Origin of the sequence: Paracoccus sp. C2R09 (assembly GCF_018860625.1) — a bacterium.
In the GTDB taxonomy this organism is placed as follows: domain Bacteria; phylum Pseudomonadota; class Alphaproteobacteria; order Rhodobacterales; family Rhodobacteraceae; genus Paracoccus.
On the sequence record NZ_JAHKQB010000007.1, the window covers coordinates 112768 to 169098 of the forward strand.

At 66.7% G+C, this 56331-nt stretch carries 54 protein-coding genes and 1 tRNA gene (2 of these 55 cut by a window edge); 30 read left to right on the top strand and 25 right to left on the bottom strand.

The annotated features are described in order from the left end of the window. The 4 genes in view from KO490_RS01020 to KO490_RS01035 are tightly spaced (each overlapping or abutting the next) and all read left to right on the top strand, a layout consistent with a single transcriptional unit that may run on beyond the window. Positions 1–204: the final stretch of a siderophore ABC transporter substrate-binding protein gene (locus tag KO490_RS01020; RefSeq protein ID WP_216017542.1), read on the top strand. It extends 696 nt beyond the left edge of the window; only the last 204 of its 900 coding nucleotides appear in the window; the start codon falls outside the window, past its left edge; it ends in the stop codon at positions 202–204. After that, positions 204–1157 (top strand): ABC transporter permease, encoded by a 954-nt coding sequence (locus KO490_RS01025; RefSeq protein ID WP_216017543.1) that lies wholly within the window; start codon positions 204–206, stop codon positions 1155–1157. The genes KO490_RS01020 and KO490_RS01025 overlap by 1 nt, the downstream gene beginning before the upstream one ends. After that, a complete protein-coding gene (locus tag KO490_RS01030; RefSeq protein ID WP_216017544.1) occupies positions 1150–2106 on the top strand; it encodes an iron chelate uptake ABC transporter family permease subunit in 957 nt (318 codons plus the stop codon). Before KO490_RS01025 ends, KO490_RS01030 begins: the two co-directional genes overlap by 8 nt. Further along, positions 2103–2861, top strand: a complete 759-nt coding sequence (locus tag KO490_RS01035; protein ID WP_216017545.1) for an ABC transporter ATP-binding protein — start codon at positions 2103–2105, stop codon at positions 2859–2861. Before KO490_RS01030 ends, KO490_RS01035 begins: the two co-directional genes overlap by 4 nt. Before the next feature lie 4 nt (positions 2862–2865). On the opposite strand, the gene KO490_RS16580 is transcribed toward KO490_RS01035, so the two are convergent. From KO490_RS16580 to KO490_RS01055, 4 genes are read right to left on the bottom strand one after another with little or no spacing between them, the layout of a single operon-like run. Continuing rightward, the gene (locus KO490_RS16580; RefSeq protein WP_216017546.1) at positions 2866–3786 is read right to left on the bottom strand and encodes a TonB family protein; all 921 of its coding nucleotides are present in this window, start codon (positions 3784–3786) and stop codon (positions 2866–2868) included. A gap of 4 nt (positions 3787–3790) precedes the next feature. Continuing rightward, positions 3791–4171 (bottom strand): biopolymer transporter ExbD, encoded by a 381-nt coding sequence (locus KO490_RS01045; protein ID WP_216017547.1) that lies wholly within the window; start codon positions 4169–4171, stop codon positions 3791–3793. Between the two features lie 5 nt (positions 4172–4176). Further along, the gene (locus KO490_RS01050; protein WP_216017548.1) at positions 4177–4584 is read right to left on the bottom strand and encodes a biopolymer transporter ExbD; all 408 of its coding nucleotides are present in this window, start codon (positions 4582–4584) and stop codon (positions 4177–4179) included. Continuing rightward, complete coding sequence (locus tag KO490_RS01055) at positions 4581–5261, bottom strand: MotA/TolQ/ExbB proton channel family protein (protein ID WP_252726929.1); 681 nt, start codon at positions 5259–5261, stop codon at positions 4581–4583. The genes KO490_RS01050 and KO490_RS01055 overlap by 4 nt, the downstream gene beginning before the upstream one ends. A gap of 119 nt (positions 5262–5380) precedes the next feature. On the opposite strand from KO490_RS01055, the gene mobA reads away from it, so the two are divergent. Next, positions 5381–5980, top strand: a complete 600-nt coding sequence (gene mobA, locus KO490_RS01060) for a molybdenum cofactor guanylyltransferase MobA (RefSeq protein WP_216017549.1) — start codon at positions 5381–5383, stop codon at positions 5978–5980. Positions 5981–6054: 74 nt separating this feature from the next. Continuing rightward, complete coding sequence (locus KO490_RS01065; protein WP_216017550.1) at positions 6055–6771, top strand: tryptophan-rich sensory protein; 717 nt, start codon at positions 6055–6057, stop codon at positions 6769–6771. On the opposite strand, the gene KO490_RS01070 is transcribed toward KO490_RS01065, so the two are convergent. After that, positions 6753–7421, bottom strand: a complete 669-nt coding sequence (locus tag KO490_RS01070) for an SDR family NAD(P)-dependent oxidoreductase (protein WP_216017551.1) — start codon at positions 7419–7421, stop codon at positions 6753–6755. The genes KO490_RS01065 and KO490_RS01070 overlap by 19 nt on opposite strands. 4 nt (positions 7422–7425) lie before the next feature. After that, positions 7426–8856: a deoxyribodipyrimidine photo-lyase gene (locus tag KO490_RS01075; protein WP_252726930.1), complete on the bottom strand. Its 1431-nt coding sequence runs from the start codon at positions 8854–8856 to the stop codon at positions 7426–7428. A gap of 97 nt (positions 8857–8953) precedes the next feature. Between KO490_RS01075 and cobA the strand changes: the two genes are divergently transcribed. Together cobA and KO490_RS16585 are read left to right on the top strand one after the other, a co-directional pair. Next, positions 8954–9709, top strand: coding sequence for a uroporphyrinogen-III C-methyltransferase (gene cobA / locus KO490_RS01080; protein WP_303462670.1), 756 nt, complete (start codon positions 8954–8956; stop codon positions 9707–9709). Between the two features lie 1385 nt (positions 9710–11094). Beyond that, the gene (locus KO490_RS16585) at positions 11095–13224 is read left to right on the top strand and encodes a calcium-binding protein (RefSeq protein WP_368500152.1); all 2130 of its coding nucleotides are present in this window, start codon (positions 11095–11097) and stop codon (positions 13222–13224) included. Here KO490_RS16585 and queG read toward each other — a convergent pair. From queG to KO490_RS01155, 8 genes are all read right to left on the bottom strand, one after another. Continuing rightward, positions 13188–14273 (bottom strand): tRNA epoxyqueuosine(34) reductase QueG, encoded by a 1086-nt coding sequence (queG, locus tag KO490_RS01120; protein ID WP_216017554.1) that lies wholly within the window; start codon positions 14271–14273, stop codon positions 13188–13190. The two genes, KO490_RS16585 and queG, sit on opposite strands and share 37 nt — an antisense overlap. Further along, positions 14251–14937, bottom strand: coding sequence for a glutathione S-transferase family protein (locus tag KO490_RS01125; protein ID WP_216017555.1), 687 nt, complete (start codon positions 14935–14937; stop codon positions 14251–14253). Before KO490_RS01125 ends, queG begins: the two co-directional genes overlap by 23 nt. Positions 14938–15024: 87 nt before the next feature. After that, positions 15025–15744, bottom strand: coding sequence for a monofunctional biosynthetic peptidoglycan transglycosylase (gene mtgA / locus KO490_RS01130; protein ID WP_252726931.1), 720 nt, complete (start codon positions 15742–15744; stop codon positions 15025–15027). Positions 15745–15848: 104 nt separating this feature from the next. Then, positions 15849–20381 (bottom strand): glutamate synthase large subunit, encoded by a 4533-nt coding sequence (gene gltB / locus KO490_RS01135; RefSeq protein ID WP_216017800.1) that lies wholly within the window; start codon positions 20379–20381, stop codon positions 15849–15851. A 2-nt stretch (positions 20382–20383) separates the two neighbouring features. Further along, on the bottom strand, positions 20384–21106 hold the full coding sequence (locus KO490_RS01140; RefSeq protein ID WP_216017557.1) for a hypothetical protein: 723 nt from the start codon (positions 21104–21106) through the stop codon (positions 20384–20386). A gap of 9 nt (positions 21107–21115) precedes the next feature. After that, positions 21116–22600: an NAD(P)-dependent oxidoreductase gene (locus tag KO490_RS01145; RefSeq protein WP_216017558.1), complete on the bottom strand. Its 1485-nt coding sequence runs from the start codon at positions 22598–22600 to the stop codon at positions 21116–21118. A 153-nt stretch (positions 22601–22753) separates the two neighbouring features. Beyond that, positions 22754–23557 (bottom strand): undecaprenyl-diphosphate phosphatase, encoded by an 804-nt coding sequence (locus tag KO490_RS01150; protein WP_252726932.1) that lies wholly within the window; start codon positions 23555–23557, stop codon positions 22754–22756. Continuing rightward, positions 23557–24540 carry a complex I NDUFA9 subunit family protein gene (locus KO490_RS01155; RefSeq protein ID WP_216017560.1) on the bottom strand — a complete coding sequence of 328 codons (984 nt, stop codon included), beginning with the start codon at positions 24538–24540 and terminating at the stop codon, positions 23557–23559. Before KO490_RS01155 ends, KO490_RS01150 begins: the two co-directional genes overlap by 1 nt. 195 nt (positions 24541–24735) lie before the next feature. Here KO490_RS01155 and KO490_RS01160 point away from each other — a divergent pair. Both KO490_RS01160 and KO490_RS01165 read left to right on the top strand, forming a co-directional pair. Further along, positions 24736–24820 (top strand) — tRNA-Leu (locus KO490_RS01160). 292 nt (positions 24821–25112) lie between these two features. Next, complete coding sequence (locus KO490_RS01165; protein ID WP_216017561.1) at positions 25113–26279, top strand: nucleotide sugar dehydrogenase; 1167 nt, start codon at positions 25113–25115, stop codon at positions 26277–26279. Positions 26280–26316: 37 nt separating this feature from the next. Here KO490_RS01165 and KO490_RS01170 read toward each other — a convergent pair whose 3' ends face one another. From KO490_RS01170 to glf, 3 genes are read right to left on the bottom strand one after another with little or no spacing between them, the layout of a single operon-like run. Continuing rightward, the gene (locus KO490_RS01170) at positions 26317–27567 is read right to left on the bottom strand and encodes a glycosyltransferase family 2 protein (RefSeq protein ID WP_216017562.1); all 1251 of its coding nucleotides are present in this window, start codon (positions 27565–27567) and stop codon (positions 26317–26319) included. Positions 27568–27569: 2 nt separating this feature from the next. Continuing rightward, positions 27570–28526 (bottom strand): glycosyltransferase family 2 protein, encoded by a 957-nt coding sequence (locus KO490_RS01175; protein ID WP_303462758.1) that lies wholly within the window; start codon positions 28524–28526, stop codon positions 27570–27572. Positions 28527–28585: 59 nt separating this feature from the next. After that, positions 28586–29692 (bottom strand): UDP-galactopyranose mutase, encoded by a 1107-nt coding sequence (glf, locus tag KO490_RS01180; protein WP_216017564.1) that lies wholly within the window; start codon positions 29690–29692, stop codon positions 28586–28588. A gap of 370 nt (positions 29693–30062) precedes the next feature. Between glf and KO490_RS01185 the strand changes: the two genes are divergently transcribed. Genes KO490_RS01185 through KO490_RS01195 form a run of 3 tightly spaced genes read left to right on the top strand, consistent with a single transcriptional unit; the run spans position 30063 to position 32722 of the window. Beyond that, a complete protein-coding gene (locus KO490_RS01185) occupies positions 30063–30599 on the top strand; it encodes a hypothetical protein (RefSeq protein ID WP_216017565.1) in 537 nt (178 codons plus the stop codon). Then, positions 30599–31588: a glycosyltransferase family 2 protein gene (locus KO490_RS01190; RefSeq protein ID WP_216017566.1), complete on the top strand. Its 990-nt coding sequence runs from the start codon at positions 30599–30601 to the stop codon at positions 31586–31588. The genes KO490_RS01185 and KO490_RS01190 overlap by 1 nt, the downstream gene beginning before the upstream one ends. Then, the gene (locus tag KO490_RS01195; protein ID WP_216017567.1) at positions 31589–32722 is read left to right on the top strand and encodes a glycosyltransferase family A protein; all 1134 of its coding nucleotides are present in this window, start codon (positions 31589–31591) and stop codon (positions 32720–32722) included. It abuts the gene before it with no gap. Positions 32723–32929: 207 nt separating this feature from the next. Here the strand turns inward: KO490_RS01195 and KO490_RS01200 are convergent, their stop codons facing one another. Continuing rightward, positions 32930–34024 carry a hypothetical protein gene (locus KO490_RS01200; RefSeq protein WP_216017568.1) on the bottom strand — a complete coding sequence of 365 codons (1095 nt, stop codon included), beginning with the start codon at positions 34022–34024 and terminating at the stop codon, positions 32930–32932. Beyond that, positions 34021–34413 carry a hypothetical protein gene (locus KO490_RS01205; protein WP_216017569.1) on the bottom strand — a complete coding sequence of 131 codons (393 nt, stop codon included), beginning with the start codon at positions 34411–34413 and terminating at the stop codon, positions 34021–34023. Before KO490_RS01205 ends, KO490_RS01200 begins: the two co-directional genes overlap by 4 nt. A 1095-nt stretch (positions 34414–35508) precedes the next feature. Between KO490_RS01205 and KO490_RS01210 the strand changes: the two genes are divergently transcribed. The 4 genes from KO490_RS01210 to modC all read left to right on the top strand — a co-directional run bounded on the left by KO490_RS01210 (position 35509) and on the right by modC (position 38344). After that, entirely contained in the window at positions 35509–35784 is a 276-nt protein-coding gene (locus KO490_RS01210; RefSeq protein WP_216017570.1) for a SelT/SelW/SelH family protein, read from the top strand. Positions 35785–35847: 63 nt separating this feature from the next. Beyond that, positions 35848–36585, top strand: a complete 738-nt coding sequence (gene modA / locus KO490_RS01215; RefSeq protein ID WP_216017571.1) for a molybdate ABC transporter substrate-binding protein — start codon at positions 35848–35850, stop codon at positions 36583–36585. Next, complete coding sequence (gene modB / locus KO490_RS01220; RefSeq protein WP_216017572.1) at positions 36585–37283, top strand: molybdate ABC transporter permease subunit; 699 nt, start codon at positions 36585–36587, stop codon at positions 37281–37283. Before modA ends, modB begins: the two co-directional genes overlap by 1 nt. After that, positions 37280–38344, top strand: coding sequence for a molybdenum ABC transporter ATP-binding protein (modC, locus tag KO490_RS01225; RefSeq protein WP_216017573.1), 1065 nt, complete (start codon positions 37280–37282; stop codon positions 38342–38344). Before modB ends, modC begins: the two co-directional genes overlap by 4 nt. A 10-nt stretch (positions 38345–38354) precedes the next feature. On the opposite strand, the gene KO490_RS01230 is transcribed toward modC, so the two are convergent. The 5 genes from KO490_RS01230 to KO490_RS01250 form a co-directional block, all read right to left on the bottom strand. Continuing rightward, complete coding sequence (locus KO490_RS01230) at positions 38355–39122, bottom strand: ABC transporter ATP-binding protein (protein ID WP_252726933.1); 768 nt, start codon at positions 39120–39122, stop codon at positions 38355–38357. Positions 39123–39124: 2 nt separating this feature from the next. After that, on the bottom strand, positions 39125–40012 hold the full coding sequence (locus tag KO490_RS01235) for an ABC transporter ATP-binding protein (RefSeq protein ID WP_216017574.1): 888 nt from the start codon (positions 40010–40012) through the stop codon (positions 39125–39127). Continuing rightward, a complete protein-coding gene (nikC, locus tag KO490_RS01240; protein ID WP_216017575.1) occupies positions 40009–40920 on the bottom strand; it encodes a nickel transporter permease in 912 nt (303 codons plus the stop codon). The genes KO490_RS01235 and nikC overlap by 4 nt, the downstream gene beginning before the upstream one ends. After that, complete coding sequence (locus KO490_RS01245) at positions 40917–41933, bottom strand: ABC transporter permease (protein WP_252726960.1); 1017 nt, start codon at positions 41931–41933, stop codon at positions 40917–40919. The genes nikC and KO490_RS01245 overlap by 4 nt, the downstream gene beginning before the upstream one ends. Positions 41934–42014: 81 nt before the next feature. Then, on the bottom strand, positions 42015–43622 hold the full coding sequence (locus KO490_RS01250) for an ABC transporter substrate-binding protein (protein WP_371822255.1): 1608 nt from the start codon (positions 43620–43622) through the stop codon (positions 42015–42017). 195 nt (positions 43623–43817) lie between these two features. On the opposite strand from KO490_RS01250, the gene KO490_RS01255 reads away from it, so the two are divergent. From KO490_RS01255 to KO490_RS01290, 8 genes are all read left to right on the top strand, one after another. Next, complete coding sequence (locus KO490_RS01255; protein WP_216017577.1) at positions 43818–44432, top strand: ribonuclease D; 615 nt, start codon at positions 43818–43820, stop codon at positions 44430–44432. 33 nt (positions 44433–44465) lie between these two features. Beyond that, positions 44466–45410: an SIS domain-containing protein gene (locus KO490_RS01260; protein WP_216017578.1), complete on the top strand. Its 945-nt coding sequence runs from the start codon at positions 44466–44468 to the stop codon at positions 45408–45410. 3 nt (positions 45411–45413) lie between these two features. Continuing rightward, complete coding sequence (locus KO490_RS01265) at positions 45414–46001, top strand: hypothetical protein (protein WP_216017579.1); 588 nt, start codon at positions 45414–45416, stop codon at positions 45999–46001. Between the two features lie 11 nt (positions 46002–46012). Next, on the top strand, positions 46013–46498 hold the full coding sequence (lptA, locus tag KO490_RS01270; protein ID WP_216017580.1) for a lipopolysaccharide transport periplasmic protein LptA: 486 nt from the start codon (positions 46013–46015) through the stop codon (positions 46496–46498). Continuing rightward, on the top strand, positions 46495–47223 hold the full coding sequence (gene lptB, locus KO490_RS01275; RefSeq protein ID WP_216017581.1) for an LPS export ABC transporter ATP-binding protein: 729 nt from the start codon (positions 46495–46497) through the stop codon (positions 47221–47223). Before lptA ends, lptB begins: the two co-directional genes overlap by 4 nt. Before the next feature lie 176 nt (positions 47224–47399). Then, entirely contained in the window at positions 47400–47975 is a 576-nt protein-coding gene (gene hpf, locus KO490_RS01280; RefSeq protein WP_216017582.1) for a ribosome hibernation-promoting factor, HPF/YfiA family, read from the top strand. 92 nt (positions 47976–48067) lie between these two features. Next, positions 48068–48532, top strand: a complete 465-nt coding sequence (locus tag KO490_RS01285; protein WP_216017583.1) for a PTS sugar transporter subunit IIA — start codon at positions 48068–48070, stop codon at positions 48530–48532. 85 nt (positions 48533–48617) lie between these two features. Continuing rightward, a complete protein-coding gene (locus tag KO490_RS01290) occupies positions 48618–48806 on the top strand; it encodes a hypothetical protein (RefSeq protein ID WP_216017584.1) in 189 nt (62 codons plus the stop codon). A gap of 52 nt (positions 48807–48858) precedes the next feature. Here the strand turns inward: KO490_RS01290 and KO490_RS01295 are convergent, their stop codons facing one another. Next, positions 48859–49728: a branched-chain amino acid aminotransferase gene (locus tag KO490_RS01295; RefSeq protein ID WP_216017585.1), complete on the bottom strand. Its 870-nt coding sequence runs from the start codon at positions 49726–49728 to the stop codon at positions 48859–48861. 151 nt (positions 49729–49879) lie between these two features. On the opposite strand from KO490_RS01295, the gene KO490_RS01300 reads away from it, so the two are divergent. The 5 genes in view from KO490_RS01300 to KO490_RS01320 are tightly spaced (at most 57 nt apart) and all read left to right on the top strand, a layout consistent with a single transcriptional unit that may run on beyond the window. Beyond that, on the top strand, positions 49880–50398 hold the full coding sequence (locus tag KO490_RS01300; RefSeq protein ID WP_252726934.1) for a MarR family winged helix-turn-helix transcriptional regulator: 519 nt from the start codon (positions 49880–49882) through the stop codon (positions 50396–50398). A gap of 16 nt (positions 50399–50414) precedes the next feature. After that, on the top strand, positions 50415–51113 hold the full coding sequence (locus tag KO490_RS01305) for a response regulator (protein WP_216017586.1): 699 nt from the start codon (positions 50415–50417) through the stop codon (positions 51111–51113). 31 nt (positions 51114–51144) lie between these two features. Next, positions 51145–51960, top strand: coding sequence for a uracil-DNA glycosylase (locus tag KO490_RS01310; protein WP_216017587.1), 816 nt, complete (start codon positions 51145–51147; stop codon positions 51958–51960). Between the two features lie 57 nt (positions 51961–52017). Continuing rightward, the gene (locus KO490_RS01315) at positions 52018–53442 is read left to right on the top strand and encodes an efflux RND transporter periplasmic adaptor subunit (RefSeq protein WP_216017588.1); all 1425 of its coding nucleotides are present in this window, start codon (positions 52018–52020) and stop codon (positions 53440–53442) included. Then, on the top strand, positions 53435–56331 hold the 5' portion of the coding sequence (locus KO490_RS01320) for an efflux RND transporter permease subunit (RefSeq protein WP_371822256.1). Its footprint extends 442 nt past the window's final position; only the first 2897 of its 3339 coding nucleotides appear in the window; it begins with the start codon at positions 53435–53437; its stop codon lies off the right edge, out of view. Before KO490_RS01315 ends, KO490_RS01320 begins: the two co-directional genes overlap by 8 nt.

Below are 56331 nucleotides of genomic sequence, written 5' to 3' on the forward strand. Positions count from 1 at the left end.
ATCGACCGCAGCGCCGCCATCGGCGAGGAATCGCAGGGCGCGGAACAGACGCTGTCCTCGGATCTGGTCGCGGGCACCAAGGCATGGTCCAAGGGCCAGGTCATCTACTTGGATCCTGCGGAAACCTATATCTCGGCCGGCGGCTTCCGGGCGCTGACCGATACGCTGGACCAGCTGACCGAGGCCTTCGCGGCCGCCCACTGATGCGCGCGACGCCCGCCCTTGCCGTGGCATTGGCCGCGATGATGCTGGTCAGCATGACCATCGGCGCCGCCAGCGTCGATCTGGGTCATGCCTTCAGCGATCCGCGGACCATGCTGGTCCTGCTGGAATCGCGGCTGCCGCGCACGCTGGCGGTGGCGTTGACCGGCGCGGCGCTGTCGGTGGCGGGCGTGCTGATCCAGGCGCTGGTGCGCAACCGCTTCGTGGGGCCGGACACCGCCGGCACCGCCGAGGGCGCGGCCCTGGGCCTTCTGGCGATTACCATCCTGTGGCCCGCCAGCCCGCTCTGGCTGCGGATGGTCTCGGCAAGCGTGTCTGCCATGGCCACCACGGCGCTGTTCATCGCCATCATCCGGCGCCTGCCGGTGCGCGAAGTGATGCTGGTGCCCATCGCGGGCCTGGTGCTGTCGGGCGTGCTGGGATCGGTCGTGACCTTCATCGGCTGGCAGACCGACCTGATACAATATATCGGCACATGGCTGTTCAGCGGGGAATTCTCGGGCGTGATCTCGGGGCGGTACGAGCTGCTGTGGATCGCGGGCGGGGCGGCGCTGCTGGCCTGGTTCGCGGCCGACCGCTTCGCCATCATCGGGCTGGGCGATCAGGTGGCCACGGGGCTGGGTCTTGGCACGCGGGGCGTGCTGCGCCTGGGATTGGCGGTGGTGGCGGTGGTGACCGCGATGGTCGTGACCACCGTAGGGATGATCCCCTTCGTGGGCCTTGTGGTGCCGAACATGGTGGCGCGGATCATGGGCGACAACCTGCGCCGCACCTTGCCCGTCGTCGCGCTGTCGGGCGCCGTTCTGGTGATGGCCTGCGACCTTGCGGGCCGCCTGATCATCCACCCCTACGAGGTGCCCGCGGGCCTGGTCCTTGGTGTCGTAGGGTCGCTTCTCTTCCTGTGGCTGCTGCATCGCAGGCCTGCACATGGATAGGCGCGCGGTACTGATCCTCGGCGGGCTGCTGGCCTGCCTTGCAGGGCTGTCGGCCCTGTGGCTGCTGCAGGGGCTGGGGGACGGCAATCGCGGCTTCATCCTGTCGCTGCGCGCCACGAAGCTGGCGGCGCTGGTCGTCGTGGCCTTCGCGATCGGCATATCGACCGTCCTGTTCCAGACCGTCGCCGCGAACCGCGTGCTGACACCATCCATCATGGGGTTCGACGCGCTCTATGTCCTGCTGCAGACGCTGCTGGTGGCATCGCTTGGGGTGGCGGGTTTCGCGGGACTGCCGGCGGGGGCCAAGTTCCTGTCCGAGATCGCGCTGATGACCGCGATGGCATCGGGCCTGTTCGGCATCCTGCTACTGCGGGGTGCGCGCGACGTGCCGCGCATGATCCTGACGGGGGTGATCCTGGGCGTGCTGTTCCGGTCGCTTTCCAGCTTCGTGGGGCGCATCCTGGACCCGAACGCCTATGCGGTGGTGCAATCGGTCAGCTTCGCCAGCTTCAACAAGGTGCAGCCCGACCTGCTGCCGGTGGCAATGGGCGTGACCGCGCTTGCGGGCCTTGCCGCGTGGCGGATGGCCCCGCGGCTGGATGTCCTGGCACTGGGGCGCGATCCGGCGGTGTCCCTGGGGCTGCGGCACCGGGGCGTCGTCCTGCAGGTGCTGGGGCTGGTCGCGGTGCTGGTGTCGGTTTCCACCGCGCTGGTAGGGCCGGTATCCTTCTTCGGCCTGATCGTCGCGGGGCTGGCCCACGGGCTGATGCGATCCACGCGCCACGCGGCGCTGCTGCCCACGGCCGCCCTGTCGGGGGCCATCCTGCTGGTCGGCGGCCAATGGCTGTTCGAACGCGTGCTGGGCCAGGCGGCAACCCTGTCCGTCGTGGTCGAATTCGCGGGCGGGCTCTTCTTCCTCTACCTGCTGCTCAGGGGGCATATCAGATGATCCGCATCGACGGCGTCGGCCACCGCATCGGCAACGCGCCCATCCTGCACGACATCACCACCCATTTGCCAGAAGGGCGGCTGACCGCGCTGATCGGGCCGAACGGGGCGGGGAAATCCACGCTTCTGCGGCTGGTCGGCCGGCTGGAGCCGCTGCAGCAGGGCCGCATCTCGGTCGGGGGGCATGACGTCTCGACCACCCGGACCGAGGATCTGGCCCGCGTGATGGCGATCCTTGGGCAGCAGAACAGCATCGCCAGCCGTCTGCGCCTGTCGGAACTGGTGGGCTTCGGGCGCTGGCCCCATCACCGGGGGCGCCCCACGGCCCATGACCATGCCCGCGTGGCCGAGGCGCTGGAGGCCTTCGCCCTGACCCCGTTGGCGCATCGCTTCCTGGACGAGGTGTCGGGCGGGCAGGCGCAGCGCGCCCATATCGCCATGGCCTTCGCGCAGGATACCGACTGGCTGCTGCTGGACGAACCGCTGAACAACCTGGACATGGCCCATGCCCGCGCCCTGATGGGCCGGTTGCGCGACCTGGTGCGCCACCAGGGCCGCAGCGTCGGGCTGGTCGTCCACGAGATCAACTATGCCGCCGCATGGGCCGATCACGTCATCGCCATGAAGGAAGGCCGCATCGTGGCTCAGGGCGATGCCCACGAGGTGCTGACCGAGGCCGTGCTGTCCGATCTCTATGAAGCGCCCATCGCGGTCGTCAGTCATCAGGGGCGACCGCTGGTCCTGCACCACGTCTGACCGGTCAGTTCAGCGTCACCGGAAGCGTGAAGGGATAGCTGGCATTCGTCAGCTCGGACGGGGCGGCAGGGCAGCGCCTTGCGCGCTGCGCGGCCTGCGCTGCCGCCTGGTCCAGGGCCGCGCTGCCCGACGACCGCGCGACACCGATGCCACGGATCGTGCCGTCGCGGCCGATATTGATCGACAGCAGCGTCGTGCCGGTTTCCCGGACCCCGCGCGGACGCTGCGCGCGGCGTGCGATGCAGGACTGAATCTGGCCGCCCCACCGGTTCATCGCGTTCTGGCGCTGTGCCGCGCTGACCCCGCCGCCACCGCCGCTGCGCGATGCCTGAGAGGTGCCGCCCTGACCGGCGCGCTGCGGGGCAGGGGCGGCCTGGCGTTGCTGCTGCGGCGCGGGCTGGGCGTGGCGTTGCGGTTCGCGGCGCGGCTGCGGATCGGGCTGCGGGTCCGGCTGCGGGTCGGGCTGACGGCGCGGGGCAGGGCGTGCCGGGCGTTCGCCCGGGCGGGTCGATGCGGTCAGCGCCAGGTCCGACGGGGCCTCGACCTCGACCTCTGCCTCGGGGGGTTGCGGCGGTTCGGGCAGGTTCGGCCGCGACATCGAAGGGGGCGCGGCCATGGGCTGCGGCAGGGCTGCCGTCTCGACCGGCTGCGCGTCGGGGGACGGCTGTTCGGGCGGTGCCTCGGGGGTGGGGTCGGGCGGGGATTGCGGCTCGGGGGTCGCCTGGGCGATTTCGGGCGGGGCCTCCCAATCGGCAACCATGGACTGCACCTCGATGCCGCCCGCGGCCAGCTGCGCGGGGGGTGCTTCGGCGGCGGCGCCTTCCTGGGGGCCGTCCTCGGGCAGCAGGGCCGCGAAGGCCGCGACATGCAGGGACACGGCGATCAGGAAGAAGCCGGCGGTTTCGACAAGGCGACGTGCGGGCATCGGGTCAACCTCCGCTGACGACAAGCCGCGCGCCGTCATCCGAAACCTCGCGCAGCGTCTTCAGATGCGCCGCAAGCGTGGCGGCGGGGGTGGCGGCATCGGCGCGGATCTCGATCGGTCCGTCGGTTGCGCGCGCTTCGATGGCGGGCCAGACGGCCTCGCCCCGCGCGTCGTTCCAGGCCAGCTCGCCATCGGCCGACAGGAACAGCACGTCGAGCGCCTCGGCCGGGATCTCGGAGGTGCTGTCGGGCGGCGTCAGCGGAAACGGCGTCGAGGGGGCGATCTGCGCGGTCAGCAGGAAGAAGATCAGCAGCAGGAACACCACGTTGATCATCGGGATGATCGATTCGCCGCGCGGGCGCCTTGGGGGCATGTCGATGCGCATGGGGTCTACTCGATCAGGATGAGGTTGGTCAGCCCGGCGCCGTTCAGCAGGTCCATCACGTCGACCAGCCGTTGCAGGGCGGCATCGTCCTGCGCGCGCAGGATGACGCCTGCCGCCGGGTCGGGCATGATGTCGGCCAGCGCCGCGGGCAGGTCCGCGGGATCGACCGGCGTGCCGTTCAGCGCCAGCCCGCCCGGGCGGATGTCCACCAGTCGCGGCGCGCCCTGCCATTCGCTGGCGACCCCCTCGGATCCGCCCGCGATGGGCAGGACCGCGTCCATGCCGAAGCGCGAGGCCAGCATGAAGAAGATCAACAGCAGGAAGACAACGTCGATCATGGGTGTCAGCGACATCCGGCGGGGATGCCGGCGCGGGCCCAGGTCGATCGCCGTGTCTTCGGGCGAATGGCTCATTCCGCGGCCTGCAGCATGGGGGCGGTGTCGGGGGCGTCGCGCTTGACGAAGACGCGGCTGGCCAGATCCTCTAGGTCGGATTGCAGGCGGTCCGCGATGCTTTCGAACCAGGACAGCGCGACCCCTGCGGGGATGGCGACGGCCATGCCCGCGGCGGTGGTCAGAAGCGCCTCCCAGATGCCGCCCGCCAGATCCGAGGGATCGGCCTGGTTGCCGCTGCTCTGCAGGACCTGGAAGGCGCTGATCATGCCCAGAACCGTGCCCAGAAGGCCCAGAAGCGGCGCGATGGTCGCGATCAGCTCCAGCGCACGCAGTCCTTCGCGCGAACGATAGAGCGTGTGGCGGGCCACGCGGGTCGTCTCTTCGCGGGCGGCGCGGTCGTCGAAGCGCGGATCGAGCGAGGTGCCGATGGCGGCCTGCGCGACGCGGGCCCGCGCCGAGGGGCGGCCACGCACGGCATCCAGCGCATCCCGCGCGCGGCCCTGCGACCACAGCGCCACGGCGCGGCGTGAATGCGATCCGCCCCAGACACCCATGCGCCACAGCGCGAACAGCTTCCACAGGATGACGGCCACGGTGATCACGGACAGCGCCGCGATCAACCACATCGTCCAGCCGCCGTCCCGGACCATGCCGAAGATCGGCAGTTCCGTCAGGGTTGCACCAAGGTCGGTCATGTCGATCTCCGTCGGGATGGCTTAACTTGACTATTTTGCGCGGGTAAAGAATCCGATCAAAGAAGTCAAGTTTCGACCCCCCTTGCGGGTCAAGCCGCTTCGCGTCACTGCTTGGCCGCATGAAAACACCCGCCATGATCCTTGCCGGAGGCCGCGCGACCCGCATGGGCGGGGGCGACAAGCCGCTGCTGCAATTGGGTCGGACCACGATGCTGGGCCGGATCACCGCATGCCTGGATCCGCAGGCCGAACCGTTAGCGATCAATGCGAATGGCGATCCGGCGCGCTTTGCGGAATACGGGCTGCCCGTGCTGCCCGACAGCCTGCCCGATCATCCGGGTCCCCTTGCGGGGATACTGGCGGCCATGGACTGGGCGGCGGGGATCGGGGCGGACCGGGTCGTGACGGTGGCGGGCGACACGCCCTTCGTTCCGGGCGACCTCGTGTCGCGCCTGGCCGCTGCCGCCGGCCCGAGGGGCTTGGCGATCGCCGCCAGCCGCAACGCGGACGGCAGCCACGATCACCCGGTGATCGGCCTCTGGCCCGTGCGGCTTCGGTCGGATCTGCGCGCAAGGCTGCTGGCGGGGAACCGTCGCGTCCGCGCCCTGACCGATGCGCACAAGGCCGCCCGCGCCGAATGGTCGGCGCTGCCACATGACCCGTTTCGAAACGTGAACACCCCCGAGGATCTTGCGGCTGCCCGCAGCGCGCTGGACTGACACCGCGCGGGAACGCCCGAAGCGCGCGCGGTGTTGGCATCGGGCATGCCGTGACCGGTTGAGAGGGGACCAGGATGTCGAACCGAAACCTTGCCATCGCGGTTCTTGTGGCGGCCGTGGCCTTCGCGCTGTCCCCGGTGATCTTTCCGGGCTTTGCAGGCTATGACGGCGATCTGTTTCCCGTCCCGCAGAACGATCCGCCGATCCAGCCTGCCGGATGGGCCTTCGCGATCTGGGGGCCGATCTATCTGTGGCTGATCGTGGGGGCGGGATACGGCGCCTGGCGCAGATCCGGGGATGAGGATTGGCGGCCCATGCGCGCGCCCCTGCTGGCAAGCCTTGGGGTGGGGTTCCTGTGGATACCCGTGGCCCAATCGCTGCCGGGGCTGGCCACGATCATGATCCTGCTGATGTGGGCGGGGGCCGTGCTGGCGATGATCCGGGCGGGTCGCGGCGATCGCTGGTTTCAGGTGCGGCCCGTCGCGCTTTATGCCGGGTGGCTGACGGCGGCCTCGGGGGTGTCGGTGGGGATCTGGCTGGCCGGGCACGGGATCCTGCCGGGCATTCCCGCGGCCATCCTGTGCCTTGCAGGCGTCACCGCCGTGACGATTGCCGTGCAGGGGCTGCGCCCCGACGCGCCCTTGTTCGCGGGCAGCGTGATCTGGGCACTGACGGGCATCGCCATTGCCAATGTCGAGCGCGGCAACCCGGCGCTGGTCGTGCTGGCCGTCGTCGCGGGCGGGCTGATCCTCTGGCGGGCATGGCGGGGGCGTCACCAGGGAACGCGCTGACCCTTCCAGTCCCAGAAGCTGCCGGTATCTTCGGGCGTCAGGCCCTCGATCACGCCCAGCAGGGCCTCGGCGCTGCGATCGGGGGTGATGGTGGGATGGCGGGCGGCGTATTTCGCGGTCAGGGGCGTCTCGACCGTGCCGGGATGCAGTGCCACGAAGATGGAATGCCGGTTGCGTCGCTTCCATTCGATCGCCGCCGTCCGCAGGATCTGGTTCTGCGCGGCCTTGGCGGCACGATAGGCGACCCAGCCGCCCAGCCGGTTGTCCCCGATGGACCCGACCCGCGCCGAGAGGCTGCCGAAGACGGCCCGCCCGTCGCGATGAAGCAGGGGCGCGAAATGGCGGATGGTCAGCGCGGCCCCGGTGGCATTCAGCGCGAATTGGGCGGCCATGGCATCTGCATCGATGGCATCGGTGGTCTTTTCGGGCTGATGGCCGTCGATCACCAGCGCACCGGTGGTGTTCAGGATCAGATCGAAGCTGCGCCCTGCCAGCGCCTGTCCATGTTCGGCCACCGACGATCCGTCGGTCAGGTCCAGACCGTCGGCGCTGCGCGACAACCCGGTGACCGCCACGCCGCGCGCCTGCAGCAATCGGGTCATCGCCTGTCCGATCCCCCCCGAGGCCCCGATGATCAGCGCATCCCGCATCGGTTCAATCCTTCAGGTCCTGATAGGCGCTCAGCGCGCGCTTGCGGCTTTCGCCGACCGACATGGCGGGGTGACAGGTCTTCCTCAGGTCGATCTTCCAGGATCGCGGCGCAGCTTCGGCAAAGCGGCGGGCACCTTCGGATTCGGGGTCCAGCCAATAGTCGCGATACCTGCGCTTGCCGTCGAACTTGTCGCCCTGGGTTTCGGGATTGAACACGCGGAAAAAGGGCGAGGCATCCGCCCCGCTGCCCGCGACCCATTGCCAGTTCATCGAATTGGACGCGGCATCCCAGTCGATCAGCGTGTGTTCGAACCAGGCCAGCCCCACCCGCCAGTCAGTCAGCAGGTTCTTGGTCAGATAGCTTCCGGTGATCATCCGCACGCGGTTGTGCATCCGGCCCGTGACGAACAGTTCCCTCATGCCCGCATCGACCATCGAGATGCCGGTCTGGCCGCGCCGCCAGGCCTCGGCCTGATCGTTGTCGCGCTTCCATGCGAAATCGTCCCATTCGGGCCGCCAGTTGTCGGTGGGCATCCTGGGATGCTGGTGCATCAACTCGCGCCCGAATTCGCGCCAGGCGACCTCGGACAGGAAGACGTCCGCGCCCTTGCGACCATCCTGGAAGGCGGGCAGGCAACGGTGCCAGACGCGCCGGGCGCTGATCTCGCCCACGGCCAGGCTGTCGGACAGTTCGGACGTGCCATGTTCGCGCCAGGGCAGATCGCGATTGGCCGCGTAATCGGCCATGTCGTCATCCATGAAGGCATCCAGCCGGTCCAGCGCCTCGTCCGCGCCGGCGCGGATGTGATCGGACACGACATCCCAGCCGCGCCCCATCGCGCGGCGTGCCTCGGGCCAGTCCAGCCCGTCGCTGTCGGGCCATCTGTCGGGCGACGATATCTTCGGCACCTCTTGCGGGGGCGCGATGTCGCATTGGCGCAGCGATTTCCAGAAGGGCGTGAAGACCTTGTAGGGATCGCCCGCCTTGGTCGTCACCGATCCGCGCGGGATGAGGTCGGCGGGGTGGTGCAGGCACAGCTTCGCGCCGCCGCGTTCGACGGCGGCCTGCAACCCGTGATCGCCATAGAACGGAAAGCCGGTCGTCGCATGGACGGTGGTCGCGCCGGTTTCGCGGGCGATGGCCTCGAGCACCTGGGCGGGATCGCCGCGACGCACGATCAGGCGGCTGTGGCGCGATTTCAGCGACGCCTCGAGCCGGGGCAGAGACCTGGCCTGGCGCAGCGCGCTGGCCGGGCGCAGACGCGCCTCCTCGGGGTCGAGGATCACCAGCGGGACCACCGCGCCTTCCCGTGCCGCCGCGACCAGCGCAGGGTGGTCGTCCAGCCGCAACATGCGCCGAAACCAGCAGATGACCGTCATCCCGTTCTCCTTGATGCCTGCCCATTCCACGCGCGGGGGGCCAAAGGGTTCCATGGCGTCCGGACCCGGGCGCGGGAATGCGCGGCATTGTCACACCTGTTCGCGTGGTATAGCTGACGTGAAACCCCGTTCAGCAAGGCATATGCTTCCCGTGTCCGAAACCGCCGAACATACCGGATTCGTCTCGCTCGTCTCGGCGGGGCCGGGTGATCCGGAACTTCTGACGCTGAAGGCCGCGCGCCTTCTGGCCGAGGCCGAGGTCGTGCTGTTCGACGACCTGGCATCCGGGCCGGTCCTGGACCACGCCCATCCCGATGCCGACCTGATCGCGGTGGGCAAGCGCGCAGGGCGCCCCTCGGCCAAGCAGGAGGCGGTGAATGCGCTGCTGATCGACCATGCCCGCGCGGGTCGCCGCGTCGTGCGCCTGAAATCGGGCGACAGCGGCATCTTCGGCAGGCTGGAGGAGGAGATCGTCGCGCTGGCCGCCGCGGGCATCCCGTTCCAGATCGTGCCGGGGGTGACGTCGGCCTCGGCTGCGGCGGCGGCGGCGGGAATGCCGCTGACGCGGAGACTGACCGCGCGCCGGGTGCAGTTCGTGACGGGGGCCGACGTGACCGGCAAGCTGCCCACCGACATCAACTGGGCCGCGCTGGCCGATCCGGGGGTGATCACGGTGGTCTTCATGGGGCAGCGCAGCTGGCCCGGACTGGCGCAAGGGCTGATCGCGCATGGCCTGCCCGCCGATACGCCCGCCCTGTTCGCCGAGGCCGTGGGCCATCCCACGCAGCGCCTGCTGCGCAGCACGGTCGAGGGGCTGGCCACGATGCTGGCCAAGGGTCCGGCAAGCCAGCCGGGGCTGATCCTCTATGGGCCGCTGGCAGATACGCCGGGGGCCGAACCGGGCTGATCCGCCCGACTGGATAAAATGCAAGCCAAGCAGTGACTGGTCAGGATGCCGGTCGCGCTTATCTTGGGGCCAGTCCCGCCAACGAATCCGGTCCCAACCCATCTGACCCATCATGATCGCGTATCGTCACGTGACGACCTTCGGCGTCACGCAACAACGCTGGCTGTCCTCGATCACCGATCTTGTCATCGCCGAGGTCGGCGGCGAACTGACTCTGCTTGCCGCCACGCAGGTCGGCGGCGGGCTCAGCAGTTATCGCCTGTCGGGGGCGGGGACCGCCATCACCGCGCTGCGCACGCGCGCCTATTCAAGCAGCGCGACATTCCAGGGCGATCCGGAACTGCATCTGCTGGATGTGGCGGGCAGCCCCATGGTGCATCTGGGCAGCCTGGGCGGGGCTGCCGATCAGGCGGTGGGGCTGCAACCTTCGAACGGGGCGCTGACAGCCTTCGGGCGGCTGTTCGGCACCGATCTTGGCGAGCGATTGACCGCCCTGGGGCAGGTCGCCACGGCCGGGGGGACGGTGGTCTTCTCGGCCTCGGGGGATGGGCTGGTCCTGCAGACGCACCGGATGGACGCAGATGGCAGGCTGACTGTCGCGGACAGTGCGACCCTGCCCGTGCCTGCGGGCAGCACCGATGCGCATCTCGACCATGTGCTGGCGGCCGAGGTGGAGGGGCGCACCGTCCTGATCGCCGCGTCGGGGAACGGCAATTTCCTGTCCACCCACCTGATGTCCGCGACCGGCCGACTGAGCGGGGGGCAGGTCTATTCCGCGGCGAACGGGGCGGGGTTCGATCTGCCCTCGGCCATGGTCGTGGTGCAGTTCGCGGATGCAGGCTTCGTGGTGCTGGGCGGGGCGGGGTCGAACTCTCTCAGCGTTTTCGCGATCGGGGCGGATGGAACGATCGCCCGTGCCGATCACGTCCTGGACGAGGGGGGAACCCGCTTCCAGTCGGTCACGGCGCTGGAATCCGTGGTGATCGGGGATCGTGCCTTCCTGTTCGCGGGCGGGGCCGATGACGGGATCACCGTGCTGACCATGCTGCCCGACGGGCGGCTGGTGCACCTGGCGACCATCGCGGACACCGATGCCATGACCCTTGCCGATGTCAGCGACATCGCGGCAGTGGTCGTGGACGGCCAGATCTCGGTCGTGGTCGCCTCCTCGTCCGAGGCGGGGCTGACGCAGTTCGTCTTCGATCCCGGCACCCTGGGGGTGACGCGGATCGCGGGGGCGGGCACCGTGTCGGGCGGGGCGTCGAACGACATCCTGCAGGCATCGGGGGCGACGACGCGGCTGAACGGGGGGGGCGGGCGACGACATCCTGGTGGCGGGGGACCGCGCGCTGGTCCTGCATGGCGGCGACGGTGCCGACATCTTCATGCCGACCAGCATCGCGGGCCGGATCACCATCCTGGATTACCGCAAGGGGATCGACACGCTGGATTTTTCGCTGCTGGGCAATGTCCGCAGCACCTGGCAGATGAACTTCGTGCCCACCCAGACAGGCATCCTGATCATCTGGGGCGAGACGATCCTGGACATCACCGCCGCCGACGGGCGTTCCCTGCAGGCTTCGGATTTCGGCAACGCGATGTTCCCCCTGGCCCATTACGACCTGCCCGAGGTGGATCCCGACAAGATCGACCCCGCCGATACGCCCTCGGACGAGGCAAGCTGGATCTTCGGGACCGGCGGGAACGACCGGCTGCTGGGGGCCGCGGGGCCCGAAAGGATCGTGGCGGGGGCAGGGAACGACACGGTGACGGGTGGGGCCGGGCATGACACGATCCGCGGCGACGAAGGCGACGACACCCTGCGCGGCGGCGCGGATGGCGACCTGATCGAGGGGGGCGACGGGCAGGATCTGATCTTCGGCGATGCGGGGAACGACCGGCTGGAGGGCGGGGCCGGGCGCGACACCATCTATGGGGGCAACGGGAACGACACGTTGATCGGGGGGAACTGGCACGATCTTCTCTATGGTCGGAACGGCAATGACCGGATCGAGGGGGGCTGGGGCAACGACACGTTGTCGGGCGATGCGGGAAACGACTGGCTGGAGGATATGTGGGGCGATAACCGGCTGCTGGGCGGGCTGGGCAACGATACGCTGATCGCGGGCGACGGGGCGGATCTTCTGGCGGGCGGGGGCGGCAACGACCGCATCCTGGCCGGGTCGGGCAGCGACACGATATGGGGCGGATGGGGCCGGGATACCCTGTTCGGCCAGGCCGGGAACGACGTTCTCTATGCGCAGTCCTGGGCCAACAAGCTCTATGGCGGGGCGGGCAACGACCGGCTGTTCGCGGGGGTGGGGCGCGACACGCTGTGGGGCGGGAACGGCAACGACACATTGCAGGCGGGGACGGGCATCGCCCTGATGCTGGGCGGGGCGGGCAACGACCTGCTGAAGGGGCGCGGGGCGGCCGAACAGATGCTGGGACAGGCGGGCAACGACACGCTGATTGGCAATGCGGGCAACGACACGCTGAACGGCGGGAACGGGGTCGACAGGTTGTGGGGCGGGGCCGGCAACGATGTGCTGCTGGGCGGAGGCGGCGCGGATTCGCTCTATGGTCAGGCGGGCAACGATCTGCTGACGGATTTCGGCGGCAGCAACCGCCTGGCGGGGGGGAACGGCCGCGACACGCTGCGGGCGGGCGGCGGGAACGACCTGCTGCTGGGCCAGGGCGGGAATGACGCGCTCTATGGTGGCGGCGGGGTCGACAACCTGCAGGGCGGCGCGGGCAACGACATCCTGTGGGGCGAGGATGGCAATGACAGGTTGGAGGGCGGCAATGGAAACGACACGCTGCAGGGCGGTCGCGGGAACGACATGCTGCTGGCCGGGACGGGCAATGACCGGCTGTTCGGCAATGGCGGCAACGACCGCATCTTCGGGCAAGCGGGCAACGACCTGCTGAGCGGTCAGACCGGCCGGGATTACCTGGATGGCGGCTGGGGCAACGACACGCTGCATGGCGGGACGGGGCGCGACACGCTGCGGGGCAATGTCCATCACGACATCCTCTATGGCGAAGGGGGGAACGACCTGGTGGATGGGGGCAACGGGAACGACCGGCTGTGGGGCGGCGCGGGCCACGACACGCTGCTGGGCGGCGGCGGGAACGACATCCTCTGGGGGCAGGCGGGCGCGGACCGGCTGTGGGGGCAGGGGGGCAACGATACGCTGGTCGGCAATCTGGGGGCCGACGTGATGACCGGCGGTGCGGGACGGGACGAGTTCCGGTTCTTCGCCGCCTCGGACAGTGCCGGCGGATCGGCGGATCTGATCACCGATTTCACCCCCGATCTGGACATGCTGAACCTTCGCGGGATGGATCTGGATTACGACGGCAACCGCTTTTCCGGGGCGGGGTCGCTGATCTGGCAGCCGGCGGGGAACGAGACGCAGGTGCTGGTCGATCTGGACGGCGACGGGCGGGCCGACATGACGATCCGCCTTGCGGGTCAGCTGACGCTGGACGGCGACGATTTCCTGCTGTGATCCAGCCGCATCGCGGCCCAACGCGCGGCATCGGCGACCGTTTCGTCGGGGTCATGGGCCAGTCCCTGCGCCACCGCCCGCAGCGACGGATCGTCCGAATTTCCGATCGCATAGAGGACGTTGCGCACGAAGCGGTTGCGCCCGATCCGCTTGATCGGGCTGCCCGAGAACCGCGCCCGGAAACCCGCATCGTCCAGCACTGCCAGTTCCGCCAGGGGTGGTGCGTCGATGATCCCGCGATAGCGCATCTCGGTCCCGGCCTGGGCGAACTTGTTCCAGGGGCAGACCGCAAGGCAGTCGTCGCAGCCATAGATCCGGTTGCCCATCAGGGCGCGCAGTTCGGGATCGACCGGGCCGTGATGCTCGATCGTCAGGTAGGAGATGCAGCGCCGCGCATCCAGCTGGTAGGGCGCCGGGAAGGCCCCCGTCGGGCAGATGTCCAGGCAGGCGCGGCAGGATCCGCAATGGCTGACATCGGGGGCGTCGGGCGGCAGCGGCACGGTCGTGAAGATCGCGCCCAGAAAGAACCAGCTGCCCAGATCGCGCGCCAGAAGATTGGTGTGCTTGCCCTGCCAGCCAAGGCCCGCGGCCTCGGCCAGGGGTTTTTCCATGACGGGGGCCGTATCGACGAAGACCTTGATCTGGTGGTCGGGATGCTGTTCCAGCAGCCACCGGCCCACGCGCTTGAGGCGCTTCTTGACCAGGTCGTGATAATCGCGCCCCTGCGCATAGACGCTGACGGCGGCGTGGTCGCGCCGTTCCAGCGCGGCCAGCGGATCGCCCTCGGGGGTATAGAGATCGGCCAGCATGATCACCGACCGGGCCTCGGGCCACAGGGCAGCCGGATCGGCGCGCCAATGCGTGCGTTCGGCCATCCAGGCCATCTGGCCGTGACGCCCCTCGTCCAGGAATTCGCGCAGCCGCTCGGGCAGGGCCGGGACAGAGCCGGGCGTCGTCACGCGCATCTTGGCAAAGCCCGCCTCGCGCGCGAAGGCGTCCAGCGCCGTCTTGGCCCCCTGGGGGCCGTCAGCCGAAATCGAGCTCGGCATAATGCGGGGCCGGGTGGATGCCCGGAACCTGATCGGCCAGCACGGAACGGAAGGCGGGGCGCGACTTGATGGTCGCATACCAGTCCTTCAGCATCTCCGAGCGGTCCCAGTCCACGTCCGAGATGTAGTCGAGGCAGGAGAAATGTGCCGCCGCGGTGAAATCCGCAAGGCTGAGCGAATTGCCCGCCAGCCAGCGCCGCGCCTCCAGCAGCGAGGAGAGATAGTCGATATGTTCCTTGATGTTGCGCAGGCCCTCCTTGACCACGCGGCTGTCGGGATAACCCTGGCGGGTGATCTTCTTCCAGACGCGTTCGTTCAGGATGGGCTGCGTGACCTCGGTGTTGAACTTGTCGTCGAACCAGGCGCACAGGCGCCGCACCTCGTGACGTTCCATCGGGGTCTGGGGCATCAGGGCCGGGCTGGGCATGGCCTCGTCCAGATATTCGACGATCGCCTGGCTTTCAGCCAGCATGTTCCCGCGCCAGCGCAGCACGGGCAGCTTGCCTGCCGGATTGCGGCGCTTCAGATCGGGCGGGCTTTCCCAGTAACGCTCCTCGACCAGTTCGACCTCGATCTTCTTCTCGGCCAGGACCAAGCGCACCTTCCGGCAGAAGGGCGACAACGGGCTGTGGTAGAGTCGCGTGGTCTGCGTATTCGTGTTCATTGACTGCTCGAGACCTTGTTTTCTTGTCGCAACGCCCGTGTTGATACGCCCCGGGCACCGGCCTTTCAACCGTCGTGGCGCAGGGCGTCAGCCGTCGAAGCAATCCGCACGCCCGTCCCGCGCAATGGTGGCCGCCCCGTCCAGGATCGCACGCGACCGGGCAGATGCGGCATGCGGGCTGCGGCGCGCGGGCGCGGGCAGCACCGCGGCCAGCCGTGCCGCCTGCACCGGCGTCAGGCGGTCGGGCGTCGTGCCGAAATGTTCGCGCGCCGCGGCACGGATGCCGAAGATCCCCGGCCCGAACTCGGCCAGGTTCAGATACACCTCGAGGATGCGGCGCTTGGACCACATCGCCTCGATCAGCGGGGTCAGCACGGCCTCGGTCGATTTGCGCAGCCAGCTGCGATCCTGCCAGAGAAAGGCGTTCTTGGCCGTCTGCTGGGTCAGGGTCGATGCCCCGCGGCTGGAGCCCGAGGCCACGACCTTGCGGATCTCGTCCATGTCGAACCCCCAGTGGCGGCAGAAATTCGCATCTTCGGCCGCGACGACGGACCGGGCCATCACGGGTGCGATATCGCCCAGATCGGTCCAGCCGCGCGGGGCCAGCGGCTGCTGGCGGGCGGCCGCATGCATCGTCCAGCTGTAGGGCGGGTCGATCACCGCATAGACCCCGACCGACCCGACAAGCACCAGCGCCATGCGCAGCAGGACGAAGCGCAGCCAGAAACCCGCGCGCCAGCGGCGGACGGGTCGGGCGGGCAGCTCATCGGGTGCAGGTTGCCGGGATGTTCTGGGTCGCAGGGCCATTCGCGCATGTCTCATGCGGGATGCGCGGGCGTCAAGAAGCCGCGTCGGGGCAAAGGGGCACAGAGCGAAGCGGCCCCCGGGTGATCCGGGGGCCGCTTGCTGTCTTATTCGGCGGGGACGGCGGCGGTTGCCGTGTCCTCGGCGATGGGATGGGGCAGGCGCTGCAGCATCTCCTTGGGGCAGACCTGCAGGAAATTGCCCTTCTCGCGGTCCCAGTTCGACAGGATGTCGTCGGCGCGCTGCGAACCGGTTTCCTTCAGGTGACGCTCGATCAGGGTCTTCAGCTCGGTTTCCCAATGGTCCTGCGTGACGGGGCAGGTGACCAGCGATTCCGGGTTGATGTAATCGCGCGCCAGCCCTTCGGGATCATAGAGATAGGCCATCCCGCCGGTCATGCCCGCGCCGAAATTCGCGCCGATGCGTCCGAGGATCACGGCGACCCCGCCGGTCATGTATTCGCAGCCGTTGCTGCCGCAGCCCTCGATCACGACGGATGCGCCGCTGTTGCGGACCGCGAAGCGTTCGCCCGCGCGGCCTGCCGCGAACAGGAAGCCGTTCGTGGCGCCATACAGGACCGTGTTGCCGATGATGGTGTTGTCGGCCGCGACCAGCGGGCTGGACATGGACGGACGCACGACGATCGTGCCACCCGACAGGCCCTTGCCGACATAGTCGTTGGCATCGCCCGACACTTCCAGCTTCAGCCCCGGTGCAGCGAAGGCCCCGAGCGACTGGCCCGCGCTGCCCGTCAGACGGATCGTCAGGTGATCGGGCTGCAGGCTGTTCCGCATCCCGAACTTCTGCACGATCATCGACGAGGTGCGCGTCCCGATGGTCCGCAGCGTGTTGCGCACGGCATAGGACAGCTGCATCTTCTCGCCATCGCTGAAGAAACGCTCGGCGTCGCGGATGATTTCCGCGTCCAGCGTGTCCATCACCGCGTTGCGCGGCTTCGAACGGTCATAGACGATCTTGTCCCAGCCATCGACGGTGATCAGCAGCGGGTTCAGGTCCAGATCGTCCAGGTTCGCGGCACCGCGGCTGACCTGGGTCAGCAGGTCGGCGCGGCCGATCACCTCGTCAAGGCTGCGCGCCCCGATCGAGGCCAGGATCTCGCGCACTTCCTGGGCGTAGAAGGTGATCAGGTTCACGACCTTGTCCGCCGAACCGGTGAACATGGCACGCAGTTTTTCGTCCTGCGTGCAGACGCCGACCGGGCAGGTGTTCGACTGGCACTGGCGCACCATGATGCAGCCCATCGCGATCAGGGCGGCGGTGCCGATGCCGTATTCCTCGGCACCCATCATCGCGGCCATGACGATGTCGCGGCCCGTGCGCAGACCGCCATCGGTGCGCAGGGTGACGCGTTCGCGCAGGCGGTTCATCGCCAGGACCTGATGCGCCTCGGTCAGGCCCATTTCCCAGGGCAGGCCCGCGAACTTGATCGACGTGGCGGGCGAGGCGCCCGTGCCGCCATTGTGGCCGCTGATCAGGATCACGTCGGCCTTGGCCTTGGCCACCCCCGCCGCGATGGTGCCGACGCCGCTGGATGCCACCAGCTTGACGGTGATCTTGGCGCGCGGGTTGATCTGCTTGAGGTCGTAGATCAGCTGCGCCAGATCCTCGATCGAGTAGATGTCGTGATGCGGCGGCGGGCTGATCAGCGTCACGCCCTGCGTCGAATGGCGCAGGCGGGCGATCAGCTTGGTGACCTTCATGCCGGGCAGCTGGCCGCCCTCGCCGGGCTTGGCGCCCTGGGCCACCTTGATCTCCAGCTCCTCGCAGGCGTTCAGGTATTCGGCGGTGACGCCGAAGCGGCCCGATGCCACCTGCTTGATCTTGGCGCAGGGGTTGTCGCCATTGGGCAGCGGATGGCTGTGTGCCGGATCCTCGCCGCCCTCGCCGCTGTCGGATTTCGCGCCGATGCGGTTCATGGCGATGTTCAGCGTCATGTGCGCCTCGGGCGACAGCGCGCCGAGCGACATCCCCGGCGTCACGAAGCGCTTGCGGATCGAGGTAATGGATTCCACCTCCTCGATGGGCACGGGCTTGCCGATCGGCTTGATGTCCAGAAGGTCGCGGATATGGATCGGCGGGTTCGCCCGCAGCGCGGCGCTGAACTGCTTCCACACGTCATAGCTGGCCTTCTCGCAGGCGATCTGCAGCAGGCGCATGGTGTTGGCTTCCCATGCGTGCTTCTCGCCGGAACGGCGCAGCTTGTAGAAGCCGCCCATCGGCAGCAGGTCCGCCCCGCCTTCGGCATGCGCCTTGCGGTGCAGATCCTCCAGCTTGGCCTGAAGACCGTGCAGGCCGATCCCCGAGATGCGCGACTGCATGCCGGGGAAATATTCCGCAACCATGGCGCGCGACAGGCCCACGGCCTCGAAGTTCAGGCCCCCGCGATAGGAGGAGAGGACCGAGATGCCCATCTTGGCCATGATCTTCAGTAGGCCCGCGTCGATGGCCGCCCGGTAGCGGCGCATGTTGTCGACAAGGCTGCCTTCCAGCAACCCGCGCGAGATGCGGTCCGCGATGCTGTCCTGCGCCAGATAGGGGTTCACGGTGGTCGCGCCGCCGCCGATCAGGACCGCGAAGTAATGCGGGTCGATGCATTCGGCCGAACGCACGTTCAGCGAACAGAAGGTCCGCAGACCCTTGCGGGTCAGCCAGCTGTGAACCGCGCTGGTCGCCAGGATCATCGGCATGGCGACGCGGTCGGGGCCCTGCGCCTCGTCGGTCAGGACCAGATGTCCCGCGCCCGAACGCACGGCATCCTCGGCCTCGGCGCGGATGCGGGCAAGACCCTCGCCAAGCGCATCCTGATCGCTGCCCGCCGGGAAGGTGCAGTCGATCCGGGTGACCGTCTCGCCGAACATCTTCTGCATTTCCGCGAATTCGCCATTCGCGACGAAGGGGCTTTCCAGCAGCAGGATCTCGGTCTGGGCGCTGCTTTCGTCCAGCACGTTCTTGAGGTTGCCGAACCGCGTCTTGAGCGACATCACGCGGGTTTCGCGCAGGCTGTCGATCGGCGGGTTGGTGACCTGGCTGAAGTTCTGCCGGAAGAAATGGCTCATCGGGCGATACTGGTTCGACAGCACCGCGGGCGGCGTGTCGTCCCCCATCGAGGCGATGGATTCCTTGCCGTCCTCGGCCATGGGCGCAAGGATATGCTCCAGCTCCTCGATGGTCAGGCCGGCGGCGGCCTGACGGCGGCGCAGCTCGGCCCCCTCGTAGGTGACGGGCTCGGGCAGGTCGCGCATGCCGTCGTTCAGCTCGGTGACCTTCTCGATCCATTCGCCGAAGGGCTGGCTGTTGGCCAGGCGGTCCTTGATCTCGGTGTCGTGGTAGAGCTTGCCCTCCCACATGTCGACGGCGATCATCTGGCCCGGGCCAAGCGCGCCCTTCTCGCGGACGTTGGATTCGTTGATCGGCACCATGCCGACCTCGGAACCCGCGATCAGCAGGTTGTCGCCCGTCACGACATAGCGCATCGGACGCAGGCCGTTGCGGTCCAGGCCGCCGCAGACCCAACGCCCATCGGTCATGGCAAGGGCGGCGGGACCGTCCCAGGGCTCCATCACGGCGTTGCAATAGGCATACATGTCGGCCCAGGGCTGGGGCATGTCGGTGGTCGATTTCGACCAGCTTTCGGGGACCAGCATGGTCTTGGTCATCGGCGCGCTGCGACCCGACCGGACCAGCACCTCGAAGACGGAATCCAGCGCGGCCGAATCCGACGACCCGGCGGGCACAATCGGCTTGATGTCCTCGGCCATCTCGCCGAAGGCGCTGGAGGCCATGCGGATCTCGTGGCTGCGCAGCCAGTTCAGGTTGCCCTTCAGCGTGTTGATCTCGCCGTTATGGGCCAGCATGCGGAAGGGCTGGGCCAGCCACCATTGCGGGAAGGTGTTGGTGGAATACCGCTGGTGATAGATCGCGAAGGAGGATTCGAAACGCTCGTCCTTGAGGTCGGGATAGAATTCCGCGACCTGTTCGGCCAGCATCATGCCCTTGTAGATGATCGACCGGCAGGAGAGCGACGCGAAGTACAGATCGCCCACCTGCGCGGCGGCTGCGGCCTTCTCGATCCGGCGGCGGATGATGTACAGCTCGCGCTCGAACTGGACGTGGTCGATGTCCTTCTCGCAGCGGATCAGGATCTGCTCGATCTCGGGGCGGGTGGCATTGGCCTTGTCGCCCAGCACGGCGGTGTTCACCGGAACGTGCCGCCAGCCGTAGATGTAGTGGCCCATCCGCAGGACCTCGGATTCCACGATCGTCCGGCAGGCTTCCTGCGCCGCGAAATTCGTGCGCGGCAGGAAGACCTGGCCGACCGCGATCAGCTTGTCGTGATCGGGTTCGTGGCCGGTGCGGCGGATCTGGTCGTGGAAGAAGGGCACGGGGATCTGCACATGGATGCCCGCGCCGTCGCCGGTGCGCCCATCCGCGTCCACCGCGCCGCGATGCCAGATCGCCTTCAGCGCGTCGATGCCGTTCTGCACGACCTGCCGCGACGGCTTGCCGGCCAGGTCGACCACGAAGCCCACCCCGCAGGAGGAATGCTCGTCCTCGTGACGGTAGAGGCTGTTCTCGGCCATCCAGTCGCGGCGGGCCTGTTCCTCGGTCTGCCAATCCATGCTCATGATGCGGCCCTTTCCTGCGGGATCTGCGACAGAAGCTGGTCGCAGTCGAATTGTGGGGTGGTGTCGCCGAACCCGGCCTCGCCCGGATGGGCGAAGGCTGCGGGGCTGTCGTCGGTCTTGTTGGTCTTGCCGGTCCAGTCGCGGGCGGTTTCCAGCCCGCCGAAGAACCGGCCATGGTCGCGGCTGATATATTGCCCGCCATGGCGTTCGATCAGGACCTTGCCGGACCCGTCGCTGGTGGTCAGCTGAAAGCGCGTGCGCTCCAGCGTCTCGCCGTCGATCTCGACCGTCTCGCCGGTCAGGCTGTCCCGACCGACATGGTGCAGCAGCTCGCCCGAGGTCGACTGGGTCCAGAAATCGAAGCTGTCGCTGCCGGTCTGGACCAGGTCCGAGAAGCTTGCGTCATCCTCGGCATTCTCGACCAGGCGGTCCATGATGCCGGTGCGGGTGCTCTGGCTCTCGATCCAGCGGGTCTCGCCGTCGATGGTGGATAGGTAATACAGCCCGTCGCGATCGAACATGGCGGTGCGCTGCCAATCCTCGGGATCGGCATCGCAGCTGTAGACCTGCGTCACCGTGCAGCCGCGGTTCTGGACGGTCATGTCCAGCGCGCAGCCTGCGGGCGGCGTGAAGTTCGCGGCCATTGCGGCGGGCGCCATGGGCAGCGCGGCAAGGAATGCCGCGCCCATCGCTGCCCTGAGGGATGCGGAATGGGGCATGGTCGCGCCTTATTCCGCCGCGATGCGGGTTTCGCCGGTCAGGAAGCTCTCGATGCTGTCGGCAGCTTCGCGACCGTCGCGGATGGCCCAGACCACAAGGCTTGCGCCGCGCACGATGTCACCCACCGCGAAGACGCCGGGGATCGAGGTCTGGTGCGTCTGGAAATTCGCCTTGATGGTGCCCCAACGCGTCACCTCGAGGCCGTCCACGCCCCAGAGACGCGGCAGTTCCTCGGGTTCGAACCCGAGCGCCTTGATGACCAGATCGGCCGGTTCGTCGTAATCGGCACCCTCGATCAGTTCGGGCGACTGGCGACCGCTGACATCGGGCGCGCCCAGGCGCATCTTCTGGATGCGCACGCTGGCGATCTGCGGCAGGCCCGCGACATCTGTTTCCTGCGCCACGGCCATGTCGCCGGTGACATGACCCGCGAAGGCGCCGGGGGCCGAAAGCCAGACGAACTCGACGCCCTCTTCCTCGGCGTTCTGCACCTCGCGTTGCGAGCCCGGCATGTTGGCGCGGTCGCGACGATAGAGGCACTTGACCGATTGCGCGCCCTGACGGATCGCGGTGCGCACGCAGTCCATCGCGGTATCGCCGCCGCCGATGACGACCACGCGCTTGCCGTTGGCGTTCAGTTCGCCATCCTCGTAATCGGGAACCTCGTCGCCGAAATCGACCTTGTTGCTGGCGGTCAGGTAATCGATCGCACGCACGACGCCGCCGGCATCGGCATTGTCCATTTCCAGGTCGCGGGTCTTGTAGACGCCCGTTGCAATCAGGACCGCATCATGCTTGCCGCGGATCGCGTCGAAGCTGACATCCTCGCCCACATTGCAGTTCAGCACGAATTCGACGCCGCTGTCCTCCAGCAGCTTGTTGCGGCGCAGGACGATGTCCTTCTCCAGCTTGAAGCCGGGGATGCCATAGGTCATCAGCCCGCCCGCGCGGTCGTAGCGGTCGTAGACGGTGACCTGGAAGCCCTTCTTGCGCAGCATGTCGGCTGCGGCCAGTCCGCCCGGACCCGCGCCGATGATGCCGATCGATTCGGTGCGTTCCTGCGCGGGGGTGGTGGGCAGGACCCAACCTTTGTCCCAGGCGGTGTCGGTGATGTATTTTTCCACCGCGCCGATGGTGACGGTGCCGTGGCCCGACTGTTCGATCACGCAATTGCCTTCGCACAGGCGATCCTGCGGGCAGATGCGGCCGCAGATCTCGGGGAAGGTGTTGGTGGCCTGGCTGACGCGATAGGCCTCCTCGAGGCGGCCTTCGGCGGTCAGGCGCAGCCAGTCGGGGATGTTGTTGTGCAACGGGCAATGCGACTGGCAATAGGGCACACCGCATTGGCTGCAGCGGCTGGCCTGCTCGGCCGCCTTCTGCGTCGCGAATTCGCGATAGATTTCGTGGAAGTCCTCGCTCCGCTCGGCTGCCGAGCGTTTCGCGGGCATCTCGCGCGGGGTCGAGACGAAAGTGAGCATCTTTTGCGTGGCCATGGCTGCGCTACCCCAGTGCAGAAAACTTCAGGAAGCTTTCGGTAACGCATGCCGGAAAACATTAAAAGTCAGCAAGGCTGACCTAATTGCTGCTTTTTCTGCGGGCAGGCAAGATTTTGATGCCTGCCCGCAGTAATATTAGGTCAGCAATGCTTACATACCAGCAAGAAGCGCCAGCATGGCAAGGCTGCCCACGATGATTCGCCACCAGGCGAACAGGCCATAGCCATGGGCCGAGACATATCCGAGCAGCCATCTGACCACGATGATGCCCGCGATGAAGGCGGTGACGAAGCCCACCGCGATATTTCCAAGCGCAGCCGCGTCAAGGATGTCGCGATTCTTCCAGAAGTCGTAGGCGAAGGCGCCGGCCATGGTCGGCATCGCCAGGAAGAACGAGAATTCGGCCGCCGACCGCTTGTCCGCGCCCATCAGCAGCGCGCCCACGATGGTCGAACCGGACCGCGACGTGCCGGGGATCATCGCCAGGCACTGGAAGAAGCCGATGCCCAGGGCCACGGGCAGCGGGAAATCCTCGGCCCGGTGGTATCTGGGCTGCATGGGCCTGCGATCGACCCACAGAAGGACGAAGCCGCCCAGGATCAGCATGACCGCGATCAGCATCGGCGTCTCGAACAGGACGGTCTTGATGAAGTCGTGCGACAGCACGCCGATGACGACCGCCGGAAGGAAGGCCAGCAGCACCGCCGCGATGAAACGGCGCGCGGCCGGGTCGTGGGGTGCGGCACGGAAGGTCTGCCACAGGCGCCCGGCATAGATGCCCAGCACCGCCCCGAGCGCGCCCAGCTGGATCAGCACCTCGAAGGCGCGGCCCGGCGATTCGAAGCCGAGGAAGTGACCGGCCAGCAGGATATGCCCGGTCGAGGAGACCGGGATGAACTCGGTCAGGCCCTCGAGGATCCCGAGGGCGGCGGCGACGATGGTGTTCTGTTCCATCACTGGTCGCGCAGGTTCTTGGCTGAACGCTTGATCGCGTCGTATTGTCCGGACGGGCTGAACCGCCACAGATATTCCTCGATCACCGCCCCGGACGAGGTGGGCTGGATCCCCAGCTGGGCAAAGCCCCGGGCATCGTCGGACACGATGTTGTCCTGCGTCAGCAGATGCAGCTGGTCGCCGTTCAGGGGCGCCGAGATCAGTCCGCCGCTGACGGTCTGCACCAACCCGCCCGCCATCGCGCCCAGCCGGGCGAAGGGCATGGGGACCGTAACGGGAATGCGCTTGCGGTGGACGGCCTCGATCACCTGGCGCGATATCTCGCGCATGGTCATCACCTCGGGGCCGCCCAGTTCGTAGATGCCGGGCTCGGCCGCGCCGGTGGCGCCCATCATGGCCGCGCGGGCGACATCCTCGACGAAGACGGGCTGCATGCGGGTATTGGGCGACAGGACCGGCATCAGCGGCCCCATGCGGGTCAGCCCCGCAAGGCGGTTGTAGAAGTTGTCGCCCGGACCGAAGATCACCGAAGGGCGCAGCACGACCGCATCGGGGCGGGCCTTGAGCACGGCGGCCTCGCCGCGCGATTTGGCGGCGACATACTTGCTGGGGGAATCGGGATCGATTCCCAGCCCCGAGATGTGGACCAGCCGCGTGACGCCCATCTCGGCCGACAGGCGCGCGATATGGCCCGCGCCTTCCTCGAAGATGTTGCGGAAGTTGCTCTTGCCTTCGGGGGACAGGATGTTGACGCAGTTGACCGCCGCATCCGCATCCGTCAGGGCCGCCCGGACCGATGCTTCGTCGCGGATGTTGCACATGACCGGGACGACCTGGCCCACGGCGCCATATGTGCGGGTGAACAGCGCCTCGTCGGGGCGACGCACCGCGATGCGCACGCGCCAGCCCTCCTTGGCCATCAGCCGTGCCACCTGCCGGCCGACAAAGCCCGACCCGCCAAAGATCGTGACCAGTTTCGCCATGGGCGTCTCGCCTCCTTCGTGCCGAATTGTCCTGCGATGCTTACCCGCGGCGATGCCATGCGGCAAGCGGCGGCAGCGGTCTTCGGCAATCGGTCGCGGGGGCTGCACAAAGAAAAATCGCAAAGAGGACGGAAAAGTTGAAAAGGGCCATTGACGCCCCCCGAAACTGTCTTTAGTGAGCCGCTCACACCACCTGCCCAGGTGGCGGAATTGGTAGACGCGCACGGTTCAGGTCCGTGTGTCGCAAGACGTGGAGGTTCGAGTCCTCTCCTGGGCACCATAATAAAAAGCCCCGCAGCTCAATGAGTTGCGGGGCTTTTTCGTCGTTTCGACACGTGCTCCCCTAGCGCGATGGGCGGCCTTGCCTGCGGGCGGAATGCGGCAGCCTTTGTGCAAAATCCCAGGGCCTCCCTGCGGATGCTGGACGGTGGGATACTGCAACCCTATTAAGTCCGGGTAGGGATTGCCGCTTGCCGGCTTTCATTTCGATATTGATGGGCATCGCGGTTCCCATGGGCGATCGCGGCCCGAAAATGCATTCGACGGCCGCGAGGCGACAAGGAGAAAGACTGATGAAGATTGCTGTGGCGGGGCTTGGATATGTCGGCCTGTCGAATGCGATATTGCTGGCGCGACAACACGAGGTGACGGCGGTCGATGTCGTTCAGGACAAGATCCGGATGGTCAATTCCGGCGTCTCGCCCATCGTGGACGAGGAATGCGAGAAATACCTGACCGAGGGCAAGCTGCGGCTGAAGGCCACGCTGGACCCGGCCGAGGCCTATACGGATGCCGAATTCGTCATCATCGCCACGCCCACCAATTACGATCCCGAGACCAACGCCTTCAACACCGAGAGCATCGAGGCCGTGGTCGATCAGGTCACGCGGATCAATCCGAACGCGATCATGGTCATCAAGTCGACCATTCCCGTGGGGTATACCCGCAGCCTGATCGCGAAGACAGGTTCGGACAAGATCATGTTCTCGCCCGAATTCCTGCGCGAGGGGCAGGCGCTCTACGACAACCTGCATCCGTCGCGCATCGTCGTGGGCGAACGTTCGGACCGCGCGCAGGTCTTCGCCGAGCTGCTGCGCGAGGCGGCGATCAAGAAGGATGTCGCGATCCTGCTGACCGATGCGGACGAGGCCGAGGCGATCAAGCTGTTTGCCAATACCTATCTTGCGATGCGGGTGGCCTATTTCAACGAGCTGGACAGCTATGCGCTCAGCCACGGGCTGGAGGCGCGCCAGATCATCGAGGGGGTCAGCCTCGATCCGCGGATCGGATCGCATTACAACAACCCTTCCTTCGGATATGGCGGCTATTGTCTGCCCAAGGACAGCAAGCAGCTTCTGGCGAATTACCAGAACGTGCCGCAGAACCTGATCCGCGCCATCGTCGAAGCGAACCAGACCCGCAAGGATTTTCTGGCCAATCGCGTCATCGCGCAAGGACCGCGTCGCGTGGGCATCTATCGCCTGGTGATGAAGGCCGGGTCGGACAATTTCCGCGACAGTTCGGTCCAGGACCTGATGAAGCGCATCAAGGGCGAGGGGATCGAGGTGGTGATCTACGAACCCAGCCTGGCCGAGGAAAGCTATCAGAACTCGCGCAACGAACGGGATCTGAACCGCTTCAAGGAGATCTGCGACATCGTCGTCGCGAACCGTGTCACCGACGAGATCGCCGACATCTCGGACAAGATCTTCACGCGGGATCTGTTCCGCAGCAACTGAGCGTCGCCCCCGAGGCCGCGGGCCCCGGGGGCAGCCGTCATGCCTTCATGCGGCGAAGCAGCCCGGCGATCGGGTTCGCGCCGCGCCCCTCGGGCGCCCCGCCGGTGGCGTTCTCGACGGCCTCGAGAAGCTTCTGCGTGGCACGGGCTTGCGCATCGACCTTGCCTTCCAGCCCGTCGAGACGCTTCTGAAGCAGCATCAGCGCGAAATAGATATCCTCGAGATCCACGCGGGGGGCAGGCTCGGACGCCTTCGTGGAATGCTTGGATGGCGCGGGGGCCTTCTTCTTGCCCGACCGGGCGGCCTGCAGGAAGCCCTGCTCGTCATTGGCCCTGGCGGCAACCAGCATCTGATGCGTCCGGCCTTCCTTGCCAAAGCCGAGCGCCTGGATGTCGGCATCGTCATATTGCGCGACGATCGGATGTATCTCGGCCAGCAGCAGGCCGATATCCTCGTCCGCGGCCCGTTCGCTGATCCAGGCATTCTGCTTGGCCACCCATTCCAGCAGCAGCGGCATGAACTCCGTCCGGTCGTTCTCGATCAGCCAGGTGCGGATGTTGTCGTGGTGGCGGAACAGCTTGAACAGGCCCGGTCCGACATTCGACATCGTCTGCCCCGGGCGCGCCATCCGGTGATAGCAGAGCACCTCGGGCAGCAGGACGATGCTGTCCGCCGACAGGACGCTTGCCCAATGCAGGGGGTTGTCCTCGAAGAAATAGTCACCGACCGGGAAGCGCAGGTTCCGGCTGCGCACCATGTCGCCACGATAGATCTTGCGCCAGGGCACGGGCGAGAAGGCAAGGATGTCCTTGCGCCCCTGTTCGTCCAGCACCATGGGGGTGATCGTCTCGATCCGGGCCCAGTTCTTGCGATCGTCGCTGTCATAGCGTTCGCCGGTGATCGTGTTCTGCAGCATGAACTGGCACATCGCCAGATCCGCGTCATGCTTGACGGCCGCGCGATACATCTTGCCGAACATTTCGGAATCGTAGACATCGTCGCCATCCGCGAAGCCGATATATTCGCCCGTCGCGACCTCGAGCCCCGCATTGGCGGCCGATGCCACGCCGCCGATCGTGTTCTCCTCGAACAGGATCGGCTTGATCCGGTCGTCCAGGTCGGCAAAGCTCTTGATGATGTCGACGGTCCCGTCGCTGGATCCGTCATCGACGACGATCACCTCGATCTCTCCGAGCGATTGGCCCAGGATCGATTCCAGCGCTTCGGCGATGTAATCCTGGACGTTGTACGAGGTGACGATGATGGAAAGCTTCGGTATGGATGTCATTGTCAGCCCCTGTAGAAATGGTCTTTGATCCTGTTGCCCAGGCCCGGCGCGCGGCGGGATTGGATCAGGACGAAATCTTCGAGATCGATGCGGGTCAGAAGCGTCGTCGTCAGTTCGTCGAAGCGACGGTGCATCGCCTTGTCCACGCGGTTCTTCGACCATGACAGAAGCCGCATCGCGAATTCCCAGTAGATATGGCAATAGCGCCTGCGCATCTGGGGGTGGGCGACCAGGAAATCGTAGACCTGGTTCAGGGCCGCGAATACGGCCAGGCGCTTCTCGTTGCGGTGATTGGTGATGTTGCCGCCGTTCGAACGGACGATATGCGAGCAGACGACATCGCGGGTCAGGATGATCTGATCTGCCAGAAGCAGCATCATCCAATGCCCCAGAATGTCATTGTTGACCTTGGTATTGCCGAACTTCATGCCGGTCGCCCGATAGGTGTCGGTCCGGATGATCTTGTTCCACGGGTAATTGGTGATCATGAGCGTGGCCGAGTTGTCCTCGAGCGGGAACGCCTTGTGATCTTGCTTGCCCAGAGCGCGATCGAAGATCCGGATGTCTTCCTTGTTCATGTCCGACCCGAGTTCGGGCGTGTCGCGTTCATAGGTATATGCACATACCGCGACATCGGCATTCGGATTGGCTTCCAGCTTGTCGATGGCCGACAGGATGGCTTGCGGATGAGGCTTGTCGTCCACGTCGAAGAACATCGTGTACTTGCCCTTCGCAGCCTCCCAGCCGCGGTTGCGACAATGTCCGGCCCCGGCGTTCTTGGGCAGCGTGATCAGCACGTCGCCCGCCTCGGGATCGAGAATGCGACGCAGCAGCAGCGGGCTGCCGTCGGATGAACAGTCGTCGACGAAGACGAACTGGACGCCATGCGGCAAGAGCTTGGAAAATTCCTGGTGAAGTTGCTCGATATGTTCGGCACCATTGAAGACCGGTACGATCACGCTCAACAAGGGGGGGGTCATATTGTCTGCCTCGAGTTCGGTCGGATGGAGGAGGGGGCTCAGTTATCCGCGCGCTGGAACGCGCTTGCGGTGTCCAGCGCCTCTCGGATGGTGACGTCCATGTCGAGATAGCGATAGGTGCCCAGACGGCCGACGAAGGTGACGTTCGGGGTTTCGCGGGCCAGCGCCTCGTATTGCGCCAGCATCGCCTTCTCCTCGACCAGGCGGATCGGATAATACGGCGTGTCGCCCGGTTCCGCCGCGCGCGAAAATTCGCGGTAGCAGACGCTGCCCTCGTGACTTTCCCACGGGCTGAAATGCTTGTGTTCGGTAATGCGGGTGAAGGGCACGTCCGCGTCGCCATAGTTCATGACCGCGCAGCCCTGATAATCGCCCTGGTGGGTGAACCGCTCGAAGTCCAGCGTGCGATAGCCCAGGCGCCCCAGCTTGTAGTCGAAATACCCGTCCAGCGGGCCCGACCAGAAGACGTGGTCGGCATCCTCGGCCATGGCCGGGTCGTAGCTGGTGCCCAGTTCGACCGTGATGTTCGGATGATCGAGGATCGCTTCGACCATGGCGGTATAGCCGTGTTCCGGCATGCCCTGGAAGCGGTGGAAGAAGTAGTTGTCGTCATAGTTGAAGCGCACCGGAAGGCGCTTCAGGATGGATGCCGGAAGCTCGGTCGGGGAACAGCCCCACTGCTTCTCGGTATAGCCTTTGAAGAAGGCCTCGTAGAGCTCGGGGCCGACGAAGCGCAGGGCCTGATCCTCGAAGGTCTGGGGATCGGTGATCGAGGTGTCGGCCTTGGATTCGATGAAGCTGCGGGCCTCTTCGGGGCGCATGGTCTTGCCGAAGAACTGGTTGATCGTCAGCAGGTTGATCGGCAGCGAATAGACCGCGCCCTGCGTGGTCGACTTGACCCGGTTCTGATAGGGCATGAAGGCGGCGAAGCGGTTGACGTAATCCCACACGCCCTCGTCGTCGGTATGGAAGATGTGGGGGCCGTAGGTGTGGACCATCACGCCCGTATCCGCATCGCGTTCGCTGTAGCAGTTGCCGGCGATATGGTCGCGCGCGTCGATGATGCGGCAGTCGTGGCCGGCCTCGGCAAGTTCGCGCCCGATCACCGCGCCCGAGAGTCCTGCACCCACAAGTAGAATCTTCATCCGATCTGTCCCATTCGTTCTGATTGGCCACGGTCAGATGTCACGTCGCGGCGGCGGCACGACCCTGTCCGGAACTGCAAGGGTCCAATGGCACAAAACCACTGCCCATGCCAGTGCCCCGACCCTGCAGCTGCAATGATATGGGCGCATCGTGCGTTTTCAGCAGGCAGACGGCTCGCAGGCCAAGCGATCGATCTGTCGCGAACCGCGCCTTGCAGGTCGTGCAGCGCAGGCGGGATGGGCCTGATGTTGCTGTCACACGCGCAACGTGCAATCCCTTTGCAACTGGTCCCGGTGCCGGGTTGACTATGGTAGTCCCGGGCCATGACCGTTAAGCATTCACAAGCCGACCCATCAAAGCCGAGCCAAGATGACTGATAATATCCTCATCGGACCCGATGCCCACAGCCGGTTCACGCTGCAGATGCTTCGGCATCACGAAGGCGCGGGCGATCTCCACAGCGGCAGCCTGCCCGTGACGGATGGCGTGTCGCTGTCGACCGACCCCGAGGCGGAGGTTGCGGGCGACTATTGCTGCCGTGCCGACAACATGATCCAGGTCAGGATGGACGCCGCCGAAGGCCGGCGCTGGCAGGCCCTGCACATCCATCTTGGGGATGTGAACCTTGCGAATGCGGGCGTTCTGGGCATCGTGGCGCGCAGCGTTGCACCCGCGTCGACGACGACCCGCCTGTGCATCCGTTCCGGCAATGACGACCAGTTCATGGATACGTTCTTTTCCAAGACGATGGTGTCCTTCGCGCAGCCCAGCACGCATATGGACGTGATGGATATCGCCGCCATGCCCGACCTTCCCCGTCAGGCGCAGTGGCGAGACCTGATCCTGTTCTTCCGCGCCGGGGATATCAGCATCGATCTTCTGGATCTTCGTTTCTTCGTCGTGTGATGCAGCAGGATGCGCAACCCGATCTTGCGATCGTCATTCCGGTCCGCAACCTGCCCGAGGATCTGGACAGGCTTCTGGGTCAGATCGCGGCTCTCGGCATCTTTTCGCAGGTGGTCGTGTCAGACGACTGCTCGGATGCGGAATGCAGCCCGCGGCTGAGCGGAAACCTTGCCAGGCTGTCGGGCGTGGACGTCGTTCATCTGCGGTCCGATCGTCAACGCGGCGCAGGCCATGCACGCAACATGGGCTTGGCGGCGGTCACTGCGTCGAACGTCCTCTTCTTCGATGCGGATGACATGCTGTGCGATGAACTGGCCGAGATCTGGCGCCATCACCAGGAAGCGGGCTGCCCGGATTTCACGATATTCCGCCACAGCGACACGCGGGTCGAGGAGAGCGAGGGCCGTCGCGGCACCTTCCCCACGGAAGAGCAGATGTGGGAACGCGCGTTGTCGGGCGATTCCCGCCGGATGCTGAGCGCCCAGGAATGCGCAGGGCTGGTCATGATCAGCGCCTATCCCTGGAACAAGATATATCGGACCGACTTCCTGCGGTCGCATGACATCTCGTGTTCGGAAACGCCGGTCCACAATGACATCCGCCTGCATTGGCTCAGCTTCCTGCATGCGCGCGATGTCCAGGCCTCGCGTCGGATCGGTGCGGTCCATGTCATCGGCGATCGCGAACATCACCTGACGGCCAGAAAGGGGCGCGAACGTCTCTGTCTTGCCGGGATCGTGGCCGAGCTGACCGACCGGATCCGGGAGGCACCGGGGCGCCAGATCATGATGCAGCGCTTCATCCAGTTCGTGGACGGGATATGCCGGTGGAACCTGCGCCAGGTCGAGGACGACCTGATCCCCGAGTTTCGCAGCCTGGCATGCGACGCCTATCTTGGCTTCACCCCCGAGGAGTTCCGGATGTTCGCGATGCAGCAACCGGATCGCGCGCAGGAAATTGTCCGCTTTCTCCTGGCCGAGGGGGTGTGAATGATGTCGATCAGCTTCATCGTGACCACTTACAACATTCGCAGGTATGTCACGCGCTGCCTCGAATCCGTGGCGCAGGTGGCCCGCCCCGGCGATCAGGTCATCCTGATCGACGACGGGTCGGATGACGGCACGCTCGAACGGGTCCGAGAATTCGAATCCGGGGGCCATTTCGCAAGCGGCGTCGAATTCCGCCCGATCTATCTGGGAACAAATACCATGGGCGGCGTCGGGATCGGCGCGAATATCGGTCTGGACGAGGCCGGGTGCGATACCGTCTTCTTCGTGGACGGGGACGACTGGATCGACCCCGCGGGCTTCGCGCGCGCCCGGGCGCATTGGGCGTTCCATCCCACGGATATCCTGTTCACAAATTATCTGGAATACGACGAAAAGGCGGATCGCGCGCGGCATCCCGCAGATGCGCAGCGCTGGTCGGCGATCGACAACGCGCTTCCGCTCGACCAGCTTCGCGCACATGGGCTGGGACTGATCGCGGTGCCGTGGCGCAAGTTCTATCGGCGCGCATTCCTTGCAGAGCACGGGCTGCGTTTTCCGGAAGGAGATTACTTCTTCGAGGACAACCCTTTCCACTGGGCGGTCTGCAGACGTGCCGCAAGCATCGGTTTCGTCAACACCGTATCCTGCCATCACCGGATCAATCGCCCCGGTCAGACGATGGCGTCCACCGGGGCCGAACTTGCGGCCTTCTTCACGCATTTCGGCACGATCCTGAATGACCTGGATCCCGGCGATCGTGCGAACCGTATCGCCGCGACGCGTTGGCTGCTGAACAACATGACCTGGCACATGCCGCGCCTGGCACCGTCCGCGCGTCACCCCTATGCGATCGCGGGATGGCGGGCATTGCGCATGGTGCCCGATGACATCTGGCAGGAACTGGGGGTCAGCGAAGGCGCGAAGTCGATCTGGCCGGTTGCCGACCGGTTGCGGCGGGGCGATGTGGACGGCCAACTGCTGCAATGGCAGAATGCCTCGCTCGAAGCCATGCTCGCCGATCTGGGCCGCCGCCTTGCGCGGCTCGAAGGTCAGAGTGCTGAGGGCACGCGTCTGTCGCGGGGCCTTGCGGCCGCCAGCGCCTTCGAAAGCATCCTTGCCCTGAGAAGGTCATGAGCGCCGCGGCGGCACGATCCTGGAACGTGAAGGACGCGGATCGGCCTCGATAGGTTGCAGCACATTGCAGGCGCGATGGAGGCTGGGCCAAGGTTCGTTCGCCGCGCAGGCGTCGTTCTGGACGGCATCCGCCGGGATCATGCCGTTAAAAAGGGGGCGCTCCTGATGCTGCCCCCTCTCAAAGGCGCGGCGATTGCCTGTCCGGTCCTACTGCGGCTTCCCGTCGCGGCGCGCTTCGCGGGCTTCGACGACCTTGCGCCTCATCTCGGCCTTCAGCTCGCGCGCCAGACCGATGTTCATCTCGTCGGATGTGATCACCTGGTCGATCAGGCGAAGCCACCATTTTGGCACCGTCAGCTGATCGTCCATATCACGCTGGTCCAGATAGGACTGGGGGATCGAGAACAACCCGGTCGAAGGCTCGTTCGTCATCGCGCGGAAATAGTCGCGATCGCGCAGGACGGATTCGGCGATCCGATCGAAGAGCGCGCCGTGAACATGCAAGAGCTTCGAGAAGCGCCTTGTCTTCCCGGGGAACAGCTTCGACACGATGTCGCGGCGTTTCTTGGTCCGCTGGAACCCGAACGCCCGGCGCGAGTGATGCAACAGGAACAGCGCAGCCTCCGAGTAACGCTCATTCGCGGAAACCGCGGGATCGCCTCGTGAAATTCCAAGCTTTCGGCACAGGACGTCCAGGACATCCTCGCCGCCCCAATCCGAGCGTTCCGTCGATAGAAGGTCGAAAGGGTTTTCGGGGGCTTGCAGGCGGATCCGCTCGATGAACGCGGAATAGCTGAAGAAGTCGAAGCCATTCTGATCGCGGAAATTCTGAACAAGACCGACGATATCGTTGTCTGGCGATTTCATGAAAGCCGCGTCCGGGATCCTGAACATGCCGCCTTTCAGGTACTGGGCATAGACCGATTCGACGAATGGGAACGGGTTCCGGAACAGCATCAGGATACGAACATTGCCGACCCCGAACTTGTCATTCAGCGCGGCGATGATGCTGCCGGTGATCTGGCGATCCCAGAGCGAGTTCACGAATTCTTCCGATGACAGCAGGATGCGATTGCAATCCGCGTCTTCCGCCTCCTGCGCGATCCTTTCGACCGCAGCGGGAACATCGGCGGGTTCGAGCTGGTGCAGAGGTCGATGGCTGAAATAGCCCGAATTCTCGCGACAGGTGGTTGGATAGAGAAGCCCTTCCGAACGATGCAGCTTGTCGTTGCGATGCAAAAAGGATTGCAGTGCCGAGGATGCGCATTTGGGCATTCCAACATGCAAGTATACTGTGGTCATCTTTCAGCCTTCGCTGTTGCTGGTCGTGTGGAATGGGCGTGACAGCCCTGCAGATCGACATCTCGTTCATCAGCATGCCGCATTCGATCCACCGGCCGGTCAAGCGCCCCTAGGGGTCTTCGAAGCGCCGTCGCGCAGGGGATGGTGCGGAAAATTTTCAATGCGATCTCACTGCCTATCGGATGCGGATCTTCTACCTTTTGCCGATGGGCGGGAATAGCGGCTTTCTTTCTGGGAAGTTTCGTTGCCCGCGCCATGCCAACCGTCTGGTGGCTCCCGTTACCGCGACGAACTTGAAGAAGCTCGCAGTTTTCCGGTCCTTCATACAAGGTCTCGACTGCATCGTCCCAGCGGAATCTACAACGGTCGCGCTGCCAAACTGAACGCATTTGGCAGTCATGTGCATGGCAAAGGCTTAATGGGGGGCGTCGCATAAGGCTGAACCAGTTGTCCAAGCCATGTGCGGCCCGATGGGCATTATTTCCGGCGATGGCTGTGCCTGCATCTTGATACGAGCATCCGGGCCGAGCGCTCGACCTCTACGTTCCGGCTTGCCGACAAGCGCCTGATTTGTCAGAGCCTATCACCGCAGCGGTCGCGCGCTGGGGAAAGCGGTCATTTCGGGGGTGGTTGCCGAGGATGTGCTGGACAAGACCGCCCCTGCTCCGGCCAGCTTGTCCTTCCGCGATCCGTCCAATGTCTTTCTCAATCGCGGATGCGGCATCAGGCAACTGACAGATCGGCAAGACGAGCACTGGAACTGCGACAGGGGCATGTCAGGCCGCTTGGATCAGACGAACCGCAAGGTGATATCCCTTCGCCATGGCAGCTCCGAATTCGCTGCCATTCACCCGGACGGCGTTCACGATCCGCGTCCTTTGCCGATCCGGAATGGCCGCCCGACGGTCCGATCTTCTGCCGATTCCGCAGGCGCGCGGTCGGGAGCGCACCGTGCGGGCTCCGAATGCCCGCCGGTCCGCGATGTCGTTGCCTCGGCTCATGGAAGCGGGCGACATTGTCAGGGATGTCGGGGCGGTCGGCACCGGCAGACGGAACCAATTTGTCATCTGCAAGAGGTCCTCGGCCGGAACCGCGGCGAAGGTGACAGCCTTTTCCCCGAATGATCCTCCTCGGATGCACAGCCTTGGACGGCCGCTTCACAGGTCTTCTGACGGTTCCCTATCCATTTGCGGAGGTGACGAGGGCTGCAGCGCAGAGCGTTCTTGAGGGGGCACAGAACACTTTCCGGATCAATCATCGAGCCCCTTCACCTTCCATGGGCAAATCCAGCTCCGGCTTTGCGGCATCGGCGGAGGGAACCGTTACGGTGAACCGTATACGGAACCGAAATGGCCGGTGCCGCCACCTGCCGAATGAACCGGGGGCGTGGCCCGATCATGCGCCTGGGCGGCCTGCATCTGGCCGCGACATGCTGACCGAGCCCCCGCTTGCACGCATCCGGGCGCCGGATTATCGTCCCGGCCATGACCAGGCCACGCATCACGATCCGCTACTGTACCGGCTGCAACTGGCTTCTTCGGGCCGGATGGATGGCGCAGGAGCTGCTGCAGACCTTTGGCGAGGATCTGGCCGAGGTCGCGATCATTCCCGGCAATGGCGGCATCTTCCAGATTGCGGTGGATGGCCGGCTCATCTGGGACCGCAAGGCCGATGGCGGCTTTCCCGGCCCCAAGGAGATCAAGCAGCGCCTGCGCGATGCGATCGATCCCGGCCGCGACCTGGGGCATCTGGATCGCTGATCCGTTATGTCCGGCCGAAAATAGCGCTTGCATCCGCGGCCCGCGCGGCGTGCAATCGCGGCCATGTTCCGGACCCTTCTCATCACGGTCATGCTGGCGACCATTCCCCTGCGCGCGGGGGCCGAGACCGTCGTCTTTGCCGCGGCCAGCCTGACCGACGCGCTGGACCGCATCGCGGCCGAATGGGCGGATGCGGGGAACGAGCCGGTCACCATCAGCTATGCCGGGTCGTCGGCGCTGGCGCGGCAGATCCAGCAGGGCGCGCCCGCCGATCTGTTCATCTCGGCCAACGAGGAATGGATGGACGCGCTGGTCGCATCCGGCGATGTCCGGGCGAACAGCCGCCGCGACATCGCCTCGAACGCGCTGGTGCTGATCGGGCCTGGCGACCGGGCGCCGGTCGCGATCGACGACACGCTGGACCTGCCCGCACTGCTGGACGGGGGGCGGCTGTCCATGGCCATGATCTCTGGCGTGCCTGCCGGGATCTATGGGCGGCAGGCGCTGCAATCCCTGGGCCTGTGGGACGATGTCGCCGGACAGGTCGCGCAATCGGACAACGTGCGCAGTGCCATGGCCTTCGTCGCGCGGGGCGAGGCGCCGTTGGGGATCGTCTATGCCACCGATGCGCAGGTCCAGCCCGACGTTTCGGTGCTGGGCCGCTTCCCCGATGGCAGCCATGCGCCCATCCGCTATCCCGCGGCGATGGTCACGGGCGGGCAGGACGACGGGTTCCTCGACTTTCTGACCTCGGACGCGGCGCGGCGGGTCTGGCGCGACTTCGGCTTCGGTGACCCCTGATGGGCGGCTGGCTGGGCCCCGAGGCATGGCAGGCGGTCGCGCTGTCGCTGAAGGTCGCGTTCTGGGCCACCGCGCTGTCGCTGCCCCTGGGCATCCTTGCGGCCCATGCGCTGGCACGCTGGCGTTTCCCGGGGCGCGGGCTGCTGAACGGGCTGGTGCATCTGCCGCTGATCCTGCCGCCCGTGGTGACCGGATACCTGCTGCTGCTGGTCTTCGGTCGGCAGGGCGCGGTCGGATCGTGGCTGCACGAGGTCTTCGGCATCACCCTGGCCTTTCGCTGGACGGGGGCGGCGCTGGCCGCCGCGATCATGGGGTTTCCGCTGATGGTCCGCGCGATCCGGCTGGCGATCGAGGCCGTGGATCCCGGCCTTGAGGCTGCCGCCGCGACCTTGGGGGCGGGGCCGATGCGGGTCTTCGCCACGGTGACCCTGCCGCTGGCAGCCCCCGGCGTGGTCGCGGGCGCGATCCTGTCCTTCGCCAAGGCCATCGGCGAATTCGGCGCGACCATCACCTTCGTGTCGAACATCCCCGGCCAGACGCAGACCCTGCCCTCTGCGATCTATGCTCTGTTGCAGGTGCCGGGGGGCGAGGCTGCGGCGGGCAGGCTGGTCGTCATCGCCATCGTCATCGCCATGGCCGCGCTGATGCTGTCCGAACTGGTCGCGCGTCGCGTCGCGCGCAGGGTGGCGGGCGCATGAGCCTCGAAGTCATGGTCCGTCACCGCGTTGCGGGTTTCCAGTTGCAGGCCGATTTCACCGCGCCCGCCGGGCTGACGGTCCTGTTCGGGCCGTCCGGTTCGGGCAAGAGCACGCTGATCGATGCCGTGTCGGGGCTGATCCGACCGGATCATGCGCGTATCGTGGCGGATGACCGTGTGCTGAGCGATACCGAGGCGGGTATCTTCGTGCCGCCCCATCGCAGGCGGCTGGGGCATGTGTTCCAGACGGGGCGGCTGTTTCCGCATCTGAGCGTGCGCCGCAACCTGACCTATGGCATGCGCCCGGGCCCTGCCGATTTCGACCGGGTGGTCCGGATGCTGGGCATCGATCATCTGCTGCAGCGCAGTCCTGCGGGCCTTTCGGGGGGGGAACGCAGCCGCGTGGCGATCGGTCGCGCGCTTCTGGCGCAGCCGCGCCTGATCCTGGCGGACGAACCGCTGGCCGCGCTGGACGAGGCCCGCAAGGCCGAGATCCTGCCCTATTTCGAGCGGCTGCGCGACGAGGCGCTCGTGCCCATCCTCTATGTCAGCCATTCGGTCCCCGAGGTGACGCGGCTGGCCACCACCGTGGTCGCGCTGCGGGCGGGCAGGGTGATCGCGCAGGGCAGTCCGGCGCAGGTGCTGGGCGATGGCGCGATGGGCGACGATGCCGCCTCGATCATCGGGGCGCGGGTCGTGCGGCACCACGATGATGGGCTGAGCGAGCTTGCCGCCCCTTCGGGCCCGCTCTGGGTTCCGCGGACGGATGCCGCGCCGGGGCAGGCGCTTCGCCTGCGGGTGGGTGCGCGCGACATCGTCCTGTCGCAGGGCCGCCCCGAGGGGTTGTCGGCGCTGAACATCCTGCCCGGGCGGATCGCGGCCTTGCGCGATGCGCCCGACGGTTCCGTCATGGTCACCCTGCAGATGGGCCCCGACCGGCTGATCGCGCGGATCACGCGCAGATCGGCATCGGCCATGCGGCTTGCAGAGGGGCAGGACTGCCATGCGATCCTGAAATCCGTGGCGGTCCAGCCATCCGACATCGCGCCCGACCGGGCCTAAGGCCGCGCGATCAGGCGGTCGCGCCCAGGCTGCCGGATGCCTCGATCAGGCCGCGCGTGTATTCGGCCTTGGCCGCACCCCGGCGCAGGTCCGCCACGGGCAGTTCCTCGACCAGGCGCCCATGCTGCATGACCGCGATCCGGTCGCACATATGGCCCACCACGGCCAGGTCGTGCGTGACCATCAGATAGGTCAGATCATGTTCCGCGCGCAGATCCGACAGAAGGTTCAGGATCTCGGCCTGGACGCTGACATCCAGCGCGCTGGTCGGTTCGTCCAGCAGCAGAAGGCGCGGTTCGGCGGCCAGCGCGCGGGCGATGGCCACGCGCTGACGCTGCCCCCCCGACAGCTGGTGCGGATAGCGGAAGCGGAAGCTGCGCCCCAGCCCCACATCGTCCAGCAGCTTGTTGATGCGCTGATCGACATTGCCGATCCCCTGCAGATGCAAGGTTTCCGACAGGACGGCATCGACCGAATGGCGCGGGTGCAGGCTGGCATAGGGGTCCTGGAAGACCATCTGCACGGTCTTGAAGAACTGCCGGTCGCGCCGGGCGCCCCGAACCTTCAGCCCCGCGACCTGCAGATCGCCCGACCAGCTGTCGATCAGTCCCGCGACCGCGCGAAGGATGGTGGATTTCCCCGACCCGGATTCGCCCACAAGCCCGAAGCTTTCGCCCTGGGCTACCGAGATATCGGCGGATTTGACCGCATCGACACGGTCGGGCGGTTCGCCGAACCAGACATTCAGATCGCGGATCGCAAGCATCGGTGGCGTCATTGTCACAGCCCTCCGGGCAGGTCGGTATCGGCGCGCGGCGCGATCAGGTCGTCATCGCGCCAGCTGTCCTGTCGGGTCAGAACGGGCAGGCGGTCCTGCGGCGCGTCCAGCCGCGGCAGGCTGGCCAGCAGCCCCTGGGTATAGGGGTGCCGGGCCTTGTGCAATTCGCGCGCGGGCAGGGTTTCCACGATGCGGCCCGCATACATGATCAGCACCCGGTCGCAGAACTGGGCGACCATGTTCAGGTCGTGGCTGATGAAGATCAGACCCATGCCGCGATCGCGCACGAGGTTGTCCATGATCGACAGCACCTCGTTGCGGACCGACACGTCCAGCGCGGAAGTCGGTTCGTCCGCGATCAGGATTTCGGGGTCGGGGGCCAGCATCATGGCGATCATGATGCGCTGACCCATGCCCCCCGACACCTCGTGGGGATAGCTGTCCATGACCCGTTCGGGATCGCGGATCTGGACGGCGCGCAGCATCTCGATCGCCTTGGCATGGGCATCGGCGCGGCTGACGCGGCGATGCAGGCGATACGCCTCGGTGATCTGGCGGCCGACGGTCATCACGGGGTTCAGGCTGAACTTGGGGTCCTGCATGACCATGCTGATCCGCTGGCCGCGGATCTTGCGCATGCGGCGTTCGGACAGGTTCAGGATCGACTGTCCCTGGAACTCCATCCGGTCGGCCTCGACCCGGCCCGGCGGTCGGATCAGCCCCAGGACGGAACGGCCGGTCATCGACTTGCCGCTGCCGGATTCCCCGACGACGCCCAGCCTTTCGCGGCCCAGGTCAAAATCGATGCCGCGCACGGCCTGGAACAGGCCCTGACGGGTCGGGAAGGTCACGCGCAGATTGCGGACGGACAGAAGCGGGGCGTCGGTCATTTCGCGCCTCCTTTCGGATCCAGCACGTCGCGCAGCCCGTCACCCAGCAGGTTGAACGCCATCGAGACGGTGAAGATCGCAAGCCCCGGCATGGCAGCGACCCACCAGAAATCGAGGATGTAGGCCCGCCCGTCCGAGATCATCGCCCCCCATTCGGGCATGGGCGGCTGCGCCCCCAGCCCCAGAAAGCCCAGGCCCGCCGCCGACAGGATGATCCCCGCCATGTCCAGCGCGACCCGCACGATCAGCGAACTGACGCAGAGCGGCCAGATATGGCGGAACAGCAGGCGCGCGCGGCCCGCGCCCTGCAACCTTGCGGCAGCGATGAAATCGGCATGACGGATGGTCAGCGTCTCGGCCCGGGCAAGGCGGGCATAGGGCGGCCAGGCGGTCAGCGCCAGCGCCAGCACCGCGTTGCCGATGCTGGGTCCCAGGGCCGCGACGAAGGCCAGCGCCAGGATCAGCTTGGGGAAGGCCAGGAAGATGTCGGTGATCCGCATCAGGACCTGGTCGACCCAGCCCCCGGCAAAGCCCGCGACCGTGCCGATGAACAGCCCGATCAACGGCGCGATCAGCGCCACAGTGCCCACGATGAACAGGGTGATCCGCGATCCGTGGATCAGGCGCGACAGGATGTCCCGCCCAAGCGCGTCGGTCCCCAGCCAATGTTCGGCCGATGGCGGCTGCAGGCGGATGGCAAGATCCTGGGCGAAGGGGCTGTGGGGGGCCAGAAGCGGCGCGAAGGCCGCCATGCCCAGCAGCAGGATCAGGATGATCAGCCCCAGCATCGCCAGCTTGTTCGTGCGGAAGGTCAGCCAGCCCTGATAGAACGCGCCCAGCCGTGCCTGACGGCGGGTCTGCGGCGCATCCGACAGGAGCCATTCGCGGCGTGTCATGGTGTTCGTCATTTCGACCTCGGGTCCAGCACGCGATAGAGGATGTCGCTGAAGAGGTTCAGGACCACGAAGCAGACGCCGACGACGACTGTGCCGCCCAGCACCGCGTTCATGTCCCCCGACAGAAGCGAACGGGTGATGTATTGCCCCAGGCCCGGCCAGCTGAAGATGATCTCGGTCAGGACCGATCCCTCCAGCAGCGACCCGAAGGACAGCGCGATGACCGTGACCAGCGGGATCGAGATATTGCGGAAGGCATGCCCCCAGATCACCGCCCGTTCGGACAGGCCCTTCACGCGGGCGGTGGTGATGTATTCCGCCGAAAGCTGTTCCAGCATGAAGCTGCGCGTCATCCGGCTGATATAGGCCAGGCTGTAATATCCCAGCAGGCTGGCCGGCAGGATGATGTGGCTGAAGGCGTCGCGGAACGCGGCCCAGTCGCGGGCAAGCGCGCTGTCGACCAGGATCATGCCCGTGACGTTCGGGACCATGCCGTCATAGATGATGCCCTGCCGTCCCGGCCCCCCGACCCAGCCGAGGATGCCGTAGAAGATCAGAAGCCCCATCAGGCCCAGCCAGAAGATGGGCATGGAATACCCGACCAGCGCCACCACGCGGGCGATCTGGTCCACGATCCCGCCGCGCCGCGCGGCGGCGATCACGCCAAGCGGCACGCCCGCCAGCACGCCGATCAGCGTGCCCAGGGTCGCCAGCTCGAACGTGGCGGGAAAGACGCGGCGGATGTCGTCCCAGACCAGCTGCCCGGTCGAGATGGATCGCCCGAAATCGCCGGTCACGACGTCGCCGATATAGCTGAGGAACTGGATCGCCAGCGGCTTGTCGAGGCCCATAGCCTGATAGGCCGCGTCGTATTGAGCCTGCGTCGCGCGATCGCCCACGACCTTCAGGACGGGGTCGATGGGCATGACGCGGCCGATGATGAAGGTCACCAGCAGAAGGCCGAGCAATGTCAGCGTCAGCGACAGGGCGGTGCCCGCGATCCCGCGTGCACGGCGCCGGCGCAGGGCGGACCTGCCGGACGTGTCGGGTCGGCCAGTGCCGGGGGACGTGCCCCCGGCGGCCGTGTTGTCGTTCGAGGCCAAGGCTTATTCGCCCTTCGTCACCTGGTGATAGACGACCGAGGTCACGGCGCCGCCGCTCCACCAGTTCTGGACGCCGTCGCGCAGGCCGACCTGCTCGATGCGCTGGAACAGCGGCACGATGGGGGCCTCGGCCTGGTACTGGCGCTGGATGTCCTCGTACATGGCGGCGCGCTTCTCGGTGTCCTGCTCCAGCGTGGCGGCCACGGTGGCCTCGTTCATCTCGGCGGGAACCTCGTAGGCGTTGCGCCATGCCAGAAGGCCCACGGCATTCGCGTCGTCGCTGTTGTCGGGGTTGAAGGCGAAGGTCGCGGCATTGGTGTTCGGGTCGGAATAATCCGGGCCCCATTCGCCCAGGAAGATCGGCACCTCGCGGGCGCGATAGGCGTCCAGAACCTGCGCACCGGTCATCTGCTCGATTTCCAGCGTCAGGCCAGCCTCGGCCATGGAGGCCTGCAGGGTCTGCGCCACGTCCACGTATTCGCGCAGGTCGCGCACGCGGGTGGTGATGGTGCCGCCCTCGATGCCCGCATCCGCCAGCAGCTGGCGGGCCTTCTCGACGTCATAGGTCCAGGCCTGTTCGTCCAGCGCGCCCAGATAGCCCTTGGGCAGGAAGGCCTGATGCGTGATGAACTGCCCCTTGAGGAAGCTCGAGGTGATCCCCTCGTAGTTCACGAGATGCTTCATCGCCTCGATCACGGCGGGGTTCGACAGCAGCTCGTCCTTCTGGTTCAGACCCATGTAGAGGATGCGGCCGCGGGGTTCGTCCTGGATGGTCACGCCCTTGACCGAGGAGATGCTGTCCACGTCGGTGGGGGTCAGGTTGCGCGCGACGTCGATGTCGCCCTGTTCCAGAAGCAGGCGCTGCGCGCTGGATTCGGCGACGTTGCGCACGATGACGCGCTTCATTTCCGCCGCGCCCTGCCAGTAATCCTCGAATGCCGTCAGCTGCACGGCCTCGTTGGGGCGCCATGCGGCCAGTTCATAGGCGCCCGAACCGGCCTCGGCCGAGGTCAGCCAGGCATTGCCCAGATCGCCGTCCTGTTCGTTGGCCAGCACCGTTTCCTTGTCGACGACGCTCGCGATCATCGCGGTCAGGCAGTTCAGCACGAAGGACTGCGCATAGGGCTGGTCCAGCTGCAGGGTCAGGGTGGTGTCGTCGAAGGTGATCATCTCCTCGACATTGTCGGCGGTGAAGCCGAACTGCGTCAGGATGAAGGCCGGGGTCTTGTCCAGCTTGACCGCGCGCTGCAACGAGAATGCGGCATCTTCCGCCCGGACGGGATTGCCCGAATGGAAGGTCACGCCCTCGCGCATGGTAAAGGTGATCGAGGTGCCGTCCTCGGACACCTCCCAGCTTTCGGCCAGGCCGGGCTGGAAGCCCGCTTCGGGGTCCAGCGGGTCGAAATCGACCAGGCGGTCATAGGTGTTGCGGTTCACGTCGTTGCCCGCGAACTCGAATGCCTGCGCCGGATCCAGGCTGATGATGTCGTCGATCGTATGCGCGATCACCAGCGTGTCGGCGGGGGTTTCCGCGAATGCGGCAGGCGCGAAGGCCAGCGCCGACGCCAGAAGAACGGCCCGCGAGGTCAGTCGAATGGTCATGTCTGTCATCCCTGTTGATGTGCGCCCTGTCTGAGGCAGGGTTTGCATGACCTGTAAGTTGGCGCATGCCCGACGGGGGTGCAAGTGTCCCTTCGACAGGTGCTGCACGGATTTTTGGCTGGAACGGTCAGCGCGTTTCTGGTCAGAGAGGCATGGAACGCCAAGATCGCGACCCGTGCCGCCGCCCCTGAAAGGACCCGAAGGATGAGCATACATCTGTATCCCAACGACCTGCCCGACGACCTGGATCTCGGGAATGTCGTGGCCATCGACACGGAGACGATGGGTCTCGACCCGCGCCGCGACCGGCTGTGTCTGGTGCAGCTGTCCTCGGGGGACGGGGATGCGCACCTGGTCCAGATCGAGCGCGGGCAGACCGAGGCCCCGAACCTGACGAAGCTGCTGACCGATCCCAAGGTGCTCAAGCTGTTCCATTTCGGGCGCTTCGACATCGCGGCGCTGGAAAACGCCTTCGGCGTGGTGACCGCGCCCGTCTGGTGCACCAAGATCGCATCGAAGCTGGTGCGCACCTTCACCGACCGTCACGGGCTGAAATACCTGCTGAACGAGATGGTGAATGTCGATGTCAGCAAGCAGCAGCAGACCAGCGACTGGGGCGCGGCCGACCTGACCGACGCGCAGCTGGAATATGCCGCCTCGGACGTGCTGCATCTTCACAAGCTGAAGGACGCGCTGGAGGAACGCCTGAAACGCGAGAACCGCATGGGTCTTGCACAGGCCTGCTTTGACTTTCTGCCCGCCCGCGCCCATCTGGACCTTCTGGGCTGGGGTGACGACGGCGACATCTTCCGCCACTGACAACCGCGCGGCTTCAGCGCAAGGGAGGACGGCGTGAGCGACTTCATCGCGGCCGCAAGGCGCGTCATCGAGACCGAGATCGCGGGGCTGCAGGCCCTGTCCGACACGTTGGGCGGCGAATTCGACCGTGCCGTCGCGACCATCCTGGGCGCCAGGGGGCGCGTCATCGTCTCCGGCATGGGCAAGTCGGGCCATGTGGGCCGCAAGATCGCGGCCACCTTCGCATCGACCGGCACGCCCGCGCAATTCGTCCATCCGGGCGAGGCCAGCCACGGCGATCTGGGCATGGTGACGGAACAGGATGTCGCGCTGGTCCTGTCCAACAGCGGTGAGACACCCGAGCTGGCCGACCTGATCGCCCATACGCGCCGCTTCCGCATTCCGCTGATCGGGGTCGCCTCGCGCCCCGGATCGACGCTGCTGCGCCAGGCGGATGTGGCGCTGCTGCTGCCCCAGGCCGAGGAAGCCTGCGGCAACGGCATCGTGCCCACGACCTCGACCACCATGACGCTGGCATTGGGCGATGCGCTGGCCATCGCGCTGATGGAGCATCGCCAGTTCACGCCCGAACATTTCCGCGTCTTCCATCCCGGCGGCAAGCTGGGCGCGCTGCTGGCCAAGGTGGGCGACCTCATGCATCGCGACATGCCGCTGATCGATCGCGACGCGCCGATGTCCGACGCGCTGCTGACGATCAGCCAGAAGGGATACGGCGTCACCGGCGTCACCGGTCCCGAGGGCGAGCTGGTGGGCATCATCACGGATGGCGACCTTCGCCGCCACATGCAGGGTCTGCTGGACCACCGTGCCCATCAGGTCATGACCGCGGCCCCCCGCGTGATCGCACCGGACGCCTTGGCCGAATCCGCCCTGGCCGAGATGCAGGACCGCAAGATCACCTGCCTTTTCGCGGTCGAGGACGGGCGCCCCTGCGGCATCCTGCATATCCACGACTGTCTGCGCGCGGGGCTTGTCTGAGCGATGAACCGCACCCGCATCGTCCGCTGGCTTCGCGTGCTGCTGCCTCTGGCGGCGCTTGCGATGCTGTCGACGATGTTCCTGTTCTCGCGCAGTTCCGACACCGAATCCCGCATCCCCTATGCCGAGGTCGATGCCGAGGCCGCCGCCCGCGAGGGGCGTCTGGTGGCCCCCGAATATTCCGCCGTGACCAGTGACGGGGCGACCATCGCACTGCGGGCCGCGCAGGGGCGCCCGACCGAAGGTGGCGGCACCGCCGAGCAGCTGGAGCTGGAGCTGCGCCGCACCGATGGTGTCACCGCCACCGTCACGGCCCCCACCGGCGGGGCGCAGGGCGACAGCATCAGCCTGGGCGGCGGGGTCGCGATGGAGACCTCGACCGGGTGGCGGCTGGTGACCGACAACCTGCGGGCCCTGACCGGCGAAGGCATCCTGCGTGCCGACGACCCGATCGAGGCCGATGCGCCCTTTGGTCGGATCACCGCCGGCGCGATGCAGCTGGAACCCCAGGATGCAGGCCGGACGGACGGTCCGGCGATCTTGAATTTCTCGGACGGCGTTCGTCTGATATACCGCCCCGAGACCGAATGAGGGATATCGCCATGCCGCGCCAGTTCATCCTTGCCCTGACCCTTGCGCTGCTGCCCGCGGCCGGTTCCGCCCAGAGCATCGCCTTCGGGGGCATGGACAGCGACCCCTCGGCCCCGGTCGAGGTCGCGGCCGACAACCTGTCCGTGAACCAGTCGGACGGCAGCGCGCGCTTCACCGGCAATGTCGTGATCGGCCAGGGCGAGATGCGCCTGTCCGCCGACGACGTGACGGTCGAATATGCCGAGGGCGGCCAGGACCGGATCCGCGCGCTTCTGGCCCGCGGCAACGTGACGCTGGTGGCGGGCGAGGATGCCGCCGAGGCGCAGGAGGCACGCTATGACGTGGCGGCGGGCACCGTCCTGCTGACGGGCGACGTGCTGCTGACCCAGGGGCAGAACGTGCTGTCGGGCAATCGCATCACGGTCGATATCCGCAACGGCACCGCGCAGGCGCAGGGCCGCGTGCGCACCATCCTGCAGCAGGGGACCGACCGATGACCGCGGGCCTGGATGTCCGCGAGCTGCGCAAGTCCTACAAGAACCGCCCCGTCATCCGCGACGTCTCGGTCAGCCTGTCGCGGGGCGAGGTGGTGGCATTGCTGGGGCCGAACGGATCGGGCAAGACCACGACCTTCTACTGCATCGCGGGCCTCGTGACGCCGGATGCGGGGGCGGTGTCGATCGATGGGCAGGACGTCACCCGCCTGCCCATGTTCCGCCGCGCCCGGATGGGCATCGGTTACCTGCCGCAAGAGATGTCGATCTTTCGCGGGCTGACGGTCGAGCAGAACATCATGGCCGTGCTGGAGGTGTCGGTCGCGGACCCGCATCGCCGTCGCGACCGGCTGGAGGAACTGCTGGCCGATTTCTCGATCACGCATCTGCGCGGGGCGCCGGCGCTGGCCCTGTCGGGGGGGGAACGCCGCCGCGCCGAGATCGCGCGCTGCCTGGCCTCGAACCCGGGCTTCCTGCTGCTGGACGAACCCTTCGCGGGCGTCGATCCCATCGCCGTGGGCGAGATCCGCAGCCTTGTCCACGATCTGAAGGGGCGCGGCATCGGCGTGCTGATCACCGATCACAACGTCCGCGAAACCCTGGGCATCGTCGATCGCGCCTATATCCTGCATGACGGTCACGTGCTGATGTCGGGCACCACCGACGAGATCGTCGCCGACCCGAAGGTGCGCGAGGTCTATCTGGGCGAAGGCTTCCGCATGGCGTGATGCGCGCCGTGCAATTCCGTCTCACGGGCGCGTGCGCACCGTTGACATCACCGATCCTCTGTCACCAAATTGACTCATGCGGGCGCGGAACAGCCGCCCCGCCGACCCCCGTTTCCGCCTTTGCCGGCAACTGAACGGGCCGGCGCAACGAAACGGGCAACCGGAGAGGAATAACGATGCGCTATACCATCAGCGGAAAACACATCGATGTCGGAGATGCGTTGAGCACGCATGTCGAATCCGAGCTGGGCCAGATGATCGAGAAATATTCTCAGCGCCCCACGGATGCGACCGTGACCTTCTCGAAGGACGCGCACCAGTATTTGTGCGACGCTGTGGTGCATCTGTCGACCGGCCTGACCGTGCAGTCGCGTGGCCTCGCGACCGAGATCTATGCCGCCTTCGATGCCTGCCGCGAGAAGATGGACAAGCAGCTCCGCCGCTACAAGCGCCGCCTGAAGGACCATCACAAGGACCGCACGGACCCTGTTGTCTTCGGTGAGGCCGGAAGCTATGTGCTCTCCGCCGACGAGGATGTCTGGGAATCGCAGGGCGGCAGCCTCGAACCCATCATCATCGCCGAGATGGAGAGCCGCGTTCCCACCCTGTCGGTGGGTGATGCGGTGATGCAGATGGAACTGGCAGGGACACCGCTTCTGGTGTTTCGCAACGAGAAACATGGCGGCGTCAATGTCGTCCACCGCCGCGACGACGGCAATGTGGGCTGGATCGACCCGCGCGGAAACGGCTGAGCGCCGCCGCGACTGACGCCAATTTATACCGTGCCGCCCTCGTGCCCTTCGCGGATTTCGAGGGCGGTCGTATTGGGAAAGACGCGAAGACGATGCAGATCAGCGAGATCCTTCAGCCGGGGGCGGTACGTTCGCTCGGACAGGTGACCTCGAAGAAGCGGTTGTTCCAGGAACTGGCGGAACTGGCACAGGCCGAATACGGCCTGTCCGCATCCGAGGTTCTGGACGCCCTTCAGGAACGAGAGAGCCTTGGCCCCACCGGGGTCGGCCATGGCGTGGCCTTGCCCCATGCCCGGCTTCACGGGCTGCACAAGGTGGCGGGCCTGTTCCTGCGCCTGGAAAAGCCGCTGGATTTCGACGCGGTGGACCGCCAGCCGGTCGATCTGGTCTTCGCGCTTCTGGCCCCCGAGACCGGCGGCGTCGATCACCTCAAGGCGCTGGCGCTGGTGTCGCGCACGCTGCGCGATCAGGACCTGCGCCAGAAACTGCGGGCCAATGACGATGCGGTGGCGCTGCATGCGGTCCTGTCGGCGGCACAGGGCATCAAGGCCGCCTGAGGGGCGGATCGGCGCAATATCGCGCCCGCGGTTTGAAATGGGACCGATTCGGCCCTATATTGGGGCCTCGGAGAAGGAGGTTCCCATGACCAAGCATATCGCCGACCAGCCACGCCTGCGCGGCCAGTCCCGGATGCAGCACTTCCTGCGTCACGAACGCGAGACCATGCCCCATGAAAGCAGCCTGAAACTGCAATCGCGTCCACAGGCGCGCGATGGTCAGATCCGCAAATCCGCGGAATTCGCGCGCATCGAACGGGGCCAGCTGGCCTGAACGCAAAAGGGGGGCGCATGGCCCCCCTTCGACGCGCTGCCGACCTGTATGATCAGGCGCGGACCAGCGCCTCGTAATCCTCGGCCACCTGCCGGGTGATCTGGCCGACCTGGAAATGCCAGTCGCCAATCTGCCCCACGGGCGTGACCTCGGCTGCGGTGCCGGTCAGCCAGCATTCGTTGAAGCCCTCCAGCTCCTCGGGCAGGATGCGGCGCTCATGGACGGTGAAGCCCTTGTCCTTGAGCATCTGCACGACGGTCTGACGGGTGATGCCGTTCAGGAAACGGTCGGCCAGGGGCGTGTGGATCTCTCCGTCCTTGACGAAGAAGATGTTCGCGCCGGTCGCCTCGGCCACATATCCCTCCCAGTCCATGAACAGCGCGTCCGAGCAGCCCTTGGCCTCGGCCGCGTGCTTGGACATGGTGCAGATCATGTAGAGACCGGCGGCCTTCGCGGCGGTCGGAATCGTCTCGGGGCTGGGGCGCTTCCACTTGGCGACGTCCAGCTTCGCGCCCTGCCATTTCGCATCGCCGTAATAGCTGCCCCATTCCCAGGCGGCGACGGCGACGCGCACGGGGTTGCGTGCGGCCGACACGCCCATGTCTGGCCCCGACCCGCGCCATGCCACCACGCGGATATAGGCGTTCTCGAAGCCGTTGGCCTTCAGCACCTCTTCCTTGGCGGCATCCAGTTCTTCGGCCGAATAGGGAAGCGGCATGTCGAGTAGGCGGCCCGATTCGATCAGCCGCAGCGAATGCTCGTGTCCCTTGAAGATCTTGCCGTCATAGCAGCGCTCGCCCTCGAAGACCGAGCTTGCATAATGCAGTGCGTGGGTCAGGACGTGCACTTTCGCGTCGCGCCAATCGACCAGTTCGCCGTCCATCCAGATCTTGCCGTCGCGATCGTCGTAAGCCCCGTTCATCGTCATCTCCGTCGGCCGCCCTGTTCGATTCTTGCGCCATTCCGGGCGGTTTTGGCATGTTTGTTACGCAAGACGGTTGACGGCTAGCAATCACCGCATAGAAAGTCAACAACGCTGCCATAACGCGACGACAAGACCGGAAGGACCCCGCATGCAGGACAAGGCCCGTATTCAGACCATGGTCGGAGAGGATCTGCTGTTCCTGACGGACGACCAGCTGCGTCGCGGGATCGAGGCGATGTTCTTCGCCTACAGGGCCTTCACCGCCGATCCGGACATGATCCTCGAGGATCTGGACTATGGTCGTGCGCATCACCGGGCGCTGCATTTCATCAATCGCGATCCCGGCCTGACGGTCACGTCGCTTCTGGCGGTGCTGGGGGTCACGAAGCAATCTCTCAATCGTGTCCTGCGCAGCCTGATCGAGGACGGCCTGGTCGAAAGCCGCGTGGGTCGCCGCGACAGGCGCGAACGGCAGCTGTTCCTGACCGCCAGCGGCACCGCGCTGGAACGGCGCCTGTCCGAGGCGCAGCGCGCGCGGATGCGGGGTGCCTATCGCAAGGCCGGCCCGCAGGCGGTCGCGGGTTTCCGGCAGGTGCTGGAAGCGATGATGGACCCCGACATGCGGGCGCAGTATCAGGCGATGAAGGATCTGCCGGAAGATCGCTGACCGCGAAGGACGTGCCATGACCACCGATGCCCATCTGCTGATCGTCGATGACGACGAACGCATCCGCGCCCTGCTGGGGCGTTTCCTGCGGCGCAGCGGCTTCATGGTCAGCATGGCGCGCGATGCCGCGCAGGCGCGCAGGCTTCTGGCCGGTCTGGAATTCGACATGATCGTGCTGGACGTGATGATGCCGGGCGAGGACGGGCTGACCCTGACGCGCGATCTGCGCAAGCGGATCGACACGCCGATCCTGCTGCTGACCGCGCGGGGCGAGATCGACGACAGGATCGCGGGGCTTGAAAGCGGGGCGGACGATTACCTGCCCAAGCCCTTCGAGCCGCGCGAGCTGCTGCTGCGCATTGCGGCCATCCTGCGCCGCGTGCCCACGGTCGAGATCGCGCAACCGAAATTCCTGACGCTCGGGCAGTTGCGATACGATACCGACAAGGGCGACCTGTGGCAGGGCGACACCCCTTTGCGGCTGACCGGCACCGAATCGGCGCTGCTGCGGCGGCTGGCCGCCAGTCGCGGGCAGCCCGTCAGCCGGGCCGAACTGATCGACGACCTGGGCCGCGGCGGCGACGAGGCCGAGGGCGGCGAACGCGCCATCGATGTGCAGATCACGCGCCTGCGCCGCAAGATCGAACCCGACCCGCGCGAGCCGCGCTTCCTGCAGACGGTTCGCGGCACGGGCTACATGCTGGTGGTGGACTAGCGGCGGCCGCGCCCCTAGCTTGGCCCGCGACATGGACGCCACGACTTATCAGGGAATCGAACTGGACGCCGAGACGGCGCTGGCACTGCTGGAATGGCAGATGGAGATGGGTGCCGACATGCCGGTCATGGATGCCCCGGTCGATCGCTTCGATCTGCCCGCGCGTCCCGACCTGCCGCCGCTGCCCGCCGCCGCCGCACCGGTTCCCCCGCCGCCGCCCCCGACCGATGACGGACCCGACCGCCTGGCCGAGGCACGATCGCTTGCCGCATCGGCGGCCACCCTCGAGGCGCTGGCAACCGCCCAACAGGGCTTCGACGGGATCGAACTGAAGAAGGGTGCGCGCAGCTTCTGTTTCGCCGACGGCAACCCCAGGGCCCGCGTCCTGATCCTGGGCGAGGCGCCGGGCGACGAGGAGGATCGCCAGGGCCGTCCCTTCGTGGGCCGCGCGGGGCAGCTGCTGGATCGCATGTTCGCGGCCATCGGCATGGCCCGCGACGCCGTCGATGCCGAACGCGCCCTTTACATCGTGAACGTCCTGACATGGCGCCCGCCGGGCAATCGCGACCCCAATCCCGACGAGATCGCCGTCAGCATGCCCTTCCTGCGCAGGCATGTCGAACTTGCCGATCCCGACATCATCGTGCTGATGGGCAACACCCCCTGCCAGGCGGCGCTGGAACGGCGCGGCATCCTGCGCCTGCGCGGCCAATGGACCGAGGCCTTCGGCAAGCCCGCGCTGCCGATGACGCACCCGGCCTATCTGCTGCGCAATCCGCAGGCAAAACGAGAGGCCTGGGCGGACCTTCTGTCGCTGCAGGCACGGCTGGAATCGCTTTCCGTTTAGGTTTGGTTTCCCCATGATGTGCTAGCCGGAATGGCGCCATCACCGGATACCTGACATATGCGATTTCTTTCCCGTGGCCTGATCGGGCTTTTCCTTGGCTTCATGACGCTGGCCCTGCTGATGCTGGCGGCCGGTGCGCTGTGGCGCGCGGCCAGTGCGGATGACGATGGCGGCAGGCCCGGGCGCGGGGCACGCGAACAGGTCTATACCGCGCGGCTGATGACGCTGGCGGGCGATACCGTCACGCCGGTCATGCAGGTCTATGGCCAGGTCGCATCGCGGCGGGAACTGGAATTGCGGGCGGGTGCCGCGGGGCGGATCGTCATGCTGGACGATGCGCTGCAGGAAGGCGGCCGCGTCACGCAGGGGCAGCTTCTGGCGCAGATCGACCCCTCATCGGCCTCGGCCGCGCTGGAAAGCCGTCAGGCCGAACGCGACGATGCCGAGGGCGTGCTGACCGATGCCCGCCGCGCCGTCAGCATCGCGCAGGAGGATCTGGCCGCCGCCCAACGCCAGGCCGAACTGCGTGAGGGGGCCGTGGCCCGGCAGACCGATCTTGCCGCGCGCGGACTGGGCACCGGGGCCGACCGCGAGACGGCCGAACTGGCGGCATCCACCGCCGAACAGGCCGTGATCACGCGCCGTGCCGCGCTGGCCGATGCCGAAAGCGCGGTCACCACCGCGGGCAACGCCCTGCGCCGCGCCGAGATCGCCCTGTCCGAGGCCCGCAACGACCTGGAGGATACCGAGATCCGCGCCGGCTTCGACGGCCGCGTGACCGAGGTGACGGCGGTCGAGGGCGGGCTTGTCAGCCTTAACGAACAGCTGGCCTCGATCATCGACCCCGCCGCGCTGGAGGTCGAGATCCCCTTGTCGCTGGACCAGTTCGCGCGACTGGCCGATGACGACGGCGCGTTGCCGCCCCTGGTGATCGATCTGGTGCTGGATGGCAGCGCCGGAGAGCTGATGGCTGCCGCGCAGCTGGACCGCGCCGCGGCCTCGGTGATCGAAGGGTCGGCGGGGCGCGTCGTCTATGCCCGCGTCACCGAGGGTGCCGAAACCCTGCGTCCGGGCGATTTCCTGTCGGTCCGCATCCCCGAGCCGCCCCTGGACGGCGTCGCGGTCGTTCCGGCGGCGGCGCTTGGCAGCGACGGCACGCTGCTGGCGGTGGGCGACGACGGGCGGCTGTCTGCCGTTCCCGTCGATCTGCGCCGCCGGCAGGGCGACGATGTCGTGATCTCGGTCCCTGCCGAGCTGGAAGGCGCGCGCATCGTGGCCGAGCGTTCGGCCCAGCTGGGCGTCGGCATCCGGGTCGAGGACAGCACGCCCGCGGCAGCGCCCGGCCCAGATGCGGCTGCCCCGAACTCCCCCGCCCCGAACGGCAACGCCCCGAGAACCGGCCCCGGCGGCGCCGATGGCGCGCCCAGGCCCGATGGCACCGCGCAACGCGGCCCGCGCGGACAGGGTGCCGGCCGTGGGTGATCGGGGCATCCTGTCGCTGTTCGTCCGCCATGCGACGCTGGCCAACCTGCTGCTGGCCGTCATGGTGGTCGCGGGGCTCTATTCGGCGCCGCGCCTGCGGGCGCAGTATTTTCCCGACACCGTCGTCCAGGAAATCGACGTCCGCGTCACCTGGGACGGGGCCGGGGCCGAGGATGTGGACCGTTCCATCGTGGCGGTGCTGGAACCGGCGCTGATGTCGGTCGAGGGGGTGATGCTCACCACCTCTCAGGCGGCGGAAGGATCGGCGCGCATCAACATGGAGTTCGAGCCGGGCTGGGACATGTCCCGCGCCATGTCCGAGGTCGAGACCGCCGTGTCGGGCGCGGGCGATCTGCCCGAGGATGCCGAGGATCCCGACATCACCCGCCGCGCCTGGCGCGACAGCGTGGCCGATATCGTCATCTCGGGGCCGGTGGGGCTGGACCAGCTGGGGCGCATCGCGGACGACATGACCAACCGGCTCTATGCCGAAGGGGTGACGCGGCTGACCGTGGCGGGGGTCGCCGCCCCGCAGACCCTGGTCGAACTGCGCATGGCCGACCTGATCCGTCACGATCTGACCATGCAGGAGGTCGCGGCCGTCATCTCGGCCGCCGCCGCCCCCACGCCCGCGGGCGATATCAGCTCGGGCGCGTCGCGCGTGCGGACGGGCGCGGAGACGCGCAGCCCCTCGGATGTGGCGGCCCTGTCGATCAAGGCGCTGCCCGACGGCACGCAGCTGACCGTGGGCGACGTGGCCACCGTCAGCGCCGAGGGGATCGACCGCGAGGTGGCCTTCTTCGTGGGCGGCAATCCCGCCGTCACGATCGAGGTGCAGCGCAGCGCCTCGGGCGATGCCATCGGGATGCAGCAGACGGTCGAGGATCTGGCCGCGGAACTGCGCCCGACCCTGCCCGAAGGGGTGACGATCGAACTGGTCCGCGCGCGGGCCGAACTGATCTCGGCGCGGCTTGCGCTGCTTCTGGACAACGCGATCATGGGGCTGGGACTGGTGCTGGGCCTGCTGTTCCTGTTCCTCAATGCCCGCACCGCGATCTGGGTGGCGGCGGGCATCCCTGCGGCGATGCTGGCGGCGGTCGCGTTGATGCATGTGACGGGGATGACCCTGAACATGATCTCTCTCTTTGCGCTGATCCTGACATTGGGGATCATCGTGGACGATGCGATCGTGGTGGGCGAACATGCCGATTACCGCGCCCGCAAGCTGGGCGAGGCCCCCAAGGTCGCCGCCGAACGCGCGGCGGGCCGCATGGGCGCGCCGGTGATTAGCAGCACCCTGACCACGGTGATCGCATTTGCCGGCCTGACGATGATCGGGGGCCGTTTCGGCCAGATCGTGGGCGAGATTCCCCTGACCGTGATCCTGGTGCTGATCGCATCGCTGGCGGAATGCTTCCTGGTGCTGCCCAACCACATGGCCCATGCCCTGGCGGGCCATGCGAAGGCGCATTGGTACGACATGCCGTCGCAGGTGGTGAACCGCTGGCTGGACCGCCTTGTCGAACGCGTGCTGCGTCCGCTGATCCGCCTTGTGCTGGTCGCGCGGTATCCGGTCATGGCCGCGGTGGTCCTGGCCCTGTCGCTGTCGGCCACGATGCTGATGACGGGGGCGGTGCCATGGCGCTTCTTCGACGCCCCCGAACAGGGCAGCGTCGAGGGGAACTTCGCGATGCTGGCCGGTGCCACGCGCGAGGACACGATCCGCGTGATGAACATGGTCGAGGAGGCCACCCGCAGCGTCGGCCAGCGATACGAGGACGAGTACGGCACGAACCCCATCACGCACATGATGATGCTGGTGGGCGACAATGCGGGCCGTCCGCTGCCCGGCGCCGATACCAAGGATGCGGACCTGCTGGGGGCCGTCCAGATCGAACTGATCGACCCCGATTTCCGCCCCTACAGCAGCTTCGAATTCGTGTCCGACCTGCAATCGGCCATGCCGACCGATCCGCGGCTGGAGGTGATCAGCTTCCGCGGGTTCCGGTCGGGGCCGGGGGGCGATGCGATCTCGGTCCGCATGACCGGCGCCGAGGCGCAGCGACTGAAGGACGCGGCCGAGGCGGTGAAGGCCGATCTGTCGCAATTCCCCGAGGTCTCGGCGCTGGAAGACAGCATGGACTACGACAAGACCGAGCTTGCGCTGCGTCTGACCCCGCAGGGCGAGGCCCTGGGCTTCACCACCGAGGTGCTGGCCGCCGAACTGCGCCGCCGCCTGGGCGGGGTCGAGGCCGCGACCTTCCCGGTGGGCACCCGCACCGGTGCGATCCAGGTCGAACTGCCCGAGCGCGACCGTCAGGCCGATTTCCTGGAGCGCATGATGATGCGGGCCTCGTCGGGGGAATGGGTGCCGCTTGGCGATATCGTCACGGCCTCGTCCGAGGCGGGGTTTTCGGTCATCCGGCGCGAGAACGGCGAACGCATGATCTCGGTCACGGGGGATATCGCGGATGACGATCCCGCCCGCGCGGCCGAGATCACCGCATATCTGCAGACCGATCTGCTGCCCCGCATCGCGGGCGAATACGGCATCAGCTATACCCTGACGGGGCTTGCGGAACAGGAATCCGATTTCCTGTCCGAGGCGCTGGTCGGTTTCGGCGCGGCGCTGACGGGCATCTACATGGTGCTGGCCTGGATCTTCGCCAGCTGGACGCGTCCGCTGGTGGTGATGTCGGTCATCCCCTTCGGGCTGATCGGGGCGGTCTGGGGGCATGCCTCGTGGCAATTGCCGATGAGCATGTTCTCGATCGTGGGGCTGATCGGCATGTCGGGCATCATCATCAACGATTCCATCGTGCTGATCTCCTCGATCGACGAATATGCCGAGACGCGCGGCCTGCGGCCGGCCATCGTCGCGGCGGTGGG

Coding starts and splice junctions, on each gene's coding strand:
- KO490_RS01025 (WP_216017543.1), top strand. CDS start 204: ATGCGCGCGACGCCCGCCCTTGCCGTGGCATTGGCCGCGATGATGCTG.
- KO490_RS01055 (WP_252726929.1), bottom strand. CDS start 5,261: ATGACCGACCTTGGTGCAACCCTGACGGAACTGCCGATCTTCGGCATG.
- KO490_RS01070 (WP_216017551.1), bottom strand. CDS start 7,421: ATGCGGGATGCGCTGATCATCGGGGCCTCGGGGGGGATCGGACAGGCG.
- KO490_RS01185 (WP_216017565.1), top strand. CDS start 30,063: ATGACTGATAATATCCTCATCGGACCCGATGCCCACAGCCGGTTCACG.
- gltB (WP_216017800.1), bottom strand. CDS start 20,381: ATGGATTGGCAGACCGAGGAACAGGCCCGCCGCGACTGGATGGCCGAG.
- KO490_RS01030 (WP_216017544.1), top strand. CDS start 1,150: ATGGATAGGCGCGCGGTACTGATCCTCGGCGGGCTGCTGGCCTGCCTT.
- KO490_RS01145 (WP_216017558.1), bottom strand. CDS start 22,600: ATGGCCACGCAAAAGATGCTCACTTTCGTCTCGACCCCGCGCGAGATG.
- KO490_RS01255 (WP_216017577.1), top strand. CDS start 43,818: ATGAGCATACATCTGTATCCCAACGACCTGCCCGACGACCTGGATCTC.
- lptB (WP_216017581.1), top strand. CDS start 46,495: ATGACCGCGGGCCTGGATGTCCGCGAGCTGCGCAAGTCCTACAAGAAC.
- KO490_RS16580 (WP_216017546.1), bottom strand. CDS start 3,786: ATGCCCGCACGTCGCCTTGTCGAAACCGCCGGCTTCTTCCTGATCGCC.
- KO490_RS01315 (WP_216017588.1), top strand. CDS start 52,018: ATGCGATTTCTTTCCCGTGGCCTGATCGGGCTTTTCCTTGGCTTCATG.
- queG (WP_216017554.1), bottom strand. CDS start 14,273: ATGCCGAGCTCGATTTCGGCTGACGGCCCCCAGGGGGCCAAGACGGCG.
- KO490_RS01155 (WP_216017560.1), bottom strand. CDS start 24,540: ATGGCGAAACTGGTCACGATCTTTGGCGGGTCGGGCTTTGTCGGCCGG.
- KO490_RS01285 (WP_216017583.1), top strand. CDS start 48,068: ATGCAGATCAGCGAGATCCTTCAGCCGGGGGCGGTACGTTCGCTCGGA.
- KO490_RS01190 (WP_216017566.1), top strand. CDS start 30,599: ATGCAGCAGGATGCGCAACCCGATCTTGCGATCGTCATTCCGGTCCGC.
- KO490_RS01140 (WP_216017557.1), bottom strand. CDS start 21,106: ATGCCCCATTCCGCATCCCTCAGGGCAGCGATGGGCGCGGCATTCCTT.
- KO490_RS01295 (WP_216017585.1), bottom strand. CDS start 49,728: ATGAACGGGGCTTACGACGATCGCGACGGCAAGATCTGGATGGACGGC.
- KO490_RS01290 (WP_216017584.1), top strand. CDS start 48,618: ATGACCAAGCATATCGCCGACCAGCCACGCCTGCGCGGCCAGTCCCGG.
- KO490_RS01230 (WP_252726933.1), bottom strand. CDS start 39,122: ATGACGCCACCGATGCTTGCGATCCGCGATCTGAATGTCTGGTTCGGC.
- KO490_RS01195 (WP_216017567.1), top strand. CDS start 31,589: ATGATGTCGATCAGCTTCATCGTGACCACTTACAACATTCGCAGGTAT.
- KO490_RS16585 (WP_368500152.1), top strand. CDS start 11,095: ATGCCGACCAGCATCGCGGGCCGGATCACCATCCTGGATTACCGCAAG.
- KO490_RS01305 (WP_216017586.1), top strand. CDS start 50,415: ATGACCACCGATGCCCATCTGCTGATCGTCGATGACGACGAACGCATC.
- modC (WP_216017573.1), top strand. CDS start 37,280: ATGAGCCTCGAAGTCATGGTCCGTCACCGCGTTGCGGGTTTCCAGTTG.
- mtgA (WP_252726931.1), bottom strand. CDS start 15,744: ATGGCCCTGCGACCCAGAACATCCCGGCAACCTGCACCCGATGAGCTG.
- hpf (WP_216017582.1), top strand. CDS start 47,400: ATGCGCTATACCATCAGCGGAAAACACATCGATGTCGGAGATGCGTTG.
- modA (WP_216017571.1), top strand. CDS start 35,848: ATGTTCCGGACCCTTCTCATCACGGTCATGCTGGCGACCATTCCCCTG.
- KO490_RS01235 (WP_216017574.1), bottom strand. CDS start 40,012: ATGACCGACGCCCCGCTTCTGTCCGTCCGCAATCTGCGCGTGACCTTC.
- KO490_RS01200 (WP_216017568.1), bottom strand. CDS start 34,024: ATGACCACAGTATACTTGCATGTTGGAATGCCCAAATGCGCATCCTCG.
- mobA (WP_216017549.1), top strand. CDS start 5,381: ATGAAAACACCCGCCATGATCCTTGCCGGAGGCCGCGCGACCCGCATG.
- KO490_RS01045 (WP_216017547.1), bottom strand. CDS start 4,171: ATGCGCATCGACATGCCCCCAAGGCGCCCGCGCGGCGAATCGATCATC.
- KO490_RS01035 (WP_216017545.1), top strand. CDS start 2,103: ATGATCCGCATCGACGGCGTCGGCCACCGCATCGGCAACGCGCCCATC.
- KO490_RS01205 (WP_216017569.1), bottom strand. CDS start 34,413: ATGCGTTCAGTTTGGCAGCGCGACCGTTGTAGATTCCGCTGGGACGAT.
- nikC (WP_216017575.1), bottom strand. CDS start 40,920: ATGACGAACACCATGACACGCCGCGAATGGCTCCTGTCGGATGCGCCG.
- KO490_RS01265 (WP_216017579.1), top strand. CDS start 45,414: ATGAACCGCACCCGCATCGTCCGCTGGCTTCGCGTGCTGCTGCCTCTG.
- KO490_RS01300 (WP_252726934.1), top strand. CDS start 49,880: ATGCAGGACAAGGCCCGTATTCAGACCATGGTCGGAGAGGATCTGCTG.
- lptA (WP_216017580.1), top strand. CDS start 46,013: ATGCCGCGCCAGTTCATCCTTGCCCTGACCCTTGCGCTGCTGCCCGCG.
- glf (WP_216017564.1), bottom strand. CDS start 29,692: ATGAAGATTCTACTTGTGGGTGCAGGACTCTCGGGCGCGGTGATCGGG.
- KO490_RS01125 (WP_216017555.1), bottom strand. CDS start 14,937: ATGAACACGAATACGCAGACCACGCGACTCTACCACAGCCCGTTGTCG.
- KO490_RS01150 (WP_252726932.1), bottom strand. CDS start 23,557: ATGGAACAGAACACCATCGTCGCCGCCGCCCTCGGGATCCTCGAGGGC.
- KO490_RS01050 (WP_216017548.1), bottom strand. CDS start 4,584: ATGAGCCATTCGCCCGAAGACACGGCGATCGACCTGGGCCCGCGCCGG.
- KO490_RS01065 (WP_216017550.1), top strand. CDS start 6,055: ATGTCGAACCGAAACCTTGCCATCGCGGTTCTTGTGGCGGCCGTGGCC.
- KO490_RS01170 (WP_216017562.1), bottom strand. CDS start 27,567: ATGACATCCATACCGAAGCTTTCCATCATCGTCACCTCGTACAACGTC.
- KO490_RS01075 (WP_252726930.1), bottom strand. CDS start 8,856: ATGGAACCCTTTGGCCCCCCGCGCGTGGAATGGGCAGGCATCAAGGAG.
- KO490_RS01250 (WP_371822255.1), bottom strand. CDS start 43,622: ATGACAGACATGACCATTCGACTGACCTCGCGGGCCGTTCTTCTGGCG.
- KO490_RS01210 (WP_216017570.1), top strand. CDS start 35,509: ATGACCAGGCCACGCATCACGATCCGCTACTGTACCGGCTGCAACTGG.
- modB (WP_216017572.1), top strand. CDS start 36,585: ATGGGCGGCTGGCTGGGCCCCGAGGCATGGCAGGCGGTCGCGCTGTCG.
- KO490_RS01165 (WP_216017561.1), top strand. CDS start 25,113: ATGAAGATTGCTGTGGCGGGGCTTGGATATGTCGGCCTGTCGAATGCG.
- KO490_RS01310 (WP_216017587.1), top strand. CDS start 51,145: ATGGACGCCACGACTTATCAGGGAATCGAACTGGACGCCGAGACGGCG.